Consider the following 57671-nt stretch of genomic DNA (forward strand, 5'->3'; position numbering starts at 1 on the left):
ACTCTCCGTAAATAATCTTCTAGAAGAAGAAATACTGCGAAGATAGTGGTGCAAATCCTGACCAATAAAAACCAGACCCATAACCAGACACACCGACGGGGGCCGGTCATGCCTGAAGCCTGATCCATCAGCCAAGGACCAACCATAATGGTTGATCAATTGGCATCGGTTGTTCAGATGCGCTGTTGAGTTCTCAAGGAGCGGACGCTCAGAACTTCTTGCCTTTCGGCGTTCCGTCCTGGCGACGTTGTAAACAGTAGACCCTGTGTTGCTCGCCGGTCAAATCCGCGTTTCGCGGTTATTACCGACGATGTTGCATTTTCCTTCGAGGCTCACGAACTTTGTGCCGCGTTCTCCGACTGGCGGAGGCACGTCACTTAGTTCGAGTGACTTGGAGGAGGTGTTGGGCTCTTGTTCCGGCCACTTTCGTGTCCGTTTCTCGCGTTCCCAACGAGAGAGAACATTACGGATCACGGCCACGCTCCGTCAAATCGCCACGCCGTCCACCCCTCGCACGCCGTTCACCTGCGGTTTTCCAGGAAGCAGCACGTCCCCGGGACCGGGAACCGCCCATTTCGGTCGTTGATGTGCTGCCGGTCACCCGACATCGACCCTGGTGGGACCCGTCCCGCCGGCTCGGGCGAGAAACCCCGCCGGTCTCCGACGGGGTCAAACCGCCACCCTGCGTAACTAGGTGGGTCCGTGCGCCCGCACAAGGGGGAGTGACTCGGGCGGACGCGTTGCCGGGGCCGGCCATCCCGACACCCAGCTCCGGAAAAACAGCCGTGGCAGGAATGGAGCCGAACAATCTCCGGCACAAGAAACAGAACCCCGACGCTCTCGCCGCCCCGGCCGCAACGGCCACGAGGCCGACTACGGCCTTCGTGCGTGGTCAGGCCGTCATCAACCGCCGCGCGGGCCGTTAGCTCCGCCTCCCGGAAGAGGAGAACCATCCACGTCCTGGGAGGAGAAGACCGCCCACGAACGATGGGGAGGTGCACGGAGCAAGTGAATCGGCGAACACCATGGCCCCCCAGATGGGGCATCGCGGAGCGGTCAACGAGCAGCCTCACCCGTGCTCACCTGGTGCGATGCCAGACCGTTCGCCGGTTGCCCTCCCTCCACGGGGAAGGTCTGCATGATCACGAACAGGACAAGGGCCCAGAGAAGAGATGTGTCGTCACCCCAGAACCGGAGCCCAGCCCCCAAGCTCCGCGCGATCCCGCATTAATGCAGGTCAGCAGCCGGTCGAGTGGCAGCCAGAAGAAGCTCCGACGAGATCAATGGCGTCCGGCCGGGAGACACCCGCCGCCCCCCGGACAGCAGAAGAGCTCCCCGGCGACACCGACGGGGAGCTCTGATCGACAGAAAACGTGCTGCTCAGGGGGCCGGAGGCAGCGGCGGGCGGTGCATGGCGATGCCGTGCTGCATCTGCTCGTGGATACGCAGCAGGTGAGCCGCCTCTTCACGGCTGAACGGACCACCGGTGAGCTCACACTGCGAGCACACCATGACGGTGCGCGAGGTAGTTCTCTTCAGCACACGCTGGGCGAACGTCCGGGCCCGCAAACCCAGTGGACGGCGCGCCACGGCATCGGCCGGGTGCCCCGGTTTTTTCTCCGAACCACTGCGAACAGCCAGATCCTTGGAACTCATCAGGCCACCATAGTCCTCTCGCGAACCTGTTGGGCAGGTCCGAAAACCGTTGTGTAACAACCCTCACGACTACATCGGCCCATGTCGTCACGCTCCGCGTTGTTCATTTCAATAGTGTCATATCGCCTACTGGCACAACGAGGAACAGCATAGAGCCACCCGAACGGCACAGCCATACCTACGGGATTCTGCGTAATTTCGCGCAAGGAGTGGTACAGAATCCGCTTCGGGTGTACGCGCGACCCGGATGCGGATTTCACCATCGGCGAAAACGCCGATCAGTGGGTGAAAATGACCTTGAGATAGGCAATCCCAGCACCGACCAGAGCGAATACGATTCCGGCCCAGAGCGCGGCCGCCGACACCCGTCGGTCACTGAGACGTTCCACGGCCAGACCGGTTCCGGCCAGGCGCAGCAGCAGGAGGGCCGTGGCAGTGATTTCCGCAGGCCGGGAGCCGTACCAGTGCAGCGCCGAGCCGGCGTAGATCAGGGCCGGGAACACCCCGGAAGTGAGAATCGGTACCGCGTCACGAATCTCTTCGCGCAGGTGATTCACGTGCTCGGCGTCGCTACGGCCCACCCGTTCCCCGATGTTGTGCGAGAAGATGTGTGCCGCATAGGTGCTCAGCGCCGTAGCCAGGAGGATCAGCCAGGAACGGGAATGCTCCCCCTCCCCGGTCGCCCCGATCACGGCGGCGAGCACCAGGATGTTCCCGTACACATAGGCCGACAGTCGGCTCCGGGCCCGGTCCGCGTTCAGCGGGCGATAGTCCCGCCCGTGCTGGTTCAGGGGGCCGAACAGCTGGTTCTCCACGACTGAACGCTACCCTCCCGACACCTCGGAAGGGGCCGTCAGAACCTGAACCCCGATACCAGCCGGGACAGTTCGTCACTCATGCCGGCCAGTTCGCGGGCGCTGTCCTCGGCCTGGCCGATGGTCGCCGTGGTGGTGTTCGCCGCACTGGCCACACCGGAGATGTTGCGGGCGATCTCACTGGATCCGTCAGCCGCGGTCGCCACCCCGGCATTGATGCTCTGGGTGGTGACCGTCTGTTCCTCGACCGCGGACGCGATCGTGGTCTGGAACTCGTTGATCTGGGCAATCACGTTCGCGATCTCGGTGATGGCCGAGGTGGCGCTGTCCGCGTCGTCCTGAATCGTCTCGACCCGCTTCGAGATGTCCTCGGTGGCCCGGGCCGTCTCCTGTGCCAGCTGCTTCACCTCGTCCGCGACCACCGCGAACCCCTTACCGGCATCCCCGGCCCGCGCCGCCTCGATCGTGGCGTTCAGCGCGAGCAGATTGGTCTGCTCGGCGATCGAGGTGATCAGCTTGACCACGTCACCGATCTCCCGCGAGCTGTCCCCCAGCTTGTTCATGGTTCCGGTGGTCGACTCCACGGCCGACACCGCCCCGGTCGCGACCCGGGCCGCTTCCTGCGCATTACGGGCGATCTCGGCGATCGAGACGGTCATCTCCTCGCCCCCGGCGGCGACGGACTGAACGTTGGTGGACACCTCGTCCGCAGTTCGCGACACCACCTCGGCCTGCTGGGACGTCTGCATCGCCGATCGGCCGACCTCAGCGGCCACCTCGGTGAGCCCCCCGGAGGCGCCCCGCAGCCGCGCGGAGGTGGACGCGATCGAGGTGAACACCGTGCGGATCCGTGTCGTGGCGTCGTCGAGAGCTTCCGAGATGTCCCCGATCTCGTCATTGCCGTGGTCACCGATATGCTGCGAGAGATCGCCGGCGGCAACGGCCTTCATTACCCGGACGGCCTGCACCGCCCGCCGGGAGATGGCCCGGGAGAGCGCCACGGTGGACACCACCACGATCACCGCGCCGACCACCAGGATCAGCATGATCATGACGTTCATCGTGCGGGATGTGCTCGCGGCCGATGCCTCCAGCTCGGAGGATGCCTTGTCCAGCACGTCGGCGGCATTGCCCACGGCCTCGTCGGTGGCGTCGTTGGCGGTCTGGATCGCCTCGTAGTTGCCCCGGGCCGTGTCCTGGTCGCTCACCGCGGCGTCGATCACGGTGCCGATGGCCTTCACGTAGTCGTCGAACGCCGTGCGCACACCGGCCAGCATCTGCTTGTCGTCCGCCTGCAACGAGAGTGCGTCGAGGCCGGTGAAGAGCTCATCCACCGTCGCGCTGTCGTCGGAGAGGTCCTGCTTGAGATCGGCCGGCTTCTGGGAGAGCAGCGCCTTGTAGCCGTCCACCTTGAGCTCGCTCGCCCGGGTATCCAGCTGCTTGATCAGCACCAGCGCCTTGAGGTGGGTGCGCTCCTGCTCCTGCAGATCCTTCACGTGAGCCGACATCATCAGAGCCGCGACATTGCTGAGGATCGCCACGGCGAGGCCGATGCCACCAAGCAGTGCCAGTCTCCGACCGATCGTGAACCTGAATCCGCGCACCGCAGCAGCCTCCGACACCAGTCCGGCCTCTCCACCATGGCGAGGTCAGCAGTTCGTCGGCATCCGGAGCCGGTCCCTGAACCGCAACTTCCGGAAGGACGACGAAAAGTCCCTTTCGGGAAAGATCTTCATGACAGGGGCAGCTGCGTGTGCGGGCTTTCAGCGCCGGTGCCAGGGTCGGGACATGGTGAACATCGGATACACCCTGATGTGCGAACAGACCGACCCTCGCAGTCTGGTCCGCGACGCGGCCGCGGCCGAGCAGGCCGGCTTCACGCTGGCCGTGATGAGCGACCATTTCTTCCCCTGGCTCGACGCCCAGGGCCACAGCCCGAACGCCTGGGCCACGCTCGGAGCGGTCAGCCAGGTCACCTCGACGCTTGAGCTGATGACCTACGTGACCTGCCCGATCGGCCGTTACCACCCGGCCGTGGTGGCTCAGCAGGCCGCGACGGTGGGCCTGCTCAGCAACGGCCGGTTCACCCTCGGCCTGGGCTCCGGCGAGAACCTGAACGAGCACGTCATCGGGGGCGGCTGGCCGGGCGTCAACACCCGGCACGAGAAGCTCGAGGAGGCCGTCGACATCATCGGCGGACTGTTCGACGGAGGCTATGTCACTTACTCGGGCAAGCACTATCACGTCGACTCGGCCAAACTCTGGGACCTGCCCGAAAATCGGGTGCCGATCGGTGTCGCCGTCAGCGGGGCGCAGTCGGTGGCGGCCTTCGCCCCGAAGGCCGAGGTTATGATCTCGACCGAACCGGACCCGGAACTGGGCCGGGGCTGGGACGCCGCGAGCGCGTCGGGTTCACCGGCCCGCAAGGTGGGTCAGTTGCCGATCTCCTGGGACTCCGACCGGGAGGCCGCGGTGCAGCGGGCGCACGAGCAGTTCCGCTGGTTCGCCGGGGGCTGGAAGGTGAACGCCGAGATTCCCTCGACGGCCGGGTTCGCCGCGGCCAGCCAGTTCGTCCGTCCCGAGGACGTGGCCGGGCAGATTCCCTGCGGTTCGGACATCGATGCGGTAGTGAAGGCCCTGCAGCCGTTCGCCGACGCCGGTTTCACCGATGTCGCGCTCGTGCAGATCGGTGGGGACCAGCAGAAGTCGTTCCTGGAGGCGGCCGAGAAGGAGCTTCTCCCGGCGGTGCGTGCGGTTTTCGGGAAGAAGTGATCAGCGGCCGCGTTCCACCGCGTCGAGCACGACGTCGCTGAGCGACTCGCGCCGGGCGTAAGCCTCCCGCTGCCGTTCCGCGCCGGTACCGCGTTCGAGCACCTGGTGCAGGGCGGTCTCCACCCGGTCCAGATCGCCGTTACGGATCAGGGCGGGCCGGACCCGGTCGACGAGCTGCTGCACCCGGGTCGGCGCCGGCATCGGTTGGCCGGTCAAGGGATCCACCAGATCACCAGTCAGTCCGAAGCGGGAGGCCCGCCAGGCCGCGCCCCGCAGCACCTCCGGCCGGGCCGAGGGCCAGGGGCTGTCGGACGCGGCGGAATCGACCAGGCTCCGGCACAGGGCCGCGAGCGCTACCGCACTGTCGGGCTCCGTGCCGACGTCGGCCACCCGGATCTCGACCGTGGGGTAGCGCGCGGAGAGCCGGGCGTCGAAGTAGACCATGCCCACGTCGAGGATCACCCCGGATCGGATCAGGCTGTCGACCAGGGCCTGGTACTCGTCGGGGTCGTGGAACTCCCCGGTCGGGCCGGAGATGGGCCAGCGGTCCTGGACCTGGCGCCGGTAACTGGCGTAACCGGTGTCGGTGCCGTGCCAGAAGGGCGAATTGGCGCTGAGGGCGAGCAGTACCGAGAGCCAGGGCTGGATGCCGTTGATGACGGCAATGCCCTCGTGCGGTGACCCGATGCCGACGTGCACGTGACATCCGCAGGTCAGCACCTCGGCGGCGGTGGTGCGGTAGTCGGTGACCATGCGCCGGTACCGCTCGTCCGGGTAGAGGGTCGGTTCGGCGTTCATCGGGCTGGTGCCCAGACCGGCCACCTGGACGCCGTGGTCGGCGGCGAGCCGGCCCAGCCCGCGTCGGCGGATCTGGAGATCCTCTGCGAGCTGGGCCAGTTCGGTGCGCGGCAGGGAGCCCGTCTCGGCCTGTTCCTGCTGTAGTTCGTGCTCGATGCCCTCGTGCGCCCCGGCCGTGACCCGTCGGGCGGCCGGGCTCGGAACACCGTTCCCGTCCACCAGGAGGAATTCCTCCTCCACCCCGACCGTGCGCCGTCGGCTCAGGCTCATTGCGCCAGTGTGACGACGATCAGCTCTCCACGCGCGGTGAGCGTTGGCGGTACTCGTCGATCAGCTCGGACGCGTGGGCCTTCGTCAGCGACTCGGGCAGTTCCTCGTCGACCTCCCGGGCCAGCGTCTGCAGGTAGCTGAGCTGGGCTCCGGTGGCCGGCTCGTCGCCGGTCACCCACTCCTCGGGAGGCTTGGTGGTGCTCGCCGCCACGGCTTCGTCATCTGCGGCAGCGGCCGGACTGTTCGAAGTGTTCTGGCTCATGTCCGCAGACACTAGGTAGAACATCCGTTCGACGCGCGTCGAGAAGGCACCTCAGGCGAGGCAGTTGCGCCCTGCTGCACCACTTTTCCCGATCTGTGCCGGATCGATGCCGAGATCCAGGTCCAGGCCCTCGGACTGCACCTTCACTGCCTCCAGGGTTGTGCCCTCGGGAAGGTCCAGGTTGATGGTGCGCGGTTTGAGCCGGCTCTCGCCGTTCTCGTCGTCCAGCAGGTCACCGGCCAGCAGGGAGACGAGCCCGATGCCGATCTGACGGCCACCGACGATGACCGATTCGGGTGTCACCGTCAGGCTGTCCCCATCGGCCTCGATGCTCACCAGGGCCGTCACCGGCTCACCCGCGACCTTCTCGGCCAGGGTCACCGCGAGCAGCCCGTCCTTCGCGGCGAGCGTGGCCCCGGACAGGTCCGCCTCCGACGCCAGCCGGCCGCCCAGTCCGTCCCAGGGCAGGTGCACCGCGGCCTGCGCCGACTCCACCGAGTGCGGCTTACGGACGCCCAGACCGTCCAGAGTGACGCTCAGGGTGCCCTTCGGCACCGAGACCGGTTTCTGGGTGTCCAGGCCGGAGACCGCGGTGGTGGACAACCCGCCGATGGTGACCGTCCGGACCTCTCCGGAGACCATCCCGAACAGCAACGGGGTGCTGCCCAGCGACACCGTGGGATCGAGGGTGTCGTCGTCGGTGGCGCAGCGCAGAACTCGCACCACCTGATCCTTCACATAGCGGGTGACCATCACGTTCGCGACGACCACCAGCACGGCGAGCACCACCAGGCAGACGGCCACCACGACGAGCCACCGGCGCCGGAACCACCGGGTAACGCTCGGCGTCACGTTCACGCGGGCCTGCAGATTCTCTGTGTGCACGTATCCCTCACGCATCGGGATGACCGGGCGGACGATCACCCATCGAACACCATGCCGCCCGGGTCGCGGGCCCGGTCACGCGAGAACCCCCCTGGCCAGGGCGGTGGTACCGGCCACGGAGACGGTTTTCGTCTCAACGGGATCGGAGGCGCCGGACAGCAGGATCCGCAGCCGGCTGACGAGCACGATCAGCCGTCGCCGGTGGGCGAAACGGCCGAGGCGGTACAGAACAGATGCCATGCCGATCATGCGACCGTTCCCGCCCGACGATCACTCGACACGGAACCTGACGATCAGCTGACGGTTGGGGCCAGGAGCCGGAAAACCTGTGGGAGGACGCCGGTCAGCTCACCTCCGGAGGGGCGGCCGGAAGCCGGATGGTCACCGTCGTTCCCAGCCCGACCTGCGACGTCACCCCCACCGACCCGCCGTGCGCCACGACCACCGCCTCGACGATGGCCAGCCCCAGGCCGGAACCGCCCTTCGCCCGGGTGCGGCTCTCGTCGGCGCGCCAGAACCGCTCGAACAGTTTCGGCAGCTGCTCGGCCGGGATGCCCTCCCCGTGGTCGCTGACCGCGACGGTGACCACCTCGTCCTCTGCCCGGACCGACACCTCGACCCCGGTGCCCGGCGGGGTGTGCTGCACGGCGTTGCCGACGAGGTTGCGCAGAACCCGCCGCAGGCGCTCCGGATCGCCCTGCACCGTCACGGGTTCCGCCGGGACGTGCCGGGTGAAGAGACGACCGGCCGACACCACCCGGGCGTCGTCGAGCACTTCTTCCACCAGAGGACGCAGGTCGAGGCCCTCCAGGTCCAGGGGCACCTGGGCGTCCAGTCGGGCCAGCAGCGACAGTTCCTCCACCAGCAGGCCCATCCGGCCGGTCTCGGCCTCGACCTTCTCCATCGCCGCCTGGGTCCCGGCCTCACCACCGAGACCACCCTGGAGGTACAGGTCCACCCAGCCCCCGATCTTGGTGAGCGGGGTGCGCAGTTCGTGCGAGGCGTCGGCGACGAACGTGCGCAGCCGGTCCTCGGCGCGGGTCCGGGCGGTGAAGGCGTCGCGGGCCGCGCGGGCCACCTGCCCGGTCTCGGTGCTGCCCTGCATCGGGATGGTGTCCGGATCCCGTTCGCCCCGCCCCACTGCCTGCACGGCCGAGGCCAGTTCGGTCAGCGGACGCAGCCCGGCGCGCACGATCAGGGCCACCAGCACCGCGAGCAGGGCCATCGCGATCAGGCTCACCAGCAGCCCGATGCGGATCAGGCGGTGCACGGTCTGCTGGTCGTCGGCCCGGCTGACGGCGAGCACCAGCGAATCGACCTCGACCACCGCGCTTCCCGCCCCGATGCGAAATCTCAGACCCTTGGTCGGCAGTGCCAGGGTGGCCACCGGGTCGTCGCCGTCGATGAACACCACCCGGCCGGGCGAGGCCGAAGCCGTCTCGATCAGCTGCTGCGCGGGCACGTCCGGCAGGTCGACGGCGAGACCGGTCTTGCCGTCGACCACGAGGATCAGGCCGTTGTTGTTGTCGCCGAGCAGCAGATCGAGCTGCTGCTGGTTCACGACGAGATCGCCACCGTTGGCCACATTCAGCGCCACGACCCGCTGGATCTGTCCGCGCACGTTCTCCATGCGAGTCGAGACCCGTTCGTCCAGATAGGAATTCAGGCCCCAGGCGGTGGCCGCCGCGCTGCCCGCAAGGACCCCGGCCATGGTCAGGACGACGGCCCCGACCAGGCGACCGCGGATACTGACCGGCCACAGCCTCATGCTGCGGGGTCCCGGATGGAGTACCCGAATCCGCGCACGGTGTGGATCATCGGCTCCCGCCCGTCGTCCACCTTGCGGCGCAGGTTGCTGACGAACCGCTCGACCACGCCCGAGTCGCCACCGAAGTCGTACTGCCAGACGTGCTGCCGGATCTGGGCCTTGGAGAGCACCCGCCCGGCGTTCAGCAGCAGGTACTGCAGCAGCCGGAACTCGGTGGGAGAGAGGTGGATCGGCTCACCACCGCGGGTCACGCGGTGCACCTGGTCGTCCAGCTCGAGGTCGGCCAGGCGCAGCCGGCCGTCGTCCGGCTCCGGTGCGTCCGGGCGGGCCCGCCGCAGCAGTGCCTCCAGCCGGGCCACCACCTCGACCACGCTGAACGGCTTGGTGACGTAGTCGTCCGCCCCCAGACGCAACCCACGCACCCGGTCCTCGACCGCATCCCTGGCCGTCAGGAACAGCACCGGAAGCCGGTCGCCCTTGGCGCGCAGCAGCTGGAGCAGGTCGAACCCGTCGATGCCCGGCATCATCACGTCGAGCACCATCGCGTCGGCCTCGCCGGCGGTGATGATCTTCAGGGCGTCCGCGGCATCCGAGACCGCCGTGACCGCGAAGCCGGCGAAGCCGAGGGCGGAGACCAGCAGCTCACCGATCCCGGGATCGTCGTCCACCACGAGAATCCGGTCGGCGGTGTTCACGTATACATCCTCCCATCTCATGATTCACAGCCATCTCGACCACATGACGGGTCATCACCTTGCACACTGTCCAGCGAAGGTACGCGGCCCGACGGGTGCCGGACGGGTGAGCGCGAACCAGAACCGTCAGACGCCTGTACCCGTGACCGATGGAGAGATGTGACGCAGCCCCGGTACGCCACCGGAGCCGGGCGATGGATCCGCCGTGCCTCGATCATCGGGCTGATCCTGTCCGCCCTCACCCTGCTGGGCGCCCTCGGAGCGGTAGCCGCCACCGCCAATGCCCCGTTCGCGCTCGCCGAGGCCGTCAACTGCCTGCTCGCGGCTTATCTCGCCGTGGTCACCGGGGTACTCCTGCGGCGCAACCGGCGCCAGGACGAGGCCGGGGCGAACGAGATCCAGGCCTGGCGCTACCTGCTGCTGGGCGCGCTGATCCTGACCGTGGCCGTGTTCGCCGGGCAGGGCGCCGCCCTGCTCGCGCACGGCCCCTACCTCGCCGGCACCGACCTCGGCTGGGTCGTGTTCACCGTGGGATGCATTGCCGCCGGGCCGTTCTTCTACCACGGCCTGGTGCGCTGGAAGCAGGAACGCACCGCCCTCGCCGACCCGAACGACATCCTCAACGGCGTCGGCGCCTGGATGGTCGTGGTCGCCATCGCCAATGCCGTGCACCAGCCGGTCCTGGCCGACGACCCGACCGGCTACTGGCGCACCGAGGCCGGGTACGCGCTGATCGGCACCGGAGTGGTGCTGTTCGGCTCGGCGGTCGCCATCGCCAACCTCACCGGGCTCGCCTCCGACGCCCGCGCCTGGCTGCTGACCGGGGCCATGGCCACCCCGCTGGTGGTGGCGCTGGCCCCGCTGGTGCTGAGCACCGGTCCGCAGGCCCACGGGGCCGCCGCCACCCAGGGGCTGATCCTGGTCGCCGCGGCGCTGATCGGCCTGGCCCACCAGCGACCGGCCGACCGCACCGAACTGCTGCCCGCGATGACCGAGACCACCACGGCCAGCGCCCTGACCGTGCTGACGGCCGGCCTGTTCGTGCTGATCCAGCAGGCCCTGTCGAGCGAGCAGAGCGTTCTCATCACGGGCCTGGCCGCCGCCGCGGCGCTGGGCGCCTGCTACCGGTTCGTCACCGTGGTGCGCGACCTGGCCGTGCTGGCCCGCGCCCGGCAGGAGGCCCGCACCGACGAGCTCACCGGTGCGGCCAACCGCCGGGCCATGGTGACGGCCATCGAACAGGGCCTGGCCCAGAACGCCCCGGTCGCGCTGCTGCTCATCGACCTGGACCGGTTCAAGCTGATCAACGACCGCTACGGGCACTCCGTCGGCGACCGGCTGCTGCAGGACGTCAGCACCAGCTTCGCCCGGCACGTACCGCCCGGCTGTCTGCTGGCCCGGCTCGGTGGTGACGAGTTCGCCGTGCTGCTCACCGGGGCCGCTGTCGGCCACGTCGAGCAGACCGCGCACGACCTGGTCGAGGCCGGGGCCACGTACCGCAGCCTGGACGGGAGGCCCCTGCGGGTCTACGCCAGCGTCGGGGTGGCCCTGAACGAGCCCGGCATGCCCGGCGTCGAGCTGATGCGCCGCGCCGACGTGGCGATGTACCGGGCCAAGAACGCCGGGGCCGGGGTCGGCCGCTACGACCCGGACCTGGATGCCGCGGCGCAGGAAGAGCTGGAGCTGGCCGAGGACATGCAGTGGACGTTCTCCCAGCCGGCCGCGGTCGCGGAGCAGATCCGGGTGTTCTTCCAGCCCCAGGTGCGGATCGGCGACGACCAGGTGGTCGGGGCCGAGGCCCTGGCCCGCTGGGAGCACCCGCGGCACGGCCTGCTGGGCCCCTCCCGGTTCATCGACCTGGTCGAGAACCAGGGCCTGATGGGCATCCTCACCGAACGGGTGCTGCACGAGTCGGTCACTCAGTGGCAGCGCTGGCGGGCCGCGGGCCGGCCGCTGCGGGTGTCGGTCAATCTCTCGGCCGGTTTCCTCGCCGAGCCCCGGTTGCTGGAGATCCTCGACGACGTGCTCGAGCGGGACATCGACCCCTCGCAGTTCGTCATGGAGATCACCGAGACCGGCTTCATGGCCGACCCCCAGCTGGCCGGCACCATGATCCGGGCGATGGCCGAGCGGGGTTTCGCCATCAGCATCGACGACTACGGCACCGGGTACTCGTCGCTGAGCTACCTGAACGACATCCCGGCGACCGAGCTGAAGATCGACCGCACCTTCACGCAGCGCATCCTGCACGACGAGCGCACCGCCGCGATCGTGGCCGGCACCGCCCAGATCGCGCACCGGCTCGGGATGCGGCTGCTCGTCGAGGGTGTGGAAGACCCGGACACCCTGGCCAAGCTGGGCGACCTGGGCTGCGACGAGGCGCAGGGGTACCTGTTCGCCACGCCGCTGCCCAAGGACGCCTTCGTCACCTGGCTGGAGCGGTACCCCAGCGTGGTGACGCCGCGCGTTCCCGTCTGACCGCTACTTCTCCAGGAAAGCCAGCAGAGCCTCGTTGAACTCGGCGGGGTGAGTGGCGTTCATCCCGTGCGGACCACCCTTGATCACGTGGACCTGAGCACCGGGCACGATTTCCCCCATCCGCTTCCCGCTCACCTCGAACGGCACGATCGAGTCGCTGTCGCCGTGGATGACCAGCGTGGGCACGTCGATCTTGGCGACGTCGTCGCGGAAATCGGTCGTGCCGAACGCCAGGATGCACTCCAGAGTGCCCTTGGGCGAGGCGAAGGCCGCGATCTGCCGGGCGTACTGCTGCTGCGCGTCGCTCACCAGAGACTTGCCGTCCACGCTGAAGAACGTGTCCACGAACCCTTCCAGGAACGCCAGGCGGTCGGTGACCACCCCGTCCTGGAACTGCTTGATGGTCGCGTCGTCCAGACCACCGTCCGGATTGCCGTCGGTCTTGTACAGGTACGGCGGCACGGCCCCGGCGAAGACGGCCCGGGCCACCCGGCCGGTGCCGTAGGTGCCGATGTACCGGGCCACCTCACCACCCCCCATGGAGAACCCGACCAGCGTCACCCCGTTCAGGTCGAGCGCCGTGAGAAGAGCGTTCAGGTCGGCGACGAAGGTGTCGTACTCGTACCCGTTCCAGGGCTGCGACGATTCCCCGAATCCCCTTCGGTCGTAGGTGATCACCCGGTAGCCGGCGGCGATCAGGGCGGGCACCTGGTTCTCCCAGGAGCGGCCGGACAGCGGCCAGCCGTGGATGAGCACCACCGGGCTGCCGGATCCCTGGTCGGTGTAGTGCAGTTCGGCGTTCTCGACATCGCTGGTCACAGTGAGCCTGGGCACGTTCCTACCTCCAGATGAAGACCTGCGCCGAGCCTAGGCTCAGCCCTTCACCGCGCCACTCAGCCCGGCCCCGCGCAGGAAGAATCCCTGAAAGACCAGGAACAGAACCACCGGAATCAGGGTCGAGATGAACAAAGCGGCCAGAAGTACATCCAACTGGATAGTTTCGGCCAGGATGGGCAAACGCACCGAGAGCGGCTGTTTGCCCGGATCGGGTAGCACGAGCAACGGCCAGAGAAAGTCCTTCCAGGCCGCCACCACCGCGAACACCGACACCACGCCGAGAATCGGACGGGACATGGGCAGAACGATCGACCAGAACAACCGGAACGGCCCGGCCCCGTCGACCATGGCGGCCTCGAACACCTCCCGGGGCAGGTTGTCGAAGAACCGCTTGACCAGGATGACGTTGAACGGGCTGGCCGCGGCCGGCAGCCAGACCGCCCACCACGAGTTGATCAGCGAGATGTGCAGCCCGGGCACGTCCAGCGCGGTCAGGTAGAGGGGCACGAGCAGCACCACCGCCGGCACCAGCATCGTGCCGAGTACCAGCCCGGTGATCAGCTTTCCGTAGCGGGGCCGGAGCACCGACAGTGCGTAGCCCGCCGTGGTGGCCACCAGGAGCTGACTGGCCCACGAACCACCAGCGACCGCCAGGGTGTTCAGGAAATACCGGTCGAGGTGCTCGTGGTTCCAGGCCGTGGCCAGGTTCGCAATGTCGAAACCGTTCGGCCACAGGGCCATCGGCTCCCTCAGCGTGTCGCGGGTCGGGGTGGTCGCGGCCTTCGCCAACCACAGTAACGGCCCCAGTCCGATGACCACCAGCGAACCCAGCAGGCCCACTTCCGTCAGTGTGAGCGTCTTTCGTATCCAAGGTTTACGGCGCTCGTTGCTCGAGATGATGCCGCGATCCGGCTGGTCCGTCATGACTGGCTCCACGATCGGGTGAGACGGTAGTAGAGAGCCGAAAGCAGAGCCAGCACCACCGCGAGCATCACGCTGAGGGCCGTCGCGGCGCCGAAGTCACCGCTCAGGCTGGACCCGAACGCGTAGTCGTAGACCAGCAGCAGAAGGGTCAGCGTGGCCTTCGACGGGCCGCCACCGGTGAACAGGTACGGCTCGAGGAAGACCTGCGCGGTACCGATGAGCTGCAGGATCATCGTGACCAGCAGCACGCCCCGCAGCTGGGGAAGCGTGACGTGCCAGACCTTCTGCCGAATCGAGGCCCCGTCGACCTCGGCCGCGTCGTAGAGCTCCGGCGGCACCGCCGTCAGGGCCGCCAGGTAGATGATGACCGTGCCGCCCGCCGCCGCCCAGGTGGCCTCCAGCACCAGCGAGGGCATGGCCAGCGACGAGGAGTTCAGCCACGGGTACGGCCCCAGCCCGATCCAGCCCAGCACGGTGTTGAAGACCCCGGTCGGGCCCCCGTCGTAGAAGAACTTCCAGAGCAGCACGGCCACTACCGGCGGCACCACCACCGGCAGGTAGGCCAGCGCCGTGTAGACACCCCGCCAGCGCCGGACCTCGCTCATCAGCACCGCCAGCAGCAGCGGAATCGGATAGCCGAAAACCAGCGCCAGACCCGCGAAATAGCCGGTGTTACGGATCGCCGTCCAGAGGTCGGGGTCGTGCAGCACATAGACGTAGTTGTCCACCCCGACGAACGTGGCCGGGGTCACCAGGTTGGTCTGCTGCACACTCATCACCAGCGCCCGCCCGATCGGGAACCAGCTGAACACCCCGAACGCGACGAGCATGGGCAGCAGGAAGACGACGGTGGCGAGACCGTTGCCCCGAACCTTCCTGGCGGGAACCTTCCTGGCCGTGGCGGGCACCACCGGACGGTCGATCACGCTCATCCCTCAGCCCCGGTCCAGCACGTTCTGCACCTCGGAGTTGGCCTGGGACAACAGTTCGTCCACGTTCGCGTTCCTGTCGGTCAGGACCTTCTGCACCACCGGGTCGAGCGCGGCGTAGAGATCCTGCGTGGCCACCGGAGGCTCGGGCACCAGAGGCTGCTGGAACGCGGCACTGGTGTAGTTCGTCATCTGCTCCAGCGGCACATCCACGTAACTCTTGATCCACTCCAGCCGCTTCTGCTCGGTGGCCTGGTCGAACACCGGAAGCTGCGGGGTGCCGACGGGCTGCTTGTCGGTCTGCCGGTTCTGCGCATCGCGCACGGCACCTTCCTGGGTGATCAGCTTCTGCATGTAGAAGAAGTCGATCCACTTCACCGCGGCCGCCTTCTCCGCGTCGTCGGCCTTCACACTGACCGCCGCCAGCGTGCCGCCACCCAGTACCCCGGCGTCCGCGCCCTCCAGCGGCAGCACGGTGAGTCCGTAGTCGTCGGGCTTGATCTCGTTCTGGGACACCAGGTTGTCGTAGGTCCCGCCGCCGGTGACGAACATCCCGATCTTGCCCGCCGCGAACGCCTGATTGATCCCGTTCCAGTCGTAGCCGAAGTTCGAGCCCATCGAGTCGTCCTGCCAGCGCATGTCCTGCACCAGCCTCAGGGCCTCCTTGGCCCCGGCGTTGTCCACCGTGGCCTTCTGCTCATCACCGTTCGCCTGGGTCATGCGCCCACCCATCGCGTAGGCCTCGGTCGACAGGATCCAGCCACCGGTGTTGCCCTTCGTCATCACCGCGTACCCGGCCTGCCCGGTCTTCTCGGCGATCTGATCGGCCGCCGAGCGAATTTCGGCCCAGGTCGTCGGCGGCTTGTCCGGGTCGAGCCCGGCCTCCTCGAACAGCGCGCGGTTGTAGTGCAGCGCCTGGCCGTACGCCGCAATGGGTACCAGCTCGACCGAACCGTCGTCACTCTTTCCGGCCGCCACCACGTTCGGGTTGAAACTGTTGGCGTAGGGCAGTTTCGAGATCTCGTCACTGATGTCGGCCACCTGCCGGCGGGCGATCAGCGTGCGGCCGTCGGTGAACGGCAGGGTGAACACGTCGGGCAGGGTGCCCCCGGCCAGCTTCGCCGCGAAGGTCGGCCCGGTCCAGGTGTATTCCTCGCGCTTCACCTCGATGTTCGGGTACTTCTTCCGGAAGGTCGCGATCTGCTGGTCGTACGAGCTGATCGCCTCGGGGGTCAGCCCGGCGTCGCTCGCCACCGTGATCGAGACCTTGCCACTGGCCCCCTCGTCGCTGTCGGAATCACCTCCGCACGCGGTCAGCAGGCCGAGACCGGCCAGACCGGCGATGGTCAGTGCTGTCGTCGATCGAATGGACATCATTGTCACTCCTCGATTTTCACCATGGGCAGATGTAGCCAGACGGCGGTGTCGGGCGGGACCTGATCGCCGTCGAGAGGTCCACTGGCCAGGAGTAGCCGGGCCTGATCGGGCAAGGGTGTGGCTTCGGCGCCCAGGTTCACCACGCAGGCGAACTGGGTGCCCCGGCGAAAAGCGATCACACCTGAGGACGCGGCCAGCCAGCTGAGCTGGTCGTTCTCCAGATCGGTTTCGGATCGCCTCAGACGGAGCATCTCCCGGTAGAGGGCGAGCATCGACTGCGGGTCGTGCTGCTGCGCCTCCACACTCAGACCGGGCCAGATCGCCGGCGGTGGGAGCCAGGGCTCCGCGTGGGCCCCCTCCCCGGCGCCGGTATTCGCCGTGGTCCACGGCAGCGGGACCCGGCAGCCGTCCCGGCCGGGATCCACTCCCCCGGAACGAAAATGCATGGGGTCCTGGAGCTTGTCGAGCGGGATGTCCTCCACCTCGGGCAGGCCCAGCTCGTCGCCCTGGTAGATGTAGAGGCTTCCGGGCAGCGCCGCTGTCAGCAACGCCGCCGCCCGGGCCCGGCGGTGACCCAGCTTCGGGTCCGACGGCGTCCCGAACCGCTTCGCGGCGAAGGCGAACGACGAGTCGGACCGGCCGTAGCGGGTGACCGGCCGGGTCACGTCGTGATTCGAAAGTACCCAGGTGGCCGGGGCGTGGACGGGTTCGTGGGCGGCCAGCGTGGTCTCGATCGAGGCCCGCAGCTCCTTGGCCTCCCAGGGCCGGGTCATGAAGTCGAAGTTGAACGCCGTGTGCATCTCGTCGGGCCGCAGATAGCGGGCGAAGCGCCGGGCGTCGTCCAGCCACAGTTCCCCGACCAGGATGCGCTCGTCGTCGTAGGAATCGGCGACCGCCCGCCATCCCCGGTAGATGTCGTGCAGCTCGTCCCGGTCGATGAACGGATGCTCGCCCGGCCCGGGCCGGGCCGGCACCTCGGGCAGCAGCGGATCCTTCACCGGCATGGCCGCCGAGTCGATGCGAACCCCGGCCACCCCACGGTCGAACCAGAACCGCAGAACGTCTTCGTGTTCGGCCCTGACCTGGGTATTCGACCAGTTCAGGTCGGGCTGCTGGGGCGTGAACAGATGCAGGTACCACTCCCCCGGACTGCCGTCCGGATTCACCGTGCGGGTCCAGGTGTCGCCCGAGAAGCTCGACACCCAGTGGGTCGGCATCTCGTCACCGTTCTTGCCCCGCCCCGGCCGGAACCAGAACCGTTCCCGGGCCGGCGAGCCGGGCCCGTCCGCCAGGGCTTCCTCGAACCACGGGTGGACGCTCGACAGATGGTTGGGCACGATGTCGACGATGGTGCGCAGCCCCAGGTCACGGGCTTCTGTGATCAACCGCTCGGCCTGTTCGAGGCTACCGAAACGTGGCTCGATGTCGCGGTAGTCGGCCACGTCATAGCCCCCGTCGGCCATCGGCGACGGGTACCAGGGGGTGAACCAGATCGCGTCCGCCCCGAGATCAGCCAGATACGTCAGCCGCGACCGCACCCCCTCCAGATCGCCCACCCCGTCGCCGTTCGCGTCGGCGAAACTGCGCACGTAGACCTGGTAGATGACGGCATTGCGCCACCACGCAGGGTCGGTTCGGGTGTGCACGCGGCGCCTACCTCCTGCGCCAGAGGCGCGGCAGACGGCAACAGGCGCCGGAGTACCGGGCAACGACGCTGTGACCGGGATCGGGAACTGCGCTCAGGGCCGGAGGGCCTCGAGCTGCGATCACCGTAAGGTCGGCCACAACCTTTTGCAATAGCCTGATTTTTGAGTGCAAATACTCGACATCAGGCCGTAGAAACACACTGAGTCACGGCAACGTTGTCGGCTTTGCGCAATCTGCGGCCGCAGCCCGCCACCCCCCAGCCTTCCGTGGTCAGGCCAGGTGTCCCCGGATTTCCAGAACTTGCCGGACTCGGAGTTCCAGAACTCTGGGGACCCTTGGCCTGATCACGAAGGGGTGGGGTCAGCGACGGGGGACGGCTCCGGTGGACGAGCGCACGACCAGTTCGGGCTCGAAGAGCAGTTCCCGGTCCATGGTCATGCCGCCCTCGATCTGGTTGATCAGGAGGGTGAGAGCGGCCCGGCCCATTGACTCGATCGGCTGGCGGATGGTGCTCAGCGGCGGGTCGGTGCAGTTCATCAGGAACGAGTCGTCGAAGCCGACCACGGAGAAGTCGTCGGGCACCCGCAGCCCGGCCCGACGCACCGCCTTCACCCCGCCGAGCGCAAGGATGTCACTGGCGAAAATAGCTGCGGTCGCGCCTCGTTCGACCAGCATGGAGGCCGCCAGCTGACCGCCCTCGACGGTGAACATGGTGTGCTCGACCAGGCCTTCACTCTCCAGGCCGGCCCCGGCCACCAGCTTGCCGAAGGCCTCGATCTTGCGCCGTGACGGCACGTGGTCGGGAGGCCCGAGCACCAGGCCGATGCGCTCGTGCCCCAGCGACCGCAGGTGGGCGAAGGCCAGACCGACCGCCGCCGTGTCGTCGGTCGAAACCGTCGGGAAGTCGAGACCTTCGATCGCTGCGTTCATCAGAACCACCGGAATGCCGCGGTTCTCGAGCTGCTCGAAGTGATCATGCGCGGCGTCGGCCTCACTGGAGGCCCCACCGAAGAACACCACCCCGGAAACCTGCTTCTCCAGAAGCATCTCGACGTAGGCCGGCTCGCTCATCCCGCCCGCCGAGCAGGTGCACAACACCGGGGTGAGCCCGCGGTGCACGATGCCCCCGGCCAGAACCTCGGCGAATGCAGGAAAGATCGGGTTCTGCAGCTCGGGCAGGATGAGCCCGACCAGCCGCGCCCGCTCACCACGCAACTGGGTGGGCCGCTCGTAACCGAGCACGTCGAGCGCGGCGAGGACCGAGCGCCGCGTGGCCTCGGAAACCCCGGGCCGCCCATTGAGCACCCGGCTGACAGTGGCCTCGCTGACGCCGACCTTCTTCGCCACCTCGGCCAGTCGTCGCGTCACAGCAAGAAGAGTACGCCCCGGCGCAAGCAGCTTGCATCTCTTGCGCAAGAAGCCGCCCGGGGATGGTGGCGGAGGGCCGAAAAAAGAGGCCCCTCTAACGCTGAGTAATCAGAGCGGGACAGCATCAGAGCAATCGGGGACGAAACGAAGATTGAGCGCATCGGGGGCGGCGAGGTTGCCCGGGGATGGTTTGCCTGATCAGGAAACTGGGGACGGGCGGTCGGCTCGGGGAAAGGGGCCCCTGGAGCCCTGCACGTCGTCCTTAATTTTGGCTTTTTGCGGGCTCTTTCGAGTGGCTGTTCGCCAGCACCAGGACCGCCACACCGGCCAGGACGAGGATGTCGCCCACGCTGAAGACGTTGGCGAAGGGGAGCCCACTGGGGATGGCGAAGATGTCACCGAGCCAGGGCAGGGTCGGGTTCTCCAGCATGCCGGAGTTCGAAAAACCCTTGTCAGCAGGCAGTCCTGCCGTTCGGACCGCCCATTCGGAGGCCGGTAGCGTGCCGTGGTTCAGGGCTATCGTCACTCCGTTCAGCGCCGCGCCGAGGGCGATCAGGGGTACGCCACGGACCGCGCGGTTCAGCCACAGGAATACCGCAGCCAGTGCGTAGGTCAGCAGGTGCACCGGAAATCCCAGCCAGGCGGGCACATCCGAGAGCACCGAGAAGAGCAGCACCTGGAGCAGCAGGGCGATCGGCAGCAGGACCCAGCCGCGTACGGGGATCTCGCCCAGCCGCTGGAAACTGCCGCCGGTCAAGGGAACAGCCAGCACCAGAAGGAGAGCCACGACGCCCACGATCATGCGGGCTTCTCCTCCCGAGCGTCACGACTCTCGCGGATCGGCAGCGGGGTGGGCGCTCCCAGCCGTTCCACCGTCCCCACGGTCACCGGGCGGGCCCCGGCCAGACCACCGACCACGTGCTCCCGGCGGTGCGACTCCCAGTCGGTGAGCCAGGCGTCGAACTCGGTGGCGGACAGCGGCGCCTGCACGGTGAATCCCTGGATCACATCACATCCGAGAACCTGTAGATGGCGCCAGCTCTCGATGTCCTCGACCCCTTCCGCAACTACCCGCAGGCCGAGGTTGTGGCCCAGGTCGATGGTCGACCGGACGATGATCTGGTCGTTGTCGTCGCTGGTCATGCCGGTGATGAAGCTGCGGTCGATCTTCAGCTCGTCGACCGAGAGGCGCTTGAGGTAGGCGAGGGACGAATAGCCGGTGCCGTAGTCGTCGATGGCGATGCGCACCCCGCCGGCCCGCAGCATGGCCAGCACGGCCACGGCCCGGTGCGGGTCGGTCATCACGGTGTTCTCGGTGACCTCGAGCGTGAGCAGGGCGGGAGGCACGCAGTAGCGCTTGAGCAGGGAGTCGACCTGCTCGGGCAGGCGCACGTCGGCCAGGTGCCGCACCGAGAGGTTGACGGCCACGCCCAGGTGCCGGCCCTGGTCCAGCCAGACCCGGGTGCGGCTGATGGCCTGCTCCAGCACGACCAGGGTGAGCTGGGTGATCAGCTCGGTGGTCTCGGCGATCGGGATGAACTGGTCGGCGCCCAGCAGGCCGCGGTGCGGGTGCTGCCAGCGCACCAGAGCCTCGGCGCCGACCACCCGGCCGGACCGTACGTCGCACTTCGGCTGGTAGTAGACGGTGAGCTGGTCGTCGGCCAGGGCGTCGTGCAGCTGCGTGAGCAGTAGCAGGCGCTCGGTGGTGTTCTCGTCCTTGCTCGGGTCGTAGACGGCCACCCCGCCCCCGTTGCCCTTGGCCAGGTACATCGCGATGTCGGCCTTGGCGAGCAGGTCGGCGCTGCTGCGGGCGTGCTGCGGGGCCAGGGCGATCCCGATGCTGGCCCGCACCTCCAGCCGGATGCCGGCCACGCTGACCGGGTCGTCGAGGGTGGCCGTGAGCTTCCCGGCCAGGTCACTGGCCTCGGTCAGGGGATCGGCGGAGGAGAGGCGGGTGAGCACGGCGAACTCGTCGCCGCCGAGCCGGGCCACCGTCACGTCGTCGGTCATGGCCGAGCGCAGTCGCCGGCCGATGTCGCAGATCAGGGCGTCGCCGGCTTCGTGGCCGAGGGTGTCGTTGATTTCCTTGAAGTGGTCGAGGTCGATGAACATGACGCCGAGCACGGGCTCACCGGCCGCCTTCTCGGCGAGCATCCGGTCGAGCTGGAGCAGGAAGAACGAACGGTTGGGCAGACCGGTGAGGGCATCGTGCTGGGCGCTGTGACGATGCTCCAGGGCCAGCTTGGAGATCTGGTGCACCGCGATGACGGGCATCAGCACCAGCGGCACGAGCCAGAGCGAGAAGTTGGTGACGGCCAGGCAGATCGGGGCCATCGCCACCATGGGGCCCCAGGTGGTGATGTTCTGGCGCACGTCGATCCACAGGCGGGCACCCTCGATCCGCCGGCTGGCCAGGGCGATCACCGTCACGACGAGGCCGTTGTTGACCAGGAAGTAGGCCCCGGAGGCGAGGATAGCCGGGCCCACGTCGTCGCGCTGGAAGTGCTCGGGCACGAAGAACGACTGATGGGCGACCAGGCTGAAGATCCAGCGGCCGGCCGCCACGGCCAGCACGTACTGCCCGAGGTTGAACACCGGCCGGGACCAGTGCCGCCCCTGTTTCAGGTCGTCGATGAGCAGCGGCACGCACTGGGCCAGGATCACCAGACCGAGCGGGGCCGCGAAGATCAGGGCCACGATGAACGTGGTGGAGAGCGTCATCAGGTAGGTGCGGCTGTCTTGCAGCACCACCTCGACCGAGGTCAGCTCGCCGATGATCACGCCGAGCAGCAGGAAGATGATCACCAGGCGGTCGACGCCGAACTGCCGGGGCTGCAACAGCAGCGCCGCCAGCGACCAGACGAGGATGGGTAGAGCCGCCACGATGACCCCGGCGACGAAGAGGCCGAGCGGTGTCACCCGTGGGTGCGCCACGCCGGATCCGGTGTCCGTCATACCGCCCCTGCTTCCCGTGGCGCCTCCCCGGTACTGACCCGACCGGGGAGGCGCGGACGTACGGATTCAGCTGACCGCGCTCAGCCCCACTTGTCTGAAGCGCCCACCAGCACTGCGAGGGTGACGACGGCCGTTACGACGCCCGCAGCCTTGACATATGCCGTTGCCTTGAACTCGTTCATATGGACCCTCCTCGTACGTGCCCGGAACTCGCCAGGTGACCATCCGCTCTGGCCCGCGGGTCGAAGTCGCGGGAGGTCGGCAGTGAGCGTTCCCGTCGGCTGTTCCAGCAACCTCGCCCGGGGGCGTGGCTACCTCGACACAGGGATTATGTCCACAATCGTCTACTTTGGGTACTCGCCGGTGCAAAAAGACAGCCGGATACCCGGCCGGGCCGGAAAAACTAGAACACCCGGCTGCGGCCCCGGGCGGCGGCGATCAGCCGGCAGGCCAGGTAGATCGCGAAGGAGATGGTGGTGACGTAGGGGCTGATCGGCACACTGCTGCCGAGGGCGAGCAGGATGCCCCCGATCATCGAGACGGTGGCGAACAGGATGCTCAGCACGGTCGCGCCGGCGGTGGTGGAGGCCAGACGCACGGCGGCGGCACCCGGGGTGACCACGATGCTCAGCACCAGCAGAGCACCGACGACCTGCACCGACATCGCCACGACGAGACCCAGCAGCACCATGAAGAGCAGCGAGAGCGGGCCCAGCGGGATGCCGCGGGCCTGCGCCACCTCGGGGTCGGTGCTGGCGAAGGAGAGCGGACGCCAGATCAGCAGCATCACCACGACCACGATCACCGAGATCACCGCCAGCCAGGACAGCGCGGGCGTGTCGATGGCCACGATCTGGCCGGTGAGCAGGCCGAACTTGTTAGCGGCACGGCCCTCGTAGAGCGCCAGGAAGAGCACGCCCAGACCCAGCCCGAACGGCATCAGCACGCCGATCCAGGAGTTGCGGTCGCGGGCCCGCACACCGAGCAGGCCGATCAGGATCGCGGCGCCGAGCGATCCGACCAGCGACCCGGCCACCACGTTCAGGCCGAGCAGCAGGAATCCCGAGGCCCCGGCGAACGACAGCTCGCTGATGCCGTGCACGGCGAAGGGCAGGTCGCGCATCACCACGAAGGTGCTGATGAGACCGCCGACGATGCCGAGGATCAGACCGGCCAGCAGCGAGTTGTGCACCAGGGGCAGCAGCTCGCTGTAGTCGGTGAAGTTGAAGACCTTGTCCCAGCTCACGATGGGCCTGCGCTTTCAGGGGCCTCGTCGTGGGGCTCGTCGTGGGGCTCGTCGTGGGGCTCGGAAGACGAATGGTGGACGGGGTGGTCGGGGATCCCGACCACCACCAGTTGCCCGCGCACCTTGAGGACGTCGACGGGCGAGCCGTACAGCCGGGTCAGGGTCTGCGAGGTCATCACCTCGTCCACCGGGCCGATCGTGAACCGGCCGCCGGCCAGGTAGAGCACCCGGTCGGCGTAGGGCAGCACCGGGTTGATCTCGTGGGTGACGAAGACGACGCCGGTGTCGTGGTCGCGCCGGCGGCGGTCCACCACGGCACACACCTCACGCTGGTGGTGCAGGTCGAGCGAGAGCAGCGGCTCGTCGCAGAGCAGCAGCCGCGGGTCGCAGGCCAGCGCCTGGGCGATCCGCAGCAACTGCTGCTGACCGCCGGAGAGCCGGGAGGCCGGGGCGTCGGCGAACCGGGTGGCCCCGACCTCGGCGAGGGCGGCGTCGATGCGTTCGCGCCGCTGCCGGCGGCTCAGTACGGGCAGACCCCACTGGTGCCCGTCGTACCCGTAACCGACCAGGTCACGGGCCCGTACCGGGGTCAGGGGATCAAAGCGGCGCTGCTGCGGCACGTAGCCGACCTCGCGCCGGGCGGCGGTCGGTGACTTGCCGAGCACGCTGATCGTGCCGGCCGACAGCGGCTGCATCCCGAGCAGGCAGCGCAGCAGGGTGGTCTTGCCGGAACCGTTCGCGCCGAGCACGGCGACGAACTCGCCGGGCCGGACGGTCAGGTCCAGGGCTTCCCAGAGTGGCTCGCCCGCGTCGAACCCGAGTGCGGCGCCGCTCAGGCGCACGAGCTGTGCGCCGTCCTCAATGTCACTCATCAAACCCTCATCATCCGAGCGCTGAGGTTACCGCCTCGACGTTCGCCGTCATCCAGCCCACGTAGTCCTCCCCCTCGGGCAGGGTCTCGGTCACGCCGACCGTCGGGACACCGTCGGTCTTGGCCTGGGCCAACAGCTTCTCGGTCTCCGCGCTGGTGGTCTGCTCGTTGTAGACGAACGCCTTGACCTCACCGCCGGAGAAGATCTTCAGGGTCTCGTCGAGCACCTTGATCGGGATGTCGTTGCCCTCCTCGACCGCCTCGCTGAAGGCCTCGGGAGTCTTGTTCACCAGGCCGATGTGCTCGAGCAGGTAGAGCGGCACCGGCTCGGTGATGGCCACGCCCTGCCCGTCGTACTTGGTCTTGGCGTCGTCCTCGAGCTTGATCACGGCGTCGAGCTGGGTGTTGAAGGCCTTGGCGTTGGCCGTGAACGTGGCGGCCTGGTCGGGCCGGGCCTGGCCCAGGTCGGCCGCGATCCGGTCAGCGACCTTCTGGACGCTCTCCAGGTCGTACCAGACGTGCTCGTTGAACTCGCCGTGCGCGTGCTCGTCCTGCGTGCCCGTGGTCTCCTCCGCGCTCTCCAGACCGGAGACCTCGACCGCGTTGATCACCGGGGCGTCGCTCTTGGCCGCCTCGATCAGCTGGTCCATGAAGTCGTCGTAGTGCCCGCCGTTCTCGATCACCAGGTCGGCCTTCGAGACGGCCAGCTGGGTACGGGTGTCGGCCTCGAACGAGTGCGGGTCCTGCGAGGCGCTGCTGATGATCGAGGTCACCTTCACCGCGTCCCCGCCGACCTGGGCCGCGATGTCGCCGTACACATTGGTCACCGCCACCACGTTGAGCGCGTCCTGCGACGAGGCGGTGCCCCCGCTGGACGACCCGCCACCACAGGCGGTCAGCCCGAGTACACACATGCCCGCCGTGCCCAGGGCGAGTGCCCGTCCGCGCTTGTGCCCAACGTTCCACGCCATCACGACGCCGTCCTTCCGAGAAAGCCTGCACCCACGTGCCGATGGAGCTACTTGAGAATGATCCTCAGTAGCGTTCTCACGCTACCACGCGCCCCGCATGCAACCTGAATGGGCGCACCTGCGTCTGAAGTGAGACGATCATGTGGGCGTCACAAGGTGATCAATCGCCACTAAACGGACTGGACGGACACACGAGGGTGGAGGGCGTCATGGGGCAGAAGGCAACGACCAGGTCCGAGGTGTCCGGAGAGTCCGCAACCGGCTCCGGCGAGCAGGAGCGGCCGCTCACGGCCAGCCCCGCCGGCGGCCTGGAGAAGGCCGAGGACGGCCCCCGGCCCCGCGGTCTGGTGGGGCGCCGCAAGGAGCAGACCGAGCCGCTCCCGACCTCGGACAACGGCGGTGACGGCGGCAGGCGCACCGGCGACACGATCGTCTACAAGACCGAGCCGCCGCGGAAGCGCTCCGGCTTCCTGACGGCCGCGCTGGTGGTGGCCGTGCTGATCGTGTCCGGCGCACTCGCGCTGAACCTGACCACGGGCGCGCTCGACCGGCTGAACCCGTTCAAGGGCCTGGTGACGAACCAGACCATCGACCGTTCCGGCCCGGCCGTGCTGCAGTCGATCCAGGACCTCGGCCAGTTCGAGGCCGCCAGCGGCTACTACGAGCTGGTCGTCGACGTGGAGAAAGACGTCAAGCCGGTGCCGTCGTTCCTGGCCGGGCAGCGCACGCTGTTCATCGCGGCCGGTTCGGTGGACGCCGGGGTGAACCTCAGCCAGCTCGGTGAGGGCGCGATCGTGATGAACGACGACCGCACCGAGGCCACGATCAACCTGCCCGCCCCCACCATGAGCGACCCCACCATCGACTACGACCGCAGCTACGTCTACAGCCGCGACCGGGGTGTGTTCGACCGGGTGAAGGGCGCGTTCACCGACGACTCGAAGGAGACGTCGGTGCTGTACGGGCTGGCCTCACAGCGCCTTTCGCAGGCCGCCGCGGAGACCGACGAGCTGCGGGAGCGGGCCGAGAAGAACACCCGGGCCACGCTTGAGGGCCTGCTGGAGCCGCTGGGCTTCACCAAGGTCACGGTGAACTTCGCCAAGTAACCGCCAGAAGAGCAACACCGGGGGACGATGCACACCAGCATCGTCCCCCGTTGTTCTGTCGGACCCACCGTCTATCGTGACGCCGGTGGCCATCGAACCTTCCAGACCCAACCGCCGCCTCACCACCCCGACCATCGGCCTGATCGCGCTGGCCGTCCTGCTCGTCCTCTTCGCCGTCATCCGCTCGCACGGGCCGAAGGACGAGGGGGAAGGCGTCCCGGCCGGGGTGAAACAGCTGGTCGGCTCCCTCAAGTTCGACGAGGGCACAGTTGTCGCCCCGGTGACCTGGGTGAAGGTGACAGGGAACAGCGTCTGGAGTGACGACCTGAAGCAACAGGTCCAAGACCGCGACAACCTGGACTACGTGGTGCAGACCCCGATCCGGACCGAGGACGGCGACACGAGTCACCTGGTCTGGCCGGTCCGGACGGCGCAGAGCGGAGAAGGTTCCGACATCTTCCAGTTCGAGATGGGTTCCCTGGATCTGAGCGGTCTCGGCGAGGTGCACACCATCAACCAGGAAGACCTCGACTCGCTCGACTGAGAACAAAACAGAACGGGGGACGACTCCCGTCGCCCCCCGCGTCCACTGTTGGTTACTGCTGCTTGATCTTCTGCTCGTAGCCGACCAGCTTCACGCAGGTGGTGAGCGCCAGCACCGCCGCCTCGAGGTCGGTCTGGGTGGGGAAGGTCGGGGCGACGCGGATGATCGAGTCCGTCGGGTCCTGGCCCAGCGGGTGGGTGGCACCGGCCGGGGTCAGCACGACGCCGATCTCGGCAGCGCGGGCCACGATGTCCGACGCCGTGCCCTCGGGCACCTCCAGGGTGATGAAGTAACCACCCTGGGGCTCGGTCCAGGTGGCCAGCCCGGTGCCGCCCAGCTGCTCGTTCAGGATGCGCAGGGTGGCCTCGAACTTGGGCCCGATCAGGGCGCGGTGCTTCTCCATGTGCGCCAGTACGCCCTCGGCGCTGCCCAGGAACGTGGCGTGACGCAGCTGGTTGACCTTGTCCGGCCCGATGGAACGCTTGCTCAGGCCGGCCAGCCACCACTTGATGTTGGCCTCGGACGCCCCGAAGAAGCCGACACCGGCCCCGGCGAAGGTGATCTTCGAGGTGGAGCCGAACACGAACACCCGGTCGGCGTTACCCGCGGCGGTGGCCAGGCCGAGCAGGTCGGCGATCTCGACCCGGTCGTCGGTGAGGTGGTGCACCGAGTACGCGTTGTCCCAGAAGATCCGGAAATCGGGCGCGGCGGTGGACATCTCGGCCAGCTGCCGGACCGTCTCGTCGGAGTACACGGTGCCGGTGGGGTTGCTGTACTTCGGGATGCACCAGATGCCCTTGATCGAGGCATCCTCCGCGACCAGACGCGTCACCACGTCCATGTCGGGGCCGGTCTCGGTCATCGGCACCGGGATCATCTCGATGCCGAAGCGCTCGCAGATCGAGAAGTGCCGGTCGTAGCCGGGAACCGGGGCGAGGAACTTGATCGGGCCCTGGTCGGCCCAGCGGGACTGCGCACCCGGCACCTGGCCGAGCAGGGCCTGCACGAACGCGTCGTGCATCAGCTCGAGGCTGGAGTTGCCCGCCGCGAGCAGCTGGCCCACCGGCACCTGGAGCAGGCCGGCGAAGATCTGGCGCAGCTCCAGCAGACCGTTCAGGCCACCGTAGTTTCGCGTGTCGGTGCCGTCGGCCGCCTTGTGCGTCTTCGAGCCGGGCAGCGTGAGCAGCTCGTCGGCGAGATCCAGCTGATCCGCCGCCGGCTTGCCCCGGGTGAGATCGAGCTTCAGGCCGCGACCGGCCAGTTCCGAATAGTCCTGCCGAGCGCTGTCGAGGAGCGCAGTGAGGTTCTGCGCGCCCAAGTCGGTGGTCATCGTCTCTCTCCCGGGAGCTGCTGAGTGGCATGTGCCGACGACGACTTTACAAGTGCCTGCTGTCGGTACCGCCATTCGATACTTCCGGGACGACCCCCACCGGTCGGTGATTTACGGCCACCGACCCGTGGTTTCGCAAGATTTCCGTCAGCCCGGCCAGACCGCGAGAGCAGCGCGGGTCTGGTCCCACGCGGTGGTGAACAAATTCTCGTCGTGTTGCGCCGCACCGGCGATCCGGCCGTGCAGCAGACCGAACGTGAATCCGTTCTCGCCCGCGCCGTGGGCGCGCACCCCGAGATCGCGCAGCCACTGCCTCTGCACCACGCCGTCCTGATGATTGCCCAGGGTCTCGGTGATGCCCTCCATACCCTTCGCGACCTGCTTGGCCGGCTTGCCGATCACCGGCCGGGCCGCCTCGGTGGCGTAGCGGGCGCGCTTGGCCTTGATCCGCACCTCGTGCAGGTGGAAGTCGTGCTCGGGACTCCCGACGGTCTCCCCGGCGAGCACGTCGACGTGCTCGCCCACCCGGGCGGCGGCCTTGCGCACCACCTTGCGCAGTTCGTCGGCCGCGGGGTTGCTGGCCCGCTCGCTGAACGGCGGGGCGACGACGAAGGCCTCGAGGCCGTCGATCAGGGCCAGGTAACGGTCGCCGTCGAGCTCCGCGACCGCGGACTTGTGGGCGGTCTTGTACTCGGCGCTCATCTCCAGCTGGATGCGCCGGGCCACCGGCCCCAGCACCAGCTCGGCGGGCAGCGCGGCCACGTCCGCGAGCAGCTTCTCGCGGATCACCTCGGCATCGCGCACCGGGCCGAGCACGTCGGAACCCAGCCACTTCAGCTCCTCGCGCAGCGCCGTGACCGCGTCCGGGGCGAAGAACGGCCGGAAGGTGGCCAGAGCGGTGCGCAGGCGGCGGGTGGCCACCCGCATCTGGTGCACCGCGTCGTCAGTGTTCAGGCGCACCCGCGGGTCCATGGCCACGAGCTGGGCGAACTGCTCGGTCAGGTAGTCCTGGGCCACGTCACCGGCGGCCACCGGAGCCACCACCACGGTCTCGCGGGGCCGCTCCACGCGCACCGTCCGCACCGCGGGGCCGCCCTTCTTCTTGCCGCTCTTCTTCGGCGGCAGCGGCTCGATGAGGAGATCGTCGACCGTCTCCACCACGTCGTCGAGGCCCTCGGCCGCGAGCTCGACCGCGGGCAGGCGCCCGGCCAGCGCACGGCTGATCTTGGAATGCACGTCGGAGGGCCGGGCACCCTGCGCCAGCAGGAGCTCCCGGGCCTCGGCGAGCAGCTCCAGGCCACCGTCGACGAGCTCCACCTCGATCTCGCGCCAGGAGACGACCATGGTCTCGTGCCCCAGCGAATGGGCCGAGACCAGGTCGTCGGCCACCTCCGCGAGCACGGTTCCGTCTTTTGCGAGGAGATTACGCACGGTGCGGGTGGTGGAGATCAGCGCCACCGGGGACACCTGGGCACCGCGCAGCTGCACCCGCACCAGGCCGAGCAGGGAGGCGGGAACCGTACGCACGCCCCGGCCCAGCGGCTTGTGGATCTCCAGGCGGCTGTCGGCGTCGGTCCCCTTGACCGGCTGCTTCAGCTTGAGGTGCCAGCCGGCGTCGTTACCCCCGGTGCGGCGGCGCAGCGTGGTGCCGCCGCGGATCAGCCGGAAGTCCTCGCTGTCCAGGTAGGTCGCCTCGAGATGGTGCTCATCGGCCGCGCCGACCGAGGCGACCCCGGGCAGGGCGCTCAGATCAGGCAGGGCGAACTCCGGATCGGCGTCCAGCTTGATCTCGATCTCGGTATGAGTTGCCGCTACCACGGGCGTTCCTTTCGTCGGACCGGTCGTACGGGACCACCGTGCTCTGTTCATCAACCGGACAAAGCCCGTTCAGATTCCGTTAACCGAAGAGAACGGCGGGAGAGCCCGGCACCAGTGGCCCGCGTAACCCATCGTGACCCCAGAGGAACAGATGCGCACGGCGTCCCCCATTCGTGCGGTCGGCGAATCCCTACACTGGCTCGATGCCGATGACCGCCCGCTTCCCCACCACCTGCGCCCAGTGTTCGGGCCGCGTCATGCCCGGCGAGGAGATCTCCAAGGCCGGCGGAAAATGGGTGCACTCCACCTGTGCGGTGGCGGCCAGCGAGAACGACTCACTGCTGCCCGGGGTGGGCGGCGGCACCATCGCCGCGAAGCAGGGCGCCGCGAAGACCGCCAAGGCCCGCAAACCAGACATGGCCGCGATCGACGGCGCCCTCGAGGTGTGGACCGACGGCGCCTGCTCCGGGAACCCCGGGCCGGGCGGCTGGGCCTGGGCCACGAAAGACGGCCGGCAGGGCAGCGGCGGGGAACCGAAGACCACCAACCAGCGCATGGAGGTCAGCGCCGCGCTCCGGGCGATCCAGGCGCTGGAGGGCCCGCTCGTCGTGGTCAGCGACTCCACCTACGTCGTGAACTGCTTCCGGGACGAGTGGTGGCGCGGCTGGCTGGCCCGCGGCTGGGTGAACAGCCAGAAGAAGCCCGTGGCCAACCGGGACCTCTGGGAACCCCTGATCGAGGCGTTCCGCGACCGGGGCGACATCTCGTTCCGCTGGGTCAAGGGGCACTCCGGCGACGAGATGAACGACCTGGTCGACCAGCTGGCCGTGGAGGCGGGCAAGACCCAGGTGTGACCGGGGTGTGACCGGTAGGCCAATCGACGGGGAGGCGCACCAGGTGTCAGGGATCTCGCTCGGCCTGCAGAGCCCGTACGGCTACAACGGCGACGACCTGACCAGCCCGGCCCAGGCCGCGCGGGCCGGGGCGCTGGTCGACCAGCAATGGGAGGACGAGCCCGACCTGCCGCTGGAGCTGCGTATCCACGGGGTCTCCGGCAGCACCGGCCCGGTGATCCTGGAACATCCGCACGTGCTTCAGGTGGGCGGCACCCGGCCGACGGCGTTCTACCGGCGCTGGAGCCCGGACGGGGTGGGCCGCCCGTCGGTGCCCTGGCCCCTGGAGGCCTACGTCTGGGGCGGTCTCACGGCCCGGGCCCTGGCCTCGGCGTCCTGGCTGCTGCTGTTGCCCTTCATGCTCTACAACGTCGCCTACTACATGCTCCCGGCCGGGCCGGCCAAGGGCCGCGGGCGACGTCTGCTCAGCGCCCACGCCCTGGCCCGGATCGTGGTCCGGCTGCTGGCCCTGGCCTCGACCGTGCAGTTCGTCGGCAGCCTGGTCACCCTCTTCCACTCCACCATCGCCTGGCAGAACGGTGTGGAACGGCTCGGCACCTCGTGGTGGTGGCTGCGCTGGTACACCGACGCCTCGACCGCGACCCGGATGTCGCTGGCCACCCTCGCGGTCGCCGCGGTGATCGGGGCCCTCTGGTACGCCGGATCATCCACCGCCAGCCACTACGAGGCGTTCAGCACCGGCCGCGGCAGCTACGCGCCCGGCGTGCAGGTGGACGGCGAGAACCGGCGCGACCGGCTGCCCTCGGGCCGGCTGACGCTGCGCGACCGGGGCTTCTGGCGGGGCGCCGCGGCCGCCGCCCGGCTGCGCAACACCCACATCGCCGCCGCCTTCGCCACCATCTCGCTGGCCCTGGCCGGATGCACCAGCGCGCTCGGCCCCTGGCAGAAGGCCCAGATCGCGGTCTCCGGCACCATCCTGCTCGCGGCCGTGGTGCTGGCCGGGTTCGTCGCCGACCGCGACACCGTGGGCGGCAACGACGACGTGGCCCGGTTCGCCACCGCGTTCAAGGCCCTGGCCTGGGTCTCGGCCCTGGTGCTGCTGGCCGGGGTGGTGGCCTCGCCGTGGGTGATCGAGGGCGCGCCCGACGATCCGCGGCACGCCGCACCCCACGGCCTGCTCGGCGCGATCACCGTGCTCACCACGGTGCAGTTCGGTCTGCTGGCCGCGCTCGCGGCGCTGGTCGCCTGGCTGCTGCTCCGCGCCGGGGAGGAGCAGCCGCACGGCTGGAAACCGTTCCTGCGGGGCTACGCCTCCCCGGTGACCGCCCTGCTCGGAGTGCTGCTGGGCGGGGTGCTCACCGCGGCGCTCAACGTCTCCGTGGCACGGATCTTCGGCGAGCCGAACGGCTTCTCGCTGCACAAGGTGGACGCCGACTGGGACAGCAGCATCATGCTGCCCGACTCGATGTTCGCCTACTCTGCCGGCGCGGTGTTCAACCTGATCACGATCCTGATCCTGCTCGGGCTGCTGTACCTGCGCTACCGGCGGCTGATCAAGCGTTTCACCACGGGCCGGGCGGGATCCGCGCCCCTCGACGGCGGACCGGACGCGGTGACCGACTGGTACCCGGCGGACGAGCGCGACGCTCCCCGGGCCGCCGTCACCAAGGTGGCGAAGCACTGGGCCGTCGCCGCGCTGACCGATGACGTGGCGGCCGTGCTGGGCACCCTCACCCTGAGCTGGGCGCTGCTGTTCTGGGTCTTCGAGGGCCTGGCCCTGCACACCACGCAGACGTTCTCCGGGGTGGCCGGGATCGTGCCGACGATCGGCGTGTTCATCGGCGGGCTGCTCGCGGCCTCCGGAGTCTGGGTGCTGCGGGTGCAGATCCGCTCACCCAATGCCCGCAAGACCGTCGGCATCATCTGGGACATCGGCACGTTCTGGCCCCGTGCCGTGCACCCGCTCGCCCCGCCCAGCTATGCCGAGCAGGCCGTGCCCGAACTGGTCGACCGGATCTGGGTGCTCACCGGCTCCCGCCGCTCAGGCCCTCACACCACGCCGGTGCCGGGCGAGATGTCGGGCGCGATCGAGGTGATTCCCCGGCACGTGCTGCTCACCGGTTACAGTCAGGGCACCGTGATCAGTGCGGCCGTGATCGCCCAGCTGCCCGAGGACGTGCTCGGCCGGGTCTCCCTGCTCACTCTCGCCGCACCGCTGAGAAGGCTGTACGGCCGCGCTTTCCCGGCCTATTTCGGCCACCCGGCGGCGGTCGCCCTGCGGGACCTGCTCAGTGGGCCGGAACCCGACCACTCCCGCAGCGACCCTCCCGAGCCCTCCGAGGTCGAGCCGGCGCCGCCCAGTGTGCGCGCCCCCGAGCCGCCGAAACCCCGCTGGCGCAACGTGGTGCGGCGCAGTGACTACATCGGGGGCTGGGTGTTCGGCCTGCCCCGGCCCCAGCAGCAGGTGCCCGGCACCCAGCAGGTCGACGTGATCAGCCTCGACCCGCCGTCGCTGGAGCCCGAGCACGGCACCACCCTGGCCCCGACGCACAACCACTCGGCCTTCTGGCAAGACCCGGTGGTGATCCTTTACGCCCGGGAACTCGGAAAGCGTTAAAGCTTTCCGTGACTTCCAGAATGAAACAAGCCAATACGTGACCACCATTGCCCGAAGGAACCTTTCAGGGAATTCATTCGCTTTCGGGCTTGATTCTTTGCGTTGCATCACGGCAATCTGATTCAGGGCCACCCGAAGGCCCGCTTCTCAGAACGTGATCAAGGCAGGGGATGCCCGCTCCCTCCCCGCCGCTGCGGCCGACCGTGGCCACTGACAAAAGGGGCGTGCGATGAACGGTGACCCGTTCCTTTCCGCCGAAGCTCTGGTATCGCATTCACCCGGCGGAAGAATCAACCGGATTCTCTGGTTCCACCGCACCGATCGCTGGTACTTCGGCGACTTCCTGAGGCACTCGGCCTGGCTCGCCTGGGCGCGGGAATCCTTTCCCGCGGCCGTCATCGACCTCGCCTCCCACGCGGCCTACCTGCCGCTGTTCGCGGACGACCGGTTCGGCCGCCACTTCGACTCCCGGCCGGGCGAGCCCGCCGGCCCCTACGACCTGGTCATCGAACCGGGATCGTTCGAGCCGGCACCCGCCCCCGGACTGCGCCTGGCCTCCTGGGACTCCGGCTGGGCCCTCCGGCACAACGGCCGGGTGCTGCTGGAGGGCCGCAAGGAAGAGCTCAACTACTTCCGCGCCGCCCATCCGGGCTCGGTGACCGGACACCGTTGTGTCGCACCGACCCGGATCCGGTTCTCGCCGGCCGAGCTCGCCCACGCGAACTCCCTGGTCGAACGGGCTTTCCCCGGCCAGGCACCGGTCGTGGTCTACAACCCCTCGGCCTCCAACGCCTTCACCCGGGAGACCGGCGCCCGCAAGGAGGTGGACAACTCCCTCACCGCGCACGAGCACGCCACCGTGCTCCGCCAGACCCTGAAGCTGATGCCCGACCACCGCTTCATCGTCGGTGCCTCGGTGAAAATCGGCGACCGGCAGAATGAATCACTGATCAACACACTGGCCCGGACGATCCGGAGCGACCGGGTGCGACCGATCACGAGCCTCGGGGGCGGCCTGACCCTGCGAGGCTTCGCCGGCCTGCTGGCGGCCTCCCGGGTGCACGGGATGCTGGGCACCGGAACCGGCACGAACACCCACCTGGCAGCACTTCTCGGCCTGCGGGCCCTGTCGGTCGAGCGCGGCCACGACGAGGACCTGCAGGCGAACTGGTCGGGACCGGGCTTTCAGATGGGTTCGTTCAGATGGCGAAACCCGGCACTGGACACAGAGATCCATACTGTAGACCGGTCTCGCGGCGACGAGGACGAACTGCTGGCGGTGGCCGGGGTCTTCGCCCTGGGCGAAATGCCGGCGGAACCGTTGCCGGTCTTCGACAAACAATGGGACTGCGACCCCGCCGCCGCGGTCCGGTCCGCCGCCGAACTCCTCGGGGCCATGCCCCCGCAGGCCGCTGCCCACTACGGCGATTTCACCGACGAGGCAGCCTATCTGGGGTCCAAGGCCAACGGCCTGAAAGCCGTCGTCGCGGCTCTCGAATCTCCCGATCCACCGATCGCGCGCATGCTCTTCGAAGACTCGAACCTCTTCAAGCTCGTCACCCGTCCCGGCAGGAGCATGTGATGACCGAAGATCTGTCACTCCGGGTACGACACGATGCCCGGACCGCTCTCGACCACCTGGGCCTGAAGCCGCTGGGCCCGCTCCGCAGCCTTCCGACACCGTGGGACCGGCCCCAGCGGCAGGTGCTGCACACCCCCGTCACCGGATCCCGGCGGGGCGAGGTCGCCGTCAAGGTCCTGCTCGATCCCGACCCCGCGGCCGCCGCGGCGTTCGCCCAGGAGCACGACCTGCCCCGGGTTCTCAGCCCGATCGCGGACTCGCTGGTGCGCAGCGGCGAGATCCCCCACAACCCGATCGTGCAGCTGCTGCACCGCGAACCGGTCCAGCTGTCCGGTTCGCTGGTGGCGGTGACCCGTTTCGCCCGGGCCGGGGGCCCTCTGGACGCCACCACCTGGGGTCGCACCCTCGGCATCCTGCACCGCATCGGGACCACCCCGTCCGCCCTTCGACGACTGAGCGGTGTGCCGGGAAAGACGCTGGCGGGGCTGCACGCGCAGACCCTCGTCGAGGCGTTCCAGCGGCCCGGGCACCCCTTCCACGACCGGTCCGACCTGGCCCTGCGTTTCGCCCACGTACTGCGGGAACGGGTCACCCGGGCCCTGGAGCTCGATCCGGAACCGCTCCTGGCGCACCGCGACTTCCACGCACTCAACTGCGTACCCGCCCGTACCGGGGCCGTGGTGCTGGACTGGCAGGAGGCCGGCTGGGGCAGCCGGTCGGACGACTTCGCCTGGCTGTATCTCACGGTGAGCCGTTTCGGCGGCCTGCCCCAGCTGCTCGACGAGGCGAAGACCGCGTACCGGCAGGCCAGTGGGGGCATCTGCCCCAGCGACGAGCAGATCCGGGCGGCCGGGCAGGTACGCGAGCTGCTCTGCCTCGGGTTCTCGCTGGCGAAGGCCGATCGCAGCCCCCGGCACCGGCGGGAGGCCCTCAACCAGCTACCGATCCTGCGCGATCCGCAGGCCCGCACCCGACGCTGGCGCATGCTGCACAACCCGGCGATCTTCAGCCCGGGGATCATCCCGTCCCGGCGCACGACGGCGGCCCGGTCGGCCTGACCTCGCGCCCAGCCCGTTCGTGATCATGCAATCCTTCCCCGGGGAAGTGGGGGGCACCTCGCGGCCGAAGGCTGGGGATTGCATGATCACGAACGAAGAAGATCTGGTCCGGTGAAGACACCGTAAAAGCCGTCGCCAGCTCATAGCCATGCCTGCATGTAGCTGCATACAGTGGAATGCAGGATCCGCCGCCACCGAGGAGACGTCACCGTGCAAGAGATCACCTGGCAGGACGAGGACATCCGCAAGGGCTTCGCGGCCATCGCGCAGGCGTCGCCCTTCGTCTACGGCCTGACCAACTACATCGCCGCCAACCTGAGCGCGAACGTGCTGCTCGCGGTGGGTGCGGGCCCGGCCATCGGTGCGGCGTCGGACTGGACGCGCACCTTCCCGGCCGGGGCCGGGGGCGTGTGGATCAACAGCGCGGGCCTGATGAGCAGCACCGAGGAGAGCTTCACCGAGGTCGCGCGCACCGCCCACACCGCCGGCACGCCGTGGGTGCTCGACCCGGTCGCGGTCGGCGCCGGGGCCACCGAGTACGACGCCTTCGTGAAGTCGCTGCTGGAGTTCAAGCCGGCGATCATCCGCGGCAACGCCAGTGAGCTGATCGCCCTGGGTGGCGGCGCCGCCCTGGGCAAGGGTGTGGAGACCACGGCCAGCTCGTCCGACGCCGTCGACGCCATCGCCGGGATCGCCCGCAACACCGGCGCCGTGGTGGCGGTCAGTGGCCCGGTCGACTACATCACCGACGGTACGACCACGGTCTCGGTCCCGGGTGGGGACGTCCGTCTCACCAAGGTGACGGGTGCGGGTTGCAGTCTGGGAGCCTTCTGCGCCGCTGCGGCCGCCGCCGGCAACTCCCCCTTCGTGGCCGCCCAGGTCGCCCACGCCGCCTACGCGGTCGCGGCCGAGCGCGCCGGAGCGCGCACCCAGGGCACCGGCGCGTTCGCCGTCGCGCTGGTGGACGAGCTGTCGCTGCTGACGGCCTGAGCCGCAAACCCCGCGACCGGAACCCAACCGCGTCCTCAAGCCCCGCCGCGTCCTCAAAGCACTGCCGCGTCCTCGAAGCACTGCCTGGAAAGGAAAGTCATGCACCTCGCCGCCTTCATGAACGCCGGCCCGCAGGGAACCGTGGGCTGGCGGCACCCGGAGGCCGGCGACGGCTTCCTGACCACCGCCCACTACGCGCACATCGCCCGGGTTCTCGAGGCCGCCTGCTTCGACATGGTGTTCATCCCGGACGCCATGGCCGTGCCGCGCAGCCTGGGCAACTCGTTCGAGCCGGCCGTGAAGTGGGGCTCCGGCACGCCGCGCCTCGACCCGATGCCGGTGATCACCACGATGGCCGCGGTGACGACGAATCTCGGTGTCGCGGCGACCATCTCGACGGGATACCAGGAGCCGTACAACGTGGCGCGCGGTCTGGCCACCCTCGATCATCTGACGCAGGGCCGGGCCGGCTGGAACGTGGTGACCAGTTTCCAGGACGCCGAGGCGCAGAACTTCGGCCAGGACAAGCTGCCCGACCGCGCCACCCGCTACCGCCGGGCCGAGGAGTTCCTCGAGGTCAGCACCCGGCTGTGGGACAGCTGGTCGGACGACGTGATGATCCGGGACAAGGCGACGGGCGTGTTCGGCCGGCCCGAGGAGGTCGAGGCGGTCGACCACGAGGGTGAGTTCTTCAAGGTGCAGGGGCCGCTCAGCGTGCCCCGGCCCCCGCAGGGCTACCCGGTCATCATCCAGGCCGGGGCCTCACCGGCCGGCCGGGACTTCGCCTCGCGCTGGGCCGACGTGATCTTCTGCTCGCACGAGTCGCTGGCCTCGGCGATCGATTTCTATGCCGACATCAAACAGCGGGCAGCCTCTTTCGGCCGCGACCCGTCACAGGTCAAGATTCTTCCGGCCGCCACGATCGTGGTCGGTACCGACGTCCGCGACGCGATGGCCAGGCACGAGGCGTTCGCCGACCTGGTGTCGGTCGAGGCCGGACTCTCCCGGCTGGCCTACCACGTGAATGTCGACCTGACGAAATATGACCTGGACGGCCCTCTTCCGTCGCTGGAAGTGGTCGGCGTGGAGGGTCATTACCGCGAGGTGGTCGAGTTCGCCGAACGGGAGAAGCTGACCGTGGCCGAGATCGGCCGGTGGTACGGCGCCCGCACCGAGGGCAACATGATCGGCTCGGCCCGCGACATCGCGGACACCATGGAGCAGTGGATGAGGGCCGGGGCCGCGGACGGATTCATGATCCAGGCCACGCACGTGCCGGGCGCTTTCGAGGACGTCGCCCGCGAGGTGGTGCCGGAGCTGCAACGGCGCGGCCTGTTCCGCACCTCCTACGAAGAGGGCACCCTGCGGGACCGGCTCGGCCTGAACCGGCCCGCGCGGGGCGAGTGGCGCAACCGCGCCGCGTCGGTGGTGAAGGCGTGAGCTCGCTGGTCGCGGTCTCCTGGCTGGCCGGGCACCTCGAGGAGGTGGTGCTGCTCGACGCCAGCATCCGGCGCACCGAGACCGGTTATGTCAGCGGGCTTCCCGAGTACGAGGCCGGCCACCTGCCGGGGGCGCGGTTCGCCGATGTCTTCGAGCAGTTCTCCGACCCGGAGGCGGGTTTCGCGTTCGGGGCACCCACGAAACAACAGCTTGAGGACGCGGCCCGCTCGGTCGGGATCACCGGTGACACCACGGTGGTGGTGTACGACCGGCTCTCCGGCGCCTGGGCCGCCCGGTTGTGGTGGGTGTTCCGGTCGTTCGGGATCGAGCGCGTCTTCGTCCTGGACGGTGGGCTCTCCGCCTGGACCGCGGCCGGTCTCGAGCTGGTCACCGGTCCGGACCAGGGACCGGGGCAACCCGGTGACGTGACCGCGGTGCCCCAGGAGGGTTTCTTCGTCGGGCTGTCCGAGGTGCAGGCGCTGTCCGAGAACCCCTCGGCCGACGACCCGGTCGTGTGCGCCCTGCGGGAATCCGAGTACGACAAGGGCTACATCCCGAACAGCTCGAGCCTGCCCTACCCGTCGCTGCTCGCGCCGGACGGCACCGTCGACCTGGACCGAGCCCGCCGGGCGGCGCAGGGGTACGACACCGCCGACCAGGTGGTGCTCTACTGCGGCGGCGCCATCAACGCCGCCGGGCTGGCCCTGGCGCTGACCGAAGGTGGTCTGCCGATCGGGCGGATCACGCTCTACGACGGTTCACTCAGTGAGTGGAAGTCCGATCCGGCCCGCCCTCTGACCACCAGCCAGTCGTGATCACCGGGGAAGCGGGTACGGGCGCTCAGCTCGCGGCCGGTTATGCCGCCGGTGACTTCACGCCCCTCGACGTCGCCACGGCTTCGATCCGGGCGGCTGAGGCCGACCAGCTCAACGCGATCGCCAGCATCGACGCCGACAAGGCCCTGATCGCAGCCGAGGCCAGCACGCGGCGCTACCAGGGCGGTACGCCGCTGGGCCCGCTGGACGGCGTGCCGATCACCTTCAAGGACTCCTTCCACATCACCGGGCTCCCCCGGTGGCACGGTACCGCCGTGAACCCGGGCACCTCGTCCACCATTGATGCGGCACCGGTGCGCCGCGCCCGCGAGGCCGGGATGATCGTGGTCGCGAAGACCACCATGCCCGACTTCGCCATGCTGATGGCCGGGCTGAGTTCCCGGCACGGTGTGATCCGCAATGCCTGGGACCGTGAGCTCAGCCCGGGTGGTTCATCCTCCGGCGCACCAGGTTCCGTAGTGACCGGGGTAGCCCCGATCGCCGTCGGCACCGACATGATCGGCTCGGTACGGCTGCCCGCCGCCCTGAGCGGCCTGGCCTCGATCAAGCCGACCCAGGGCCGCATCGCCTACGACCCGGCCGGCGATTACCGCAGCGCCGGACCGATGGCGAGAACCGTCGAAGACCTGGAGCGGGCCCTGACCGTGCTGGGGCAGCACGACCCGGTCGACCTGTTCGCGTTGCCCGGCCGGTTCGAGCCGACCCCGCCCCCGGAACACCTGAAGGGCCGGACGATCGGTGTGCTGCGCTCCGTCGGCTGGGGTACGGCCGTGGACGAGCCGACCGATCTGGCCGTGCGCACCCAGGCCGACGTGCTGGCCGATCTCGGTGCGGAGGTCACCGAGATCCCCGAACTCCCGGTCGCGGGCGATGATTACGAGACTGTCTACTGGTTCATGATCTATCACGGGCTGCCCGACTACCTGGGCGCCGAACCGGCCCGGCGGGCCGCGATCCACCCGGTGGTGGGCGCCATGCTCGAAGAGGCGTTCGGGCACTCGGCCGTCCGGGCCGCCGTGGACGCCCGCCGGATGGCCGCCGCCATCGAGCGGGTGCGCACCGTGTTCGCCCCGTTCGACCACGTGCTCTCCCCGGCCCTGCCGATCCGCTCGTTCCCCGCCGTCCAGGCGTCTCCCGATCCGCTCAATCCGGTGGGTCACATGGGTTTCGCTTGCTGGCCGAACCGATTGGGGACGCCGGCGGGCACCGTTCCCGTCGCCCCCGGCCCGGGTGGGCCACCGGTGAGCGTGCAGGTCACCGGCCGTCGCTTCGACGACGCCGGGGTGCTCGGCGTGCTCCGGCTGCTGGAGCGGGCCCGAAGGTCCGACGTCGGTTATCCACCAATTTCTCAGTAGATTGAGACCGACGAATCCCCCTGGAAGGGAGGCCGGGAATGGCCAGCGCCCGTGACACCATTTACACGACCCTGCGGTCCCGGCTGACCTCCGGCCACTACCCGGAAGACGCCTCGCTGATCCCGCAGGTGCTGAGCGAGGAGTTCCAGGTGTCGCGCACCCCCGTGCGCGAGGCCCTGGGCCTGCTCGAACGCGACGGCCTGCTGGTCTCCACGCAGCGCGGCTTCACGCTGCGCCGGCGCAGTGACGAGGAGATGCTGGAGATCTTCGAGGCGCGGGCGATCCTGGAGTCGTCGGCCGCCTACGCCGCTGCCCTGCGGCGCAGCCCGATCGACCTGGCCCGGCTCGACGACCTCCTGGCCCGCACCCGCACCGAGACCGAACCGGCCACGATCCGGCGCTGTTTCAACCTCTGGCACGAGGCGGTGCGGCAGGCCGCGCACAACCAGACCATCGGCGCCCTGCTGCACACACTCGACGCCCAGGCCAAGCTGAGCGCCCCGTGGAAGACCCCTCTGGCCGAGGGCACGTTCGACGCGAGCATTGCCGAGCACGAGCAGATGACCGAGGCGATCCGCGGCCAGAACGGCGAGCGGGCCCGCACGCTGATGCTCGAGCATCAGGCGCACGATCGGGACACCCGCATCCTGCAACTGGTTTCGGAAATGGCCCAGACCTCGCCGACGTCTTCAGCAAGCTGAGAGACGAGCTGAGAGACCTGACCGCGGGAGCGCCCCACCGGCACGGGCGGTCCGGCGTCCCTCCTTGCACACCCCCGCGATCAGGTCCGTGACCATAGTTTTCTCGAATTTCTCCGAGGTCAGCAGTAAAAACCGCCGAATCAGGTGTTTGCCTGAGTCTGAACGCCGATTTAGCCAGGCGTTTGATTGAGTTCTGGGCGGCTGAAGAAATTCGGGTTCGGTATATCGGCGCTCTGCGTAATTATTCGATCACGGAATGTCCGGGTCGGACGGGGGCATCTGATTGACCGGGTGCCCACTCGTCCCCCAAAGGTGCTGCACCGCGTATGCCCGCCAGGGCCGCCAGATCTCGGCCCGCTTGACGAGCGGCCCGGGCTTGTCCGGCAGACCGAGCCGCTGCGCGGCCTGCCGCACCCCGAGATCACCGGGAATGAAGGCGTCCGGATCGCCCAGGGCCCGCATGGCGATCGATTCAACGGTCCACGGACCGAATCCGGGAAGGGCGGACAACTGCTCGCGAGCGGTATTCCAGTCACCGCCGATGTCCAGGACCACCTCGCCGGAATTGAGGGCCTCGACCAGTCGCATCAGGGTCACCCGGCGGGCGCGGGGCAGAGCCAGACTCTCGGGGTCCAGCTCGGCCAGGGCCTGGCTGGTGGGGAAGAGATGGGTCAGGCCACCGGCCGGGTCGTCGATCGGCTCGCCGTGGGCCTGCACCAGCCGCGCCGCGTGGGTGCGCGCGGCGGCGGTCGAGACCTGCTGGCCGAGCACGGCCCGCACGGCGAACTGCTCGGGGTCGATGATGCGGGGCACCCGGCGGCCCGGTGTCTTCTCGACCAGCGGGGCCAGCACCTCGTCGCGGGCGAGCTGGTCGTCGATGGCCACCGGATCGGCGTCGAGGTCGAGCAACCAGCGGCACCGGCTGATCGCCGCGGTCAGGTCGCGGGGGTCGGTCAGCCGGAGCTGGCAGGCGATGTGGTCGGGCAGCGGCCTCAGGGCGGCGATCGCGTGGCCGTTCGGCAGGCGAAAGGCACAGCGGTAGGCGCCGTCCCGCCATTCCTCGACCCCGGGCACGGCGGTCGCGGCCAGGTGGCCGAACAGGTTGTCGGGGCAGAACGGGCGGCGGAAGGGAAGTTTCAGGGAGATGGCGCCGGGCTGGGTCGGAACGCGCGATCCGGCCTTGGCCCGCAGCTCGCCCGGGGTCAGGGCGAACACCTCGCGCACGGTCTCGTTGAACGAGCGCACGCTGCTGAACCCGGCGGCCAGGGCGATCTCGGTGAACGGCATCGGCGTGCTCTCGATCAGCAGCCGGGCCGACTGGGCGCGCTGCATGCGGGCCAGGGCCAGCGGCCCGGCGCCGACCTCGGCCATCAGGTGCCGCTCGACCTGCCGCACGCTGTAGCCGAGGCGGGAGGCCAGACCCGGCACCCCGTCCCGGTCGATCACCCCGTCGGTGATCAGGCGCATCGCGCGGGCGACCAGGTCGGCGCGCACGTTCCAGTCCGGGGAGCCGGGCGCGGCCTGGGGACGGCAGCGTTTACAGGCACGGAAACCGGCCCCCGCCGCGGCCGCCGCGCTCGGATAGAACCGCATGTTCTTCGGCTTGGGCGGCACCGCCGGGCAGCTCGGGCGGCAGTAGATCCTGGTGGTGAGCACGGCGGTGAAGAAGAATCCGTCGAAGCGCTCGTCGTGTGACTGCACGATGCGCACGCACCGTTCGGGGTCCTCGTGCAGCGCGGTCACCGGAACCGGCCGATGACCTCACCGAAGCCGGCGTACCCCCGCAGACTCGTCAGGGTGCCGGTGCTGATCAGCTCGCGGGTGGCCCCGGCCGCCGCGATGAGCACAGCACTACCGGCGTCCCAGGCGTTGGGCAGAATCACCGGGTCGGGAGTGCGGTGCAGATCGGCGAAGTTTCGGGCGGTGTTCTGGGACGTCATGTTTCGAGCATCGCACGTGGATCGGCGCTGATGGCCGGGTCGCGGGGTCGACGTCGTTTTCCTGCTGAACCACGGGTGGCCGGGAGCCACACGCGTCCTCTGTTGATGCTCTTTGCCTGTACCCCACCCACTGACGTGCTCGCATGACGGCTGGGGTGTTCGTCGTCGTGGTGGTACTGATGATCAGCGTGTTCTCCTTTCGCCGGCGCAGCCCCGACCTCGGCACCCCGGCCGAGCGCGCCACCTTCGACACCCTGCACACCGCCTCGCTGGCGGCCCCACCTCTGCGGGACGGGCTCACACCCGAGAGCGCCCAGCTGGCGATCCGTCATTTGCGGACGCTTCTGGGCACCCCGGCGGTCGCCCTCGCCGATGGCTCCCGGTTGCTGGCGTGGGACGGCGAGGGGGTGCACCACCGCGAACACGCGCAACGACATGCGGCCGGGGTGATCGCGAGCGGCCGCACCAGCGTGCTCGACGCCGCCCAGATCGACGGGGACCAGCCCTGCCGGGTGCTCGACTGCCCGCTGCGCAGTGCCGTGGTGGCCCCGCTGATCAGCGGGGAGACCGTGGTCGGGGCCCTGATCGCCTACGGCGGCGCGGCCAGCGCGGCCCTGGTGCGGGCGACCGGTGAGGTGGCGATCTGGGTGTCCACCCAGATCGAGCTGGCCGAGCTCGACCGTTCGCGCACCCGGGCGATCGAGGCCGAGGTGCGGGCGCTGCGGGCCCAGATCAGCCCGCACTTCGTCTACAACTCCCTGGCCGCGATCGCCTCGTTCGTGCGCACCGACCCGGAACGGGCCCGGGAACTGCTGCTGGAGTTCGCCGACTTCACCCGCTACGCCTTCCGGACCGGCGGCGAGTTCACCACGCTGGCCGACGAGCTGCGCAACATCGAGCGCTACCTGGTGCTGGAGCAGGCCCGGTTCGGCGAACGGCTGCGCGTGCGGCTGCGGGTGGCGCCGGAGGTGCTGCCGGTCGCCGTGCCCTACCTGTCGGTGCAGCCGCTGGTCGAGAACGCCGTGCGGCACGGTCTGCAGGCCAAGGAGGGCGGCGGCCTGATCACCCTGGGGGCCGCCGACTCCGGCGCCGACGCGCTGATCTGGGTGGAGGACGACGGGGTGGGCGCCGATCCGGTGCTGATCGGGCGGATCCTGGCCGGGCAGAGCGGGGAGTCGGTCGGGCTGGGAAATGTCGATGCCCGGCTGCGCCAGGTGTTCGGCGACCGGTGCGGTCTGGTGGTGGAGACGGCACCGGGGGCGGGCACAAAGGTGAGTTTCCGGGTACCGAAATACGCTCCGGGAGTTCACGCGGGGCCGCCCGGCCCATAGGCTCATCCGTTATGGCAACGACGCCGAGCCCGCTTCGCGCCCTGGTGGTGGACGACGAGCCCCCGGCCCTGTCCGAACTGGCCTGGCTGCTGGGTTCGGACGACCGCATCGGCCGGGTGCTGACCGCCGACAGTGGTGCCCAGGCCCTGCGCGTCCTCGAGACCGAGCAGGTCGACGTGTTGTTCTGCGACATCTCCATGCCCGGGCTGAACGGCCTGGACCTGGCCCGGGTGCTGGCCCGCTACAGCTCCCGCCCGCACCTGGTCTTCGTCACCGCCTATGAGCAGCACGCCGTGGAGGCCTTCGACGTGCGGGCCGTCGACTACGTGCTCAAGCCGGTGCGGGCGCAGCGGCTGGCCGAGGCGGTGCGGCGGGCGGTGGAGGCACAGAGTGCCGTGCCCGTTCCGGTGCCCGAACGTGACGAGGACATCCCGGTCGAGCTGGGCGGCGTCACCCGCTTCGTGCGGCGTTCCACCGTGCTCTTCGTCGAGGCCTCGGGCGACTACGCGCGGCTGCACACGGCCGGGGGCAGCCATCTGATCCGGGTGCCCCTGAGCACTTTGGAGGACCGCTGGGGCACCGCCGGTTTCGTGCGCATCCACCGCAGCACCCTGATCAACATGCGGCACGTGAGCGAGCTGCTGATGGACGGCGGCCGGTTCCACGTGCGGCTCGGCAGCCACCACCTGACCGTGAGCCGGCGGCACACTCGCCAGGTGAAAGACCTGCTGATCCGCCGGGACGCCCGATGACCGACCGCGTGCGGGCGAGCGACCGGATCCGGGCGACCGAACGCGCACGAGCCACCGAGCGCGTCCGGGTGACCAGCCCGCGGATGTCGGCCGTCGCGCGTCCGGAGATCCGCCCGGCCACCCGGGAGATCGACGAGGAGACCGAGGTCGGCGAGGTCTACCTCAAAGCCCTGCTGCGCTCCCAGCTCCGGCCGGCCCTCGTGGTTCTCGGCGTGGTGCTGGGGGGTCTCGGTGGGCTGCCACTGTTCTTCCTGGCCCTGCCCGAGGTCGCCGACACCCGGGTCGGCCCGGTGACGGTGGCCTGGATCGTGCTCGGGGTCGCCGTGTTCCCGCTGCTGTTCGTGGCGGCCTGGTGGCACGTGCGCGCCGTGGAGCGAGCCGAACGCGACTTCACGGAGATCCTGCGGCGCCGGTGAGCACCTGGATCGCCGTTGCCCTGGTCTGCGCCGCGACGCTGCTGGTAGGCGCCCTCGGCCTGCGCCTGTCGCGCACCACCAGCGACTTCTACGTGGCCTCGCGGATGGTCAGCCCGCGCTGGAACGCGTCCGCGATCGGCGGTGAGTACATCTCCGGCGCCAGCTTTCTCGGGGTGGCCGGGCTGATCTTCGCGACCGGCAGCGACATGCTCTGGTACTCGATCGGCTACACCGCGGGCTACCTGGTGCTGCTGGCGCTGGTCGCCGCGCCGCTACGTCGCAGCGGCGCCTACACGCTGCCCGACTTCGCGCAGATCCGCCTGCGCTCGGCCGGAGTGCGCCGGGTCACGGCCGTTCTCGTCGTCGGTATCGGCTGGCTCTACCTGCTGCCGCAGTTCCTCGGCGCCGGGCTGGCCCTGCGCACGGCCACCGGGGCGCCGGGCTGGGTCGGTACGGCGATCGCGGTGCTGGTGGTCGTGGCGAACGTGACCGCGGGCGGCATGCGGTCGGTGACGTTCGTGCAGGCCTTCCAGTACTGGCTCAAGCTGACCGCGATCGCGCTGCCCGTCGTCCTTCTCCTGATCGCCTGGCACTCCGACGGATCCCCGAGCCCCGCGTCCGTACCCGGTTCTGAGTGGTCCGAGCCCCTGAGCGGCGGCGACCACCCGGTCTACCGCACCTATTCACTGCTCCTGGCCCTGTTGTTCGGCACGATGGGCCTGCCGCACGTGCTGGTGCGGCTCTACACCAACCCCGACGGCCGGGCCGCCCGCCGCACGGTGCTCTCGGTGATCGCCCTGCTCGGCGCCTTCTACCTGTTCCCGCCGGTCTACGGGGCCCTGGGCCGGATCTACGCCGGCGACCTGCTGGACAGTCCCGACTCGATGATGCTCCTGCTGCCCGGCCGGATGCTCGGCGAACCCTGGGGAGACCTGGCTACCGCCCTGCTCACCGCCGGCGCGTTCGCCGCATTCCTGTCCACCTCCAGCGGCCTCACCATCTCCGTCGCCGGCGTACTCAGCCAGGACCTGCTGCGGGGACGCTTCCGCACCAGCGTCAGCGGGTTCCGGGTCGGCGCCGGGCTGGCCGTGCTGGTCCCGGCCACGCTCTCGCTGCTCGGCGTGCGCACCGGCCTGGCCGACACCGTGACCCTGGCCTTCGCCCTGGCCGCGTCCACCTTCTGCCCCCTGCTGGTGCTGGGCATCTGGTGGCGGGGCCTGACCCGGGCCGGAACGCTGGCCGGGCTGGTGGTCGGGGGCCTGCTGGCCAGCACCGCCGTGCTGCTGACGGTGTCCGGGGCGGTCTCGTCCGGCTGGCCCGCCGCCCTGCTCGGGCAGCCCGCGGCCTGGACCGTACCGACGGCGTTCCTGGTGATGGTGGTGGTCTCCCTGCGCACCCGCCGCACCCCCGGGGTGAACACGATCATGGTGAGACTGCACGCCCCGGAAGCCCTCGACCTGGACCGAGGCGACCACCCCACCCCGCCGTAGCCGACAACCCTCCCCGCCCTCCTTTCCGTGATCATGCAAAACCTCCCCGGCGTTCTAGAACTCTCCGAACCACAGTTCTAGAACTCTGGGGAGGCTTTGCATGATCACGGGGGAGTTGGGGGGGCAATCACGGCGAGGGCTGGGAGGGAGTTGCCACGCACCGCCCGGGTGGGGCCACTCGTCGTGCCCGGACGACCGCTCACCCCCCTCACATTCACCGCACATCGCCTGCCGGGAACCATCCACCGAAGTGACGGCGGTCACCCCTATCGGCAGGTGAGTGACCCGGCTCACAGTGAGCGCGCATCTGCGCAATCGACGCGTACCGAGTCATATGAGGAGCTGTGATGTCCGACGATCAGCCCGACCGCCCCCTCGGCGGCACCGGATACCAGGAGGTGCAGGCGAGCGACGAGTTCCAGGAGTTGCGCACGCGCTTCCGCCGGTTCGTCTTTCCGCTGACCGGCGTCTTCCTGGCCTGGTACTTCCTCTACGTGGCGCTCTCCGCCTACGCCCCCGACTTCATGAGCACCGAGGTCATCGGCCGGGTCAACATCGGCCTGATCATCGGTCTGCTGCAGTTCGTCTCGACCTTCACGATCACCATGGCCTACGCCCGCTGGGCCGACCGCGAGTTCGACCCGACCGCCGACCGCCTGCGCGCGCACATCGAGGACGGTGAGACCGAGTGAAGTGGCCCATGCCCGCCGCGGCAACGGCTTCCGGTGACATCGGCAGCCCCGCGCTGAACATCACGATCTTCATCGTCTTCGTCGTGATCACCCTGGCGATCGTGCTGCGGGCCTCCCGCAACAACCGCACGGCCGCCGACTACTACGCCGGTGGCCGCGCCTTCACCGGGCGGCAGAACGGCATCGCGATCGCCGGTGACTACCTCTCCGCCGCCAGCTTCCTGGGTATCGCCGGGGCCATCGCGACGGTCGGCTACGACGGCTTCATGTACTCCATCGGCTTCCTCGTGGCCTGGCTCGTCGCCCTGCTGCTCGTGGCCGAACTCCTGCGCAACACCGGCCGTTTCACCATGGCCGACGTGCTCAGCTTCCGCCTGCGACAGGGTCCGGTGCGCACCGCGGCCGCGATCTCGACCCTGGCGGTGAGCTTCTTCTACCTGCTGGCCCAGATGGCCGGTGCCGGTGGCCTGGTGAACCTGCTGCTGGGCGTGGACGGTTCGGCCGGCCAGAACCTCACCATCGCGGTCGTCGGCATCCTGATGATCGTCTACGTGCTGGTCGGCGGGATGAAGGGCACCACCTGGGTACAGATCATCAAGGCCGTGCTGCTGATCATCGGCGCCGCCCTGATGACCGTCTGGGTGCTGGGCAAGGCCGGGCTGAACTTCTCGGCGCTGCTCGGTGACGCCGCCGCGGCCTCCCCGGCAGGCACCGCGCTGCTGGAACCCGGTCTGCGGTACGGCCTCACGGACACCACGAAGCTGGACTTCATCTCGCTCGGCCTGGCCCTGGTGCTCGGTACGGCCGGCCTGCCGCACGTACTGATGCGCTTCTACACCGTGCCGAACGCGAAAGAGGCCAGGCGCAGCGTGGTCTGGGCGATCTGGCTGATCGGCATCTTCTACCTGTTCACCCTGGTGCTCGGTTTCGGCGCGGCCTGGCTGGTCGGGCCGGAGAAGATCATGGCCGCACCCGGCAAGGCCAACTCGGCGGCACCGCTGCTGGCCTTCGAGTTGGGCGGCACGCTGCTGCTGGGGGTGATCGCGGCCGTCGCCTTCGCCACGATCCTCGCCGTGGTGGCGGGCCTGACCATCACCGCGAGCGCGTCGTTCGCCCACGACATCTACGCGAACGTGATCAAGAAGGGTGCGGTGCGGGCGGACGACGAGGTCCGGGTCGCGCGGATCACGGCCGTGGTCATCGGTGCGGTCGCGATCGTCGGCGGCATCTTCGCCAAGGACCAGAACGTCGCCTTCCTGGTGGCCCTGGCCTTCGCGGTGGCGGCCTCGGCCAACCTGCCGACGATCCTCTATTCGCTGTTCTGGAAGCGGTTCAACACCCGGGGTGCCCTGTGGAGCATTTACGGCGGGCTGACCTCGGCGATCGTGCTGATCATCTTCTCCCCGGTGGTCTCCGGGAAGATCGACGCGAAGACCGGGGCCTCACTGTCGATGATCACCGACACCGGGATCGACTTCCACTGGTTCCCGCTGGACAACCCGGGCATCGTGTCGATCCCGATCGGCTTCCTGCTCGGCTATCTCGGCACCATCACCAGCAAGGAGGTCGGCTCGGCGGAGAAGTATGCCGAGATGGAGGTCCGCTCCCTCACCGGTGCGGGTGCCGAGAAGGCCGTGGAGCACTGATCCTCAGCCGAAACGCCAGGTGTGCGTGACCTCTGAGGTGCGGCGGTCGGTGACGATCCGCAACCGCTCGTCGAGGATGGTGGCCGTGTCCACCACGTAGGCCCGGCCTGTTCCGTCGAAGGTCGTCCGGCGCATCACCAGCGCCGGGCGACCTTCTGCGGTCGAGTTGAGCGCGGCCAGACCGGCGCTCAGGGCCTCGGCGGTGAGGGCTTCCTCGGCCCGCTCGGGGTGGGTTCCGGTGGCCTCGCCGATCGCACCGTAGAGCGGGGTGACCCGGAAGTCGACCTCCGCGATCGCCTGGGCCCACGGCTGCGGGACCCAGGAGACCTGGTGCAGCAACGGGATTCCGCGGACCGACCGTAGCCGCTCCAGTCGCAGCGCGGCCGCCTCGGCGGGCACGCCCAGCTCGATCGCCACCTCGCGCGGCAGCTTGCCGGTCTGCACGTCGAGCACCTCGGTGCGCAGCGGCACGCCCTGGGTGTTCAGCTCGTCGGCGAGGCTGCGCAGGTTGGCCTGGTCGTGGGTGACCTCGGGGGGAACCACGAAGGTGCCCCGCCCGGCCCGCTGCTCGATCAGCCCGTCGTCCTGCAGCGCCTTCAGCGCCTGACGCAGAGTCATCAGCGTCACGTTGTACTCGTCGCTCAGGACGCGCTGCGGGGGCAGGGCGCCATCGGCACCGAAATCCCCGGCGCGAATCCGCTCGGCCAGTGCGTCGGCGATCCGGCGGTACTTCGGTTCAACTGCCACCCGCTCAGATTAGGGCCAACGCGGCTCGATGATCGCGTCCAGGGCCGTGCGCACCTCCCGCACCAGGCCGGCAACCTCGTTCGCGCTCTCTCCCGCCAGTACCCGGCGCATCACGGCGGCCCCCATGATCACGCCGTCCGCGTGCCGGGCCGCCTGCGCCGCGGTCTGCGGCCCGGAGATGCCGAAGCCCATCAGCACCGGCCGGTCGGTGGCCGCCCGTACCCGGGTCGCCAGGTCGGCCGCCTGGTCACCGAGCGTGGTGCGCTCACCGGTGGTGCCCATGACGGTGGACGCGTACACGAACCCGGAGCCCTGGTCGGCGATCGCTTCGATGCGGTCGGGTGGGGTGGACGGCGCCACGATCAGCACGGTCTCGATCCCGTGCGACCGGGCGGCGGCGAGCAGGGGCGTCGCCTCGTCCAGCGGGGTGTCGACGGGGATCAGCCCCGACACCCCCGCACTGGCCAGACGTTCGCAGAACACCCCGGCCCCGCGGTGCCGGATCAGGTTGCTGTAGGTCATGACGACCAGCGGGACGTTCAGGTCCAGTTCCGCCACCGCGGCCAGCGCCCGGTCGGTGGTCATGCCCTGATCCAGCGCCCGTTGTGAGGCCTCCTGGATGGTCGTGCCCTCGAGCATCGGGTCGGAGTAGGGCAGCCCGATCTCGATCGCGTCGGCCCCGGCGTCGGCCAGCGCCTCGACCAGCCCGGTCCAGCCGGGTGTCACCCCCGCGGTGACATAGGGCACGAGGGCCTTGCGGCCCTGGTCACGGTGGTCGCGCAGGTGGCGTTCCAAGGGTGGACGCCCGAGGGTCACGGTGGTCATTTCAGCAGTTCCCTCACCTGGGCGGCGTCTTTGTCGCCGCGGCCGGACAGGGTCACCAGAACCGTCGAGGAGGTGGGCAGTTCGTCGGTACCGGCGGCCCGCAGCACCCAGGCCACGGCGTGACAGCTCTCCAGGGCGCCGAGAATGCCCTCGGTGCGGGCCAGTTTCACCATCGCGGCCAGCACCTCGTCGTCATCGGCGCTGACGTAGGTGGCGCGGCCGGAGTCGGCGAGATGGGCGTGCTCCGGGCCGACACCGGGATAGTCCAGACCGGCCGAGACCGAGTGCGCCTCCAGCACCTGCCCATCGTCGTTCTGCAGCAGGTAGGACTCGAAGCCGTGCAGGATGCCGGGCGAGCCGTTGCCGATCGAGGCCCCGCCGGCCGCCTCCACGCCGACCAGCCGGGCAGAGGTGCCGACGAACCCGGCGAAGGTGCCCGCCGCGTTCGAGCCGCCACCCACGCAGGCGACCACGACGTCCGGAATTCCGGCCGGCAGCAGCTGTGCGCACTGCCCCCGGGCCTCTTCACCGATGACCCGCTGGAACTCCCGCACCATCCACGGGTACGGATGCGGGCCCATCACCGAACCGATGCAGTAGTGCGCGGTCTCGGACTGCCCCACCCAGTGCCGGAATGCCTCACTGGTGGCGTCGGCGAGGGTCTGGCTGCCGGACGTCACCGGCACCACCTTCGCGCCGAGCAGCTCCATCCGGAACACGTTGAGCGCCTGCCGCTCGACATCCTTGGCGCCCATGAACACCGTGACGTCGAGCCCGAGCAGGGCCCCGACGGTGGCGGTGGCCACGCCGTGCTGGCCGGCCCCGGTCTCGGCCAGCAGGGTGGTGCAACCCCTGCGCTGGGCCAGAAGTGCTTGCCCCAGAACATTATTGATCTTGTGCGAGCCGGTGTGGGCGAGATCTTCGCGCTTGAGCAGCACGGTGACCCCGAGTTCGGCGGAGAGCCGGGCGGCGGGCGTGACCGGCGTGGGGCGCCCGGCGTAGACGGCCAGCGTGCGGGTCAGATGCTCGCGGAACGCCGAATCCGACCAGGCGGAACGAAACTCACGCTCGAGGGAGCGGCAGGCCGGGATCAGCGCCTCGGGTACGTAACGGCCACCGAAGGCGCCGAACCGGCCGTCGGCGCCGGGATCGGCCAGGACGGATGCGGTCTGGGTCATGTCTTGACCCTAAGAGTTCTAGAACTCTCGCGCAAGAGTTCTAGAACTCTTGCGCGAAGTCGGAGCTGATCTTGAGGAACCGGCCCGGGCCCCGGAGGGCCTCCCTGAGGAAAAACCCTTGCCTGATTGGGCCATCTGAACCGACTCCGGAAACTTCTCTGCCGAAGTTCAAGTTGAGACCGACAGAGCAGGTAAGCGAACAGACGTCTATGGAGCGGCGGTGAGCACCATGAGCTCGATGACCATCGTGCCGGTCGCGAACCAGCACCTCACGGCCAGTAGCTATGCCCCCGTACTGCAGCACAACAGCCGCACGGATCTGCGTGCCCTGGTGAAGTCCGACGGCACGGCGGACACGGCCCGCCAGCTGGCCGGCGCGGTGCAGACCCGGGTCGGTGTCGAGGCGGCGACCTCGGTACTGGCCACGAGCACGGAGAACCGCACGCGGCAGTACGAGGAGCGCTCGGCCACGAGCAATGTCACGGCCCGGCGGAGCACCAGCAGTGCGGGCGCGGGCAGCACCGGCGGGGCGGCCGGCACGCTGGAACCCGACACCGGCGCCGCCCCGGAGCAGGCCCGTCCGGACCTGCCCCAGCTCGGCGCCGTGATCGACCTCTACCTCTGAACCCGACGGCGTCGGCTCAGCGCACGAGTCGGCGCCGCACCTCCTGTCGCGCCTGGTTCAGGCGCGACTTCACTGTTCCCAGCGGCAGGTCGAGACGCCGGGCGATCTCCTCGTACTCCAGATCGGCCAGGTCGCGGTAGACGAAGGGCAGCACCAGCTGGGGGTGCGAGCTCTCCAGCGACTCCAGAGCCTCCAGCAGGTCGATGCGCGACCCGGCGATCACGCTCGTGCGCCGGGGGTCGGGGCGCACCTGCTCCTCCACGGTGAGGGGCTGCTCGCCCGCCCTGCGCTTCAGGTCGCGGTAGGTCTGCCGGGCGGCGTTCGACACGACCACGTAGAGCCACGTGCGGAACGAACTGCGGCCCTCGAAGCTGCTGATGCGGCGCGCCACCTGGAGCAGCGCGTCCTGCGCGGCCTCTTCGGCGTCTTCCCGATGGGGCAGCATCTTGCCGGTCCGGCGTAGTACTTCTGGCTGAATGGCGGCGAGGAGATCGTTGAGAGCTGCGTCATCGCCGGCCGCGGCAGCCCTCGCCAAGATATCGATCCGGTCACTACCGGGTCGAGAGGCGCCCTGAGGGGCAGCGAACTCTTCGGGTACGTCGGTCATAGCGGCATGATGCTGCCATGCCTCTGCCCGAGCTGATCGGCCGATACCGGCCCGTCCGTCGCCTCGGTGCCGGTGGTTTCGCTGTGGTGTGGCTCGCCCACGACGAGTCACTGGACGCCGAGGTCGCTGTCAAGGTCATGGCCGACAACTGGGCCGACCGCCTTGACCTGCGCGAACGCTTCCTGCGCGAGGCCCGCATGCTGCGCCAGGCGGCGTCCCAGCGGATCGTGCAGGTCTTCGACATCGGTGAGCTGGCCGACGACCGGCCCTACCTGGTGATGGAGTACGCCGATCGCGGAACTCTCGCCGATCGGGTCAAGGCCGACGGCGCCTATCCCCTGGCCGAGGCACTACGTGTCACCGCCGAGGTGGCCCGGGGGGTGGCCGAGCTGCATTCCGCCGGGGTGGTGCACCGCGACCTGAAGCCCTCGAACGTGCTGATCACGTCGGTGCGCGGCGGCGGTGAGCGGCTGCTGGTGGCCGACCTGGGAGTGGCCAAGAGCCTGGCCCACGGCTCGGGCGTGACGATGTCGGTCGGCTCGGCCGGGTACATGGCGCCCGAGCAGATGGAACCGCAGATCGGCGTCGACCCGCGCGCCGACGTGTACAGCCTGGGTGCGTTCGCCTACCACCTGATGACGGCCGAGAAGCCCCCGATCTCGCTGGTCCTGCGCGAGAAGCTGCCGTCCGACCTGCCCCCCGCGGTGCGCGAGACGCTGCTGCTCACGCTGCTGAGCGACCGGGAGAACCGCTGGCCCGATGCCGCCAGCCTGGCCGCGCGGTTCGACGAGCTGGCCTCCCACATCGATGATGACGTCACCGTGGCCGCGATCCCGACGCGTGGTCACGGCGGTTCGGGCTTCACCCCGACGCCGGGCTCGTTCACGCCCGGAGGCACGGGCGGTTCCGCCTTTCCACAGCCGGTCAGCCCGACGCCGGGCTGGAACTATCAGGGCACGCCGGACCCGCAGTCAGCCCGGACCGGGACGGGATGGCAGAACTACCAGGGCAGCCCCACCGGCCCGGGCCAGTTCACCCAGCAACCTCCGTCCGGACGGCAGCCGGCCCCTCAGGACAGTTACCGGGGCAGCTACGCGAACGCTCCCTCGAACACCCCGCACCGGACGCCGGACTCCCAGGGGTGGAGTCAGAGCGGCTACGCGCAGACCCCTCAGGGGGCCGGGCAGCAGTACAACCAACCCCAGCAGACTCCCAGCCCTCTCCAGGGGTTCCAGCCGGCTCAGGCGGCGACGCAGAGGCCCTCCACGACCCCGGCCCGGCCGCTGGGCCGGGGGCACGGGCGCTGGATCGCGACGATGACGGCCGTGGTGGTCCTGGCCGCGGCCACCGGTATCGGGGCGGTACTGCTCTGGCAGTGGCGGGCCGGCCGCGACCTGACGGTCACCGACGCCAGCGGTTCGATCACTCTCACCGCGCCCCCCGTCTTCGGCTCCGAGCTGGTGAAGTCCGGCTGGAACCCGACCACGATCGGGCTCACCGCCACGAAGGCCGACGGCCTGCTGCTCTCGGACCGGGTCGAGGACTGGTCCGACCTCACGCAGAACATCAACGGTGTGTTCGTCGGGCTGAGTGACTCCAAGAACCTGCCGAAGAAGGTCAAGGCCATCACCCACGACAAGTGCACCGACGGCAAGGCGAAGCCGTTCGAGGTCAGCAGCGGGTGGACGGGTGAGATCCATACCTGGACCGACTGCGAGACCGGCACCGGCCAGGTGCAGGAGGCGTACCTGGAGCCCCAGGAGGGCAGCAGCACCTACGTCTACATGCAGATCCGCCGCACCGGCGACAACGATCACTCCCCCGAGCAACTGATCGACCAGCTGGTGGTCTCGGAGGGGTCCGCGACCCGGAACTGAGCTCGGCGGAAAAACACCCCGAACTTTTCCGGTGTCCGCCGCATCCAAGGTTTCAGCGCCCGCCCTGGGGCGCTCGTCATCCGGAAGGAGCGACCATGATCTCCACCCGCGCCGCCTACACCGGTCGCCGCCGGGCTCTCTCGGCGATGGCCCTGCTTCCTGCGGGCCTGCTCACCCTCGCTGCCTGTAGCTCGCCCTCGGCCACCCCGGTGGCCGACGCCACCGCCGGCCCGGCCGGTGTCAGCACCGCCAAGGCGTCGAGCAGCGCCACCGACGACGCGAGTTCGACGTCGTCCTCAAGCACCACAACAGAGGACGACGCCGAGCCGACCGCGGACCGCAAGGGTTGCGCAGCGGGCGGTTCCGACATCCCGGCCGGCGCCGGAACGGCCCCGGCGGGTGACCTGGACGGTGACGGCCAGGCCGACCAGGTCTGGCTGGCCGACGACGGCGACACCCGGCTGCTCGGTGTGAAGACGGCCTCGGGCGCGATTTTCGACACCACGTTCACCAACGGTGGCCCGGGCGCCGGCTCGGCGGTGGCCAACCGGCTGAGTGACGGCTCGGCGATCATCCTGCTCAGCACCAACCGCAGCGCCGCGCTCTACGCGGTGGTCGACTGCAAGATCGTGAAGACCCAGAACAAGAACGCCCAGCAGTACACCTTCGACCTCGGTTTCACGGGTTACGGCAACGGGGTCGCCTGCCCGGCCGTCGACGGGAAGCTCTACCTGGCCGGCTACCAGGCCGACAAGTCCGGTGGCAAGGCCTACACGATCACTCGCACCCGCATCGATCTCAGCGAGGGCGGCGCCCGGGCCGACAACGGCACGAAGACCGACCTGGGCGACTTCGCCGAGGGCTCCGCCACCTACCGCATCGCCCACAGCGTGGGCTGCGGTGACGTCGGTACCGCCAAGGAACCGCAGAGCTGACAGTTCCTCCGGCGCGGGTGGGTCTTTCAGTCCACCCGCGTCAGGGTGCCCGACGCCGTGTTGCCGACCGCGGTCTTGTCGGTCCAGGTGTAGCTGATCGTGTCGTCGCTGGTCCCGATCAGGATCACCTCGGCCTTGCGGGCGCAGGCGTTGTTCGGGTCGTCCGCGGCCTTCACCGGCGCGTCGAGCTCGGCCGTGTTGAAACCCGAGTTCTCCACGGTCAGATTCGCGAGACAGCCCAGCTCGGGCATGTTCATCGTGCCCGCCCGCTTCCTACCGCCGGTCAGCTCCATGCGCACGGTGAAGTTCGAGACCTTGCCCAGCGGCTGCGAGACTGTACCCTCCCAGGTGCCGCCCAGACCGTAGGGCAGCGTGCCGGAGGCCGCGACCTTGTTCGTACCACCGTTGTAGTCGTCGGCCGAAGACGCCCCCTTGGACTCCGAACCATCTGTGGCACAGTCAGAATCGGCCCCGACGTTGATGCGCCCACCACATCCGGCCGGATCCGGCGCACCCTTCGAACCGCTGCCGGAGCTGCTGCTCGACGAATCGTCCTGACTCACGTCGTTGTCGAGCGCCCGGTCCCGGACCACGATGGACACGGCCACGATCAGCACGGCCGCCGCCGTGGCCAGGACGACCGAACGGCCCCGGTTCGGCGTCTTCTGACGCGGCGCCGGGACACCGGAGTTACCGGCCCCCCAAACCTGGGGCTGGGGCTGAGACCCGTTCCAGCCGGGCCCGTTCGAGGGCTGGGGCCCGTTCGAGGGCTGGGGCCCGGCCGCGCCACCGGCCCGCCGAGCCGGACCGGGAGCCGAGGCCGACGGCCCCCCGTACGTGGGCAGCACGCCGTAG

51 protein-coding genes (1 of these 51 running past the window's edge) are annotated in these 57671 nt (G+C 69.2%); 22 read left to right on the forward strand and 29 right to left on the reverse strand.

The window, feature by feature from the left end; all coding sequences use genetic code 11:
- Positions 1-1380: 1380 nt before the first annotated feature.
- The 3 genes from LR393_RS25510 to LR393_RS25520 all read right to left on the reverse strand — a co-directional run bounded on the left by LR393_RS25510 (position 1381) and on the right by LR393_RS25520 (position 4075).
- Positions 1381-1656: a hypothetical protein gene (locus LR393_RS25510; protein WP_231487247.1), complete on the reverse strand. Its 276-nt coding sequence runs from the start codon at positions 1654-1656 to the stop codon at positions 1381-1383.
- A 278-nt stretch (positions 1657-1934) separates the two neighbouring features.
- Positions 1935-2471, reverse strand: coding sequence for a hypothetical protein (locus LR393_RS25515; RefSeq protein ID WP_231487248.1), 537 nt, complete (start codon positions 2469-2471; stop codon positions 1935-1937).
- A gap of 38 nt (positions 2472-2509) precedes the next feature.
- Entirely contained in the window at positions 2510-4075 is a 1566-nt protein-coding gene (locus LR393_RS25520) for a methyl-accepting chemotaxis protein (RefSeq protein ID WP_231487249.1), read from the reverse strand.
- A 187-nt stretch (positions 4076-4262) separates the two neighbouring features.
- On the opposite strand from LR393_RS25520, the gene LR393_RS25525 reads away from it, so the two are divergent.
- Positions 4263-5243, forward strand: a complete 981-nt coding sequence (locus tag LR393_RS25525) for a TIGR03557 family F420-dependent LLM class oxidoreductase (RefSeq protein ID WP_345718710.1) — start codon at positions 4263-4265, stop codon at positions 5241-5243.
- On the opposite strand, the gene LR393_RS25530 is transcribed toward LR393_RS25525, so the two are convergent.
- From LR393_RS25530 to LR393_RS25555, 6 genes are all read right to left on the reverse strand, one after another.
- Positions 5244-6311 (reverse strand): carboxylate-amine ligase, encoded by a 1068-nt coding sequence (locus LR393_RS25530; protein WP_231487251.1) that lies wholly within the window; start codon positions 6309-6311, stop codon positions 5244-5246. It lies immediately after the preceding gene.
- Between the two features lie 19 nt (positions 6312-6330).
- The gene (locus LR393_RS25535) at positions 6331-6573 is read right to left on the reverse strand and encodes a DUF3072 domain-containing protein (protein ID WP_231487252.1); all 243 of its coding nucleotides are present in this window, start codon (positions 6571-6573) and stop codon (positions 6331-6333) included.
- Positions 6574-6624: 51 nt separating this feature from the next.
- Positions 6625-7458, reverse strand: coding sequence for an LmeA family phospholipid-binding protein (locus LR393_RS25540; RefSeq protein ID WP_231487253.1), 834 nt, complete (start codon positions 7456-7458; stop codon positions 6625-6627).
- Positions 7459-7533: 75 nt separating this feature from the next.
- A complete protein-coding gene (locus tag LR393_RS25545) occupies positions 7534-7698 on the reverse strand; it encodes a hypothetical protein (RefSeq protein WP_231487254.1) in 165 nt (54 codons plus the stop codon).
- Positions 7699-7801: 103 nt separating this feature from the next.
- Positions 7802-9226: a sensor histidine kinase gene (locus tag LR393_RS25550; protein WP_231487255.1), complete on the reverse strand. Its 1425-nt coding sequence runs from the start codon at positions 9224-9226 to the stop codon at positions 7802-7804.
- Complete coding sequence (locus LR393_RS25555; RefSeq protein ID WP_231487256.1) at positions 9223-9921, reverse strand: response regulator transcription factor; 699 nt, start codon at positions 9919-9921, stop codon at positions 9223-9225. The genes LR393_RS25550 and LR393_RS25555 overlap by 4 nt, the downstream gene beginning before the upstream one ends.
- A 159-nt stretch (positions 9922-10080) precedes the next feature.
- Here LR393_RS25555 and LR393_RS36660 point away from each other — a divergent pair, with 159 nt between their 5' ends.
- Entirely contained in the window at positions 10081-12399 is a 2319-nt protein-coding gene (locus tag LR393_RS36660; RefSeq protein ID WP_231487257.1) for a putative bifunctional diguanylate cyclase/phosphodiesterase, read from the forward strand.
- A gap of 3 nt (positions 12400-12402) precedes the next feature.
- On the opposite strand, the gene LR393_RS25565 is transcribed toward LR393_RS36660, so the two are convergent.
- The 11 genes from LR393_RS25565 to LR393_RS25615 all read right to left on the reverse strand — a co-directional run bounded on the left by LR393_RS25565 (position 12403) and on the right by LR393_RS25615 (position 25524).
- A complete protein-coding gene (locus tag LR393_RS25565) occupies positions 12403-13233 on the reverse strand; it encodes an alpha/beta fold hydrolase (RefSeq protein WP_331282984.1) in 831 nt (276 codons plus the stop codon).
- A gap of 39 nt (positions 13234-13272) precedes the next feature.
- Entirely contained in the window at positions 13273-14160 is an 888-nt protein-coding gene (locus LR393_RS25570; RefSeq protein ID WP_231487258.1) for a carbohydrate ABC transporter permease, read from the reverse strand.
- Positions 14157-15092, reverse strand: a complete 936-nt coding sequence (locus LR393_RS25575) for a carbohydrate ABC transporter permease (protein ID WP_231487259.1) — start codon at positions 15090-15092, stop codon at positions 14157-14159. The genes LR393_RS25570 and LR393_RS25575 overlap by 4 nt, the downstream gene beginning before the upstream one ends.
- A 3-nt stretch (positions 15093-15095) precedes the next feature.
- Positions 15096-16466 (reverse strand): ABC transporter substrate-binding protein, encoded by a 1371-nt coding sequence (locus tag LR393_RS25580; RefSeq protein ID WP_231487260.1) that lies wholly within the window; start codon positions 16464-16466, stop codon positions 15096-15098.
- 2 nt (positions 16467-16468) lie between these two features.
- A complete protein-coding gene (locus tag LR393_RS25585) occupies positions 16469-18112 on the reverse strand; it encodes a glycoside hydrolase family 13 protein (protein WP_231487261.1) in 1644 nt (547 codons plus the stop codon).
- Between the two features lie 361 nt (positions 18113-18473).
- Entirely contained in the window at positions 18474-19481 is a 1008-nt protein-coding gene (locus LR393_RS25590; protein WP_231487262.1) for a LacI family DNA-binding transcriptional regulator, read from the reverse strand.
- Positions 19482-19743: 262 nt separating this feature from the next.
- On the reverse strand, positions 19744-20283 hold the full coding sequence (locus LR393_RS25595; RefSeq protein ID WP_231487263.1) for a DUF5317 domain-containing protein: 540 nt from the start codon (positions 20281-20283) through the stop codon (positions 19744-19746).
- Entirely contained in the window at positions 20280-22436 is a 2157-nt protein-coding gene (locus tag LR393_RS25600) for a putative bifunctional diguanylate cyclase/phosphodiesterase (protein WP_231487264.1), read from the reverse strand. Before LR393_RS25600 ends, LR393_RS25595 begins: the two co-directional genes overlap by 4 nt.
- 403 nt (positions 22437-22839) lie before the next feature.
- Positions 22840-23685, reverse strand: coding sequence for a metal ABC transporter permease (locus LR393_RS25605; RefSeq protein WP_345718709.1), 846 nt, complete (start codon positions 23683-23685; stop codon positions 22840-22842).
- Complete coding sequence (locus LR393_RS25610) at positions 23679-24554, reverse strand: metal ABC transporter ATP-binding protein (protein WP_231487266.1); 876 nt, start codon at positions 24552-24554, stop codon at positions 23679-23681. Before LR393_RS25610 ends, LR393_RS25605 begins: the two co-directional genes overlap by 7 nt.
- Before the next feature lie 10 nt (positions 24555-24564).
- A complete protein-coding gene (locus LR393_RS25615; protein WP_231487267.1) occupies positions 24565-25524 on the reverse strand; it encodes a metal ABC transporter solute-binding protein, Zn/Mn family in 960 nt (319 codons plus the stop codon).
- 209 nt (positions 25525-25733) lie between these two features.
- Here LR393_RS25615 and LR393_RS25620 point away from each other — a divergent pair, with 209 nt between their 5' ends.
- A complete protein-coding gene (locus LR393_RS25620; RefSeq protein ID WP_231487268.1) occupies positions 25734-26630 on the forward strand; it encodes a DUF4230 domain-containing protein in 897 nt (298 codons plus the stop codon).
- Between the two features lie 85 nt (positions 26631-26715).
- Positions 26716-27174, forward strand: a complete 459-nt coding sequence (locus tag LR393_RS25625; protein ID WP_231487269.1) for a hypothetical protein — start codon at positions 26716-26718, stop codon at positions 27172-27174.
- Between the two features lie 52 nt (positions 27175-27226).
- Here the strand turns inward: LR393_RS25625 and LR393_RS25630 are convergent, their stop codons facing one another.
- On the reverse strand, positions 27227-28504 hold the full coding sequence (locus LR393_RS25630) for an aminotransferase class I/II-fold pyridoxal phosphate-dependent enzyme (RefSeq protein WP_231487270.1): 1278 nt from the start codon (positions 28502-28504) through the stop codon (positions 27227-27229).
- Between the two features lie 147 nt (positions 28505-28651).
- Positions 28652-30322: a CYTH and CHAD domain-containing protein gene (locus LR393_RS25635; protein ID WP_231487271.1), complete on the reverse strand. Its 1671-nt coding sequence runs from the start codon at positions 30320-30322 to the stop codon at positions 28652-28654.
- A gap of 203 nt (positions 30323-30525) precedes the next feature.
- Between LR393_RS25635 and LR393_RS25640 the strand changes: the two genes are divergently transcribed.
- The 9 genes from LR393_RS25640 to LR393_RS25680 all read left to right on the forward strand — a co-directional run bounded on the left by LR393_RS25640 (position 30526) and on the right by LR393_RS25680 (position 41755).
- Positions 30526-31176: a ribonuclease H family protein gene (locus LR393_RS25640; RefSeq protein WP_231487272.1), complete on the forward strand. Its 651-nt coding sequence runs from the start codon at positions 30526-30528 to the stop codon at positions 31174-31176.
- A 7-nt stretch (positions 31177-31183) separates the two neighbouring features.
- Complete coding sequence (locus LR393_RS25645) at positions 31184-33793, forward strand: hypothetical protein (protein WP_231487273.1); 2610 nt, start codon at positions 31184-31186, stop codon at positions 33791-33793.
- 229 nt (positions 33794-34022) lie between these two features.
- Positions 34023-35375, forward strand: coding sequence for a glycosyltransferase family 9 protein (locus LR393_RS25650; RefSeq protein WP_231487274.1), 1353 nt, complete (start codon positions 34023-34025; stop codon positions 35373-35375).
- Positions 35375-36433, forward strand: a complete 1059-nt coding sequence (locus LR393_RS25655; RefSeq protein ID WP_231487275.1) for a phosphotransferase family protein — start codon at positions 35375-35377, stop codon at positions 36431-36433. Before LR393_RS25650 ends, LR393_RS25655 begins: the two co-directional genes overlap by 1 nt.
- Positions 36434-36643: 210 nt before the next feature.
- Complete coding sequence (locus tag LR393_RS25660) at positions 36644-37423, forward strand: hydroxyethylthiazole kinase (RefSeq protein WP_231487276.1); 780 nt, start codon at positions 36644-36646, stop codon at positions 37421-37423.
- 99 nt (positions 37424-37522) lie between these two features.
- Complete coding sequence (locus tag LR393_RS25665; protein ID WP_231487277.1) at positions 37523-38863, forward strand: LLM class flavin-dependent oxidoreductase; 1341 nt, start codon at positions 37523-37525, stop codon at positions 38861-38863.
- Entirely contained in the window at positions 38860-39678 is an 819-nt protein-coding gene (locus LR393_RS25670) for a sulfurtransferase (RefSeq protein ID WP_231487278.1), read from the forward strand. The genes LR393_RS25665 and LR393_RS25670 overlap by 4 nt, the downstream gene beginning before the upstream one ends.
- On the forward strand, positions 39675-41054 hold the full coding sequence (locus LR393_RS25675) for an amidase family protein (protein WP_231487279.1): 1380 nt from the start codon (positions 39675-39677) through the stop codon (positions 41052-41054). The genes LR393_RS25670 and LR393_RS25675 overlap by 4 nt, the downstream gene beginning before the upstream one ends.
- 38 nt (positions 41055-41092) lie before the next feature.
- Positions 41093-41755: a GntR family transcriptional regulator gene (locus LR393_RS25680; protein ID WP_231487280.1), complete on the forward strand. Its 663-nt coding sequence runs from the start codon at positions 41093-41095 to the stop codon at positions 41753-41755.
- A 249-nt stretch (positions 41756-42004) separates the two neighbouring features.
- On the opposite strand, the gene LR393_RS25685 is transcribed toward LR393_RS25680, so the two are convergent.
- Both LR393_RS25685 and LR393_RS25690 read right to left on the reverse strand, forming a co-directional pair.
- Complete coding sequence (locus LR393_RS25685; protein WP_231487357.1) at positions 42005-43489, reverse strand: DNA-3-methyladenine glycosylase 2 family protein; 1485 nt, start codon at positions 43487-43489, stop codon at positions 42005-42007.
- A gap of 5 nt (positions 43490-43494) precedes the next feature.
- Positions 43495-43695: an isocitrate lyase/phosphoenolpyruvate mutase family protein gene (locus tag LR393_RS25690; RefSeq protein WP_231487281.1), complete on the reverse strand. Its 201-nt coding sequence runs from the start codon at positions 43693-43695 to the stop codon at positions 43495-43497.
- A 143-nt stretch (positions 43696-43838) separates the two neighbouring features.
- Here LR393_RS25690 and LR393_RS25695 point away from each other — a divergent pair, with 143 nt between their 5' ends.
- The 6 genes from LR393_RS25695 to LR393_RS25720 all read left to right on the forward strand — a co-directional run bounded on the left by LR393_RS25695 (position 43839) and on the right by LR393_RS25720 (position 50022).
- The gene (locus LR393_RS25695) at positions 43839-45026 is read left to right on the forward strand and encodes a sensor histidine kinase (RefSeq protein WP_231487282.1); all 1188 of its coding nucleotides are present in this window, start codon (positions 43839-43841) and stop codon (positions 45024-45026) included.
- 11 nt (positions 45027-45037) lie between these two features.
- On the forward strand, positions 45038-45778 hold the full coding sequence (locus LR393_RS25700; RefSeq protein ID WP_231487283.1) for a LytR/AlgR family response regulator transcription factor: 741 nt from the start codon (positions 45038-45040) through the stop codon (positions 45776-45778).
- Positions 45775-46194, forward strand: a complete 420-nt coding sequence (locus tag LR393_RS25705; protein ID WP_231487284.1) for a hypothetical protein — start codon at positions 45775-45777, stop codon at positions 46192-46194. Before LR393_RS25700 ends, LR393_RS25705 begins: the two co-directional genes overlap by 4 nt.
- Entirely contained in the window at positions 46191-47684 is a 1494-nt protein-coding gene (locus LR393_RS25710; RefSeq protein ID WP_231487285.1) for a sodium/solute symporter, read from the forward strand. The genes LR393_RS25705 and LR393_RS25710 overlap by 4 nt, the downstream gene beginning before the upstream one ends.
- Positions 47685-48031: 347 nt before the next feature.
- Positions 48032-48376 carry a DUF485 domain-containing protein gene (locus LR393_RS25715; protein WP_231487286.1) on the forward strand — a complete coding sequence of 115 codons (345 nt, stop codon included), beginning with the start codon at positions 48032-48034 and terminating at the stop codon, positions 48374-48376.
- An 8-nt stretch (positions 48377-48384) separates the two neighbouring features.
- Positions 48385-50022: a solute symporter family protein gene (locus LR393_RS25720; RefSeq protein ID WP_231487287.1), complete on the forward strand. Its 1638-nt coding sequence runs from the start codon at positions 48385-48387 to the stop codon at positions 50020-50022.
- A gap of 3 nt (positions 50023-50025) precedes the next feature.
- Here the strand turns inward: LR393_RS25720 and LR393_RS25725 are convergent, their stop codons facing one another.
- The 3 genes from LR393_RS25725 to trpB are packed head-to-tail and all read right to left on the reverse strand — an operon-like array spanning position 50026 to position 52772.
- Positions 50026-50769, reverse strand: coding sequence for a GntR family transcriptional regulator (locus LR393_RS25725; RefSeq protein ID WP_231487288.1), 744 nt, complete (start codon positions 50767-50769; stop codon positions 50026-50028).
- Between the two features lie 9 nt (positions 50770-50778).
- The gene (gene trpA, locus LR393_RS25730; RefSeq protein ID WP_231487289.1) at positions 50779-51594 is read right to left on the reverse strand and encodes a tryptophan synthase subunit alpha; all 816 of its coding nucleotides are present in this window, start codon (positions 51592-51594) and stop codon (positions 50779-50781) included.
- A complete protein-coding gene (gene trpB, locus LR393_RS25735) occupies positions 51591-52772 on the reverse strand; it encodes a tryptophan synthase subunit beta (RefSeq protein ID WP_231487290.1) in 1182 nt (393 codons plus the stop codon). The genes trpA and trpB overlap by 4 nt, the downstream gene beginning before the upstream one ends.
- Positions 52773-52992: 220 nt before the next feature.
- Here trpB and LR393_RS25740 point away from each other — a divergent pair, with 220 nt between their 5' ends.
- Entirely contained in the window at positions 52993-53397 is a 405-nt protein-coding gene (locus LR393_RS25740) for a hypothetical protein (RefSeq protein WP_231487291.1), read from the forward strand.
- Positions 53398-53413: 16 nt separating this feature from the next.
- Here LR393_RS25740 and LR393_RS25745 read toward each other — a convergent pair whose 3' ends face one another.
- Positions 53414-54004 carry an RNA polymerase sigma factor gene (locus tag LR393_RS25745; protein ID WP_231487292.1) on the reverse strand — a complete coding sequence of 197 codons (591 nt, stop codon included), beginning with the start codon at positions 54002-54004 and terminating at the stop codon, positions 53414-53416.
- Positions 54005-54021: 17 nt separating this feature from the next.
- Between LR393_RS25745 and LR393_RS25750 the strand changes: the two genes are divergently transcribed.
- Both LR393_RS25750 and LR393_RS25755 read left to right on the forward strand, forming a co-directional pair.
- Complete coding sequence (locus LR393_RS25750; protein ID WP_231487293.1) at positions 54022-55881, forward strand: serine/threonine-protein kinase; 1860 nt, start codon at positions 54022-54024, stop codon at positions 55879-55881.
- A 95-nt stretch (positions 55882-55976) separates the two neighbouring features.
- The gene (locus LR393_RS25755) at positions 55977-56816 is read left to right on the forward strand and encodes a hypothetical protein (protein ID WP_231487294.1); all 840 of its coding nucleotides are present in this window, start codon (positions 55977-55979) and stop codon (positions 56814-56816) included.
- A 26-nt stretch (positions 56817-56842) separates the two neighbouring features.
- Here the strand turns inward: LR393_RS25755 and LR393_RS25760 are convergent, their stop codons facing one another.
- A protein-coding gene (locus LR393_RS25760; RefSeq protein WP_231487295.1) for a serine/threonine protein kinase crosses the window boundary here: on the reverse strand, positions 56843-57671 show its 3' portion. It continues 1658 nt past the right edge of the window; 829 of the gene's 2487 nt are visible here — the last part of the coding sequence; its start codon lies beyond the right edge, outside the window — the gene reads right to left on this strand; its stop codon occupies positions 56843-56845.

This window comes from Kineosporia mesophila, from assembly GCF_021129235.1.
Taxonomy (GTDB): domain Bacteria; phylum Actinomycetota; class Actinomycetes; order Actinomycetales; family Kineosporiaceae; genus Kineosporia; species Kineosporia mesophila.

What these genes read in the sequence shown, in the direction of transcription:
- LR393_RS25665 (WP_231487277.1), top strand. Translation starts at nt 37,523, where the DNA reads ATGCACCTCGCCGCCTTCATGAACGCCGGCCCGCAGGGAACCGTGGGC.
- LR393_RS25705 (WP_231487284.1), top strand. Translation starts at nt 45,775, where the DNA reads ATGACCGACCGCGTGCGGGCGAGCGACCGGATCCGGGCGACCGAACGC.
- LR393_RS25570 (WP_231487258.1), bottom strand. Translation starts at nt 14,160, where the DNA reads ATGACGGACCAGCCGGATCGCGGCATCATCTCGAGCAACGAGCGCCGT.
- LR393_RS25545 (WP_231487254.1), bottom strand. Translation starts at nt 7,698, where the DNA reads ATGGCATCTGTTCTGTACCGCCTCGGCCGTTTCGCCCACCGGCGACGG.
- LR393_RS25700 (WP_231487283.1), top strand. Translation starts at nt 45,038, where the DNA reads ATGGCAACGACGCCGAGCCCGCTTCGCGCCCTGGTGGTGGACGACGAG.
- trpA (WP_231487289.1), bottom strand. Translation starts at nt 51,594, where the DNA reads ATGACCACCGTGACCCTCGGGCGTCCACCCTTGGAACGCCACCTGCGC.
- LR393_RS25510 (WP_231487247.1), bottom strand. Translation starts at nt 1,656, where the DNA reads ATGAGTTCCAAGGATCTGGCTGTTCGCAGTGGTTCGGAGAAAAAACCG.
- LR393_RS25695 (WP_231487282.1), top strand. Translation starts at nt 43,839, where the DNA reads ATGACGGCTGGGGTGTTCGTCGTCGTGGTGGTACTGATGATCAGCGTG.
- LR393_RS25630 (WP_231487270.1), bottom strand. Translation starts at nt 28,504, where the DNA reads ATGACCACCGACTTGGGCGCGCAGAACCTCACTGCGCTCCTCGACAGC.
- LR393_RS25640 (WP_231487272.1), top strand. Translation starts at nt 30,526, where the DNA reads ATGCCGATGACCGCCCGCTTCCCCACCACCTGCGCCCAGTGTTCGGGC.
- LR393_RS25620 (WP_231487268.1), top strand. Translation starts at nt 25,734, where the DNA reads ATGGGGCAGAAGGCAACGACCAGGTCCGAGGTGTCCGGAGAGTCCGCA.
- LR393_RS25615 (WP_231487267.1), bottom strand. Translation starts at nt 25,524, where the DNA reads ATGGCGTGGAACGTTGGGCACAAGCGCGGACGGGCACTCGCCCTGGGC.
- LR393_RS25580 (WP_231487260.1), bottom strand. Translation starts at nt 16,466, where the DNA reads ATGATGTCCATTCGATCGACGACAGCACTGACCATCGCCGGTCTGGCC.
- LR393_RS25600 (WP_231487264.1), bottom strand. Translation starts at nt 22,436, where the DNA reads ATGACGGACACCGGATCCGGCGTGGCGCACCCACGGGTGACACCGCTC.
- LR393_RS25755 (WP_231487294.1), top strand. Translation starts at nt 55,977, where the DNA reads ATGATCTCCACCCGCGCCGCCTACACCGGTCGCCGCCGGGCTCTCTCG.
- LR393_RS25610 (WP_231487266.1), bottom strand. Translation starts at nt 24,554, where the DNA reads ATGAGTGACATTGAGGACGGCGCACAGCTCGTGCGCCTGAGCGGCGCC.
- LR393_RS25655 (WP_231487275.1), top strand. Translation starts at nt 35,375, where the DNA reads ATGACCGAAGATCTGTCACTCCGGGTACGACACGATGCCCGGACCGCT.
- LR393_RS25650 (WP_231487274.1), top strand. Translation starts at nt 34,023, where the DNA reads ATGAACGGTGACCCGTTCCTTTCCGCCGAAGCTCTGGTATCGCATTCA.
- LR393_RS25720 (WP_231487287.1), top strand. Translation starts at nt 48,385, where the DNA reads ATGCCCGCCGCGGCAACGGCTTCCGGTGACATCGGCAGCCCCGCGCTG.
- LR393_RS25530 (WP_231487251.1), bottom strand. Translation starts at nt 6,311, where the DNA reads ATGAGCCTGAGCCGACGGCGCACGGTCGGGGTGGAGGAGGAATTCCTC.
- trpB (WP_231487290.1), bottom strand. Translation starts at nt 52,772, where the DNA reads ATGACCCAGACCGCATCCGTCCTGGCCGATCCCGGCGCCGACGGCCGG.
- LR393_RS25535 (WP_231487252.1), bottom strand. Translation starts at nt 6,573, where the DNA reads ATGAGCCAGAACACTTCGAACAGTCCGGCCGCTGCCGCAGATGACGAA.
- LR393_RS25680 (WP_231487280.1), top strand. Translation starts at nt 41,093, where the DNA reads ATGGCCAGCGCCCGTGACACCATTTACACGACCCTGCGGTCCCGGCTG.
- LR393_RS25575 (WP_231487259.1), bottom strand. Translation starts at nt 15,092, where the DNA reads ATGAGCGTGATCGACCGTCCGGTGGTGCCCGCCACGGCCAGGAAGGTT.
- LR393_RS25715 (WP_231487286.1), top strand. Translation starts at nt 48,032, where the DNA reads ATGTCCGACGATCAGCCCGACCGCCCCCTCGGCGGCACCGGATACCAG.
- LR393_RS25690 (WP_231487281.1), bottom strand. Translation starts at nt 43,695, where the DNA reads ATGACGTCCCAGAACACCGCCCGAAACTTCGCCGATCTGCACCGCACT.
- LR393_RS25745 (WP_231487292.1), bottom strand. Translation starts at nt 54,004, where the DNA reads ATGACCGACGTACCCGAAGAGTTCGCTGCCCCTCAGGGCGCCTCTCGA.
- LR393_RS25550 (WP_231487255.1), bottom strand. Translation starts at nt 9,226, where the DNA reads ATGAGGCTGTGGCCGGTCAGTATCCGCGGTCGCCTGGTCGGGGCCGTC.
- LR393_RS25595 (WP_231487263.1), bottom strand. Translation starts at nt 20,283, where the DNA reads ATGATCGTGGGCGTCGTGGCTCTCCTTCTGGTGCTGGCTGTTCCCTTG.
- LR393_RS25750 (WP_231487293.1), top strand. Translation starts at nt 54,022, where the DNA reads ATGCCTCTGCCCGAGCTGATCGGCCGATACCGGCCCGTCCGTCGCCTC.